56 protein-coding genes (1 of these 56 running past the window's edge) are annotated in these 57671 nt (G+C 32.0%); 18 read left to right on the top strand and 38 right to left on the bottom strand.

What is annotated here, in order from left to right; genetic code table 11:
• On the bottom strand, positions 1-174 hold the start of the coding sequence (gene uvrA / locus B4G36_RS12650; RefSeq protein WP_291064256.1) for an excinuclease ABC subunit UvrA. Its footprint begins 2652 nt before the window's first position; 174 of the gene's 2826 nt are visible here — the first part of the coding sequence; the start codon lies at positions 172-174; the stop codon falls past the left edge of the window.
• 89 nt (positions 175-263) lie between these two features.
• Positions 264-1298: a GyrI-like domain-containing protein gene (locus tag B4G36_RS12645; RefSeq protein ID WP_291064255.1), complete on the bottom strand. Its 1035-nt coding sequence runs from the start codon at positions 1296-1298 to the stop codon at positions 264-266.
• A 104-nt stretch (positions 1299-1402) separates the two neighbouring features.
• On the opposite strand from B4G36_RS12645, the gene B4G36_RS12640 reads away from it, so the two are divergent.
• Entirely contained in the window at positions 1403-1993 is a 591-nt protein-coding gene (locus B4G36_RS12640; RefSeq protein ID WP_291064254.1) for a DUF937 domain-containing protein, read from the top strand.
• 199 nt (positions 1994-2192) lie between these two features.
• A complete protein-coding gene (gene gdhA, locus B4G36_RS12635; protein ID WP_291064253.1) occupies positions 2193-3542 on the top strand; it encodes an NADP-specific glutamate dehydrogenase in 1350 nt (449 codons plus the stop codon).
• An 89-nt stretch (positions 3543-3631) separates the two neighbouring features.
• Here the strand turns inward: gdhA and B4G36_RS12630 are convergent, their stop codons facing one another.
• Both B4G36_RS12630 and B4G36_RS12625 read right to left on the bottom strand, forming a co-directional pair.
• Positions 3632-4309 carry a response regulator transcription factor gene (locus B4G36_RS12630; protein ID WP_291064252.1) on the bottom strand — a complete coding sequence of 226 codons (678 nt, stop codon included), beginning with the start codon at positions 4307-4309 and terminating at the stop codon, positions 3632-3634.
• Positions 4299-5621 (bottom strand): sensor histidine kinase, encoded by a 1323-nt coding sequence (locus B4G36_RS12625; protein ID WP_291064251.1) that lies wholly within the window; start codon positions 5619-5621, stop codon positions 4299-4301. The genes B4G36_RS12630 and B4G36_RS12625 overlap by 11 nt, the downstream gene beginning before the upstream one ends.
• Before the next feature lie 122 nt (positions 5622-5743).
• On the opposite strand from B4G36_RS12625, the gene B4G36_RS12620 reads away from it, so the two are divergent.
• Positions 5744-8110, top strand: a complete 2367-nt coding sequence (locus B4G36_RS12620; protein ID WP_291064250.1) for an outer membrane beta-barrel family protein — start codon at positions 5744-5746, stop codon at positions 8108-8110.
• A 48-nt stretch (positions 8111-8158) separates the two neighbouring features.
• Complete coding sequence (locus B4G36_RS12615) at positions 8159-8617, top strand: GNAT family N-acetyltransferase (protein ID WP_291064249.1); 459 nt, start codon at positions 8159-8161, stop codon at positions 8615-8617.
• Between the two features lie 47 nt (positions 8618-8664).
• Here B4G36_RS12615 and B4G36_RS12610 read toward each other — a convergent pair whose 3' ends face one another.
• The 4 genes from B4G36_RS12610 to B4G36_RS12595 all read right to left on the bottom strand — a co-directional run bounded on the left by B4G36_RS12610 (position 8665) and on the right by B4G36_RS12595 (position 13219).
• Positions 8665-9414: an SDR family NAD(P)-dependent oxidoreductase gene (locus B4G36_RS12610; RefSeq protein ID WP_291064248.1), complete on the bottom strand. Its 750-nt coding sequence runs from the start codon at positions 9412-9414 to the stop codon at positions 8665-8667.
• Between the two features lie 4 nt (positions 9415-9418).
• Positions 9419-12244, bottom strand: coding sequence for a hypothetical protein (locus B4G36_RS12605; protein WP_291064247.1), 2826 nt, complete (start codon positions 12242-12244; stop codon positions 9419-9421).
• 63 nt (positions 12245-12307) lie between these two features.
• The gene (locus tag B4G36_RS12600; protein ID WP_219034949.1) at positions 12308-12934 is read right to left on the bottom strand and encodes a carbonic anhydrase; all 627 of its coding nucleotides are present in this window, start codon (positions 12932-12934) and stop codon (positions 12308-12310) included.
• A 6-nt stretch (positions 12935-12940) separates the two neighbouring features.
• Positions 12941-13219 carry a GNAT family N-acetyltransferase gene (locus B4G36_RS12595; protein ID WP_038337243.1) on the bottom strand — a complete coding sequence of 93 codons (279 nt, stop codon included), beginning with the start codon at positions 13217-13219 and terminating at the stop codon, positions 12941-12943.
• A gap of 268 nt (positions 13220-13487) precedes the next feature.
• Between B4G36_RS12595 and dnaN the strand changes: the two genes are divergently transcribed.
• From dnaN to B4G36_RS12580, 3 genes are read left to right on the top strand one after another with little or no spacing between them, the layout of a single operon-like run.
• Positions 13488-14606 carry a DNA polymerase III subunit beta gene (gene dnaN / locus B4G36_RS12590; RefSeq protein ID WP_038337242.1) on the top strand — a complete coding sequence of 373 codons (1119 nt, stop codon included), beginning with the start codon at positions 13488-13490 and terminating at the stop codon, positions 14604-14606.
• Positions 14607-14642: 36 nt separating this feature from the next.
• A complete protein-coding gene (gene pheT, locus B4G36_RS12585; RefSeq protein ID WP_291064246.1) occupies positions 14643-17072 on the top strand; it encodes a phenylalanine--tRNA ligase subunit beta in 2430 nt (809 codons plus the stop codon).
• A gap of 13 nt (positions 17073-17085) precedes the next feature.
• Positions 17086-17520, top strand: a complete 435-nt coding sequence (locus tag B4G36_RS12580; RefSeq protein ID WP_291064245.1) for an META domain-containing protein — start codon at positions 17086-17088, stop codon at positions 17518-17520.
• A gap of 59 nt (positions 17521-17579) precedes the next feature.
• Here the strand turns inward: B4G36_RS12580 and B4G36_RS12575 are convergent, their stop codons facing one another.
• The 6 genes from B4G36_RS12575 to B4G36_RS12550 form a co-directional block, all read right to left on the bottom strand.
• The gene (locus tag B4G36_RS12575; RefSeq protein ID WP_291064244.1) at positions 17580-18479 is read right to left on the bottom strand and encodes an AAA family ATPase; all 900 of its coding nucleotides are present in this window, start codon (positions 18477-18479) and stop codon (positions 17580-17582) included.
• Positions 18454-18975 carry a hypothetical protein gene (locus B4G36_RS12570; protein WP_291050902.1) on the bottom strand — a complete coding sequence of 174 codons (522 nt, stop codon included), beginning with the start codon at positions 18973-18975 and terminating at the stop codon, positions 18454-18456. The genes B4G36_RS12575 and B4G36_RS12570 overlap by 26 nt, the downstream gene beginning before the upstream one ends.
• A gap of 139 nt (positions 18976-19114) precedes the next feature.
• Positions 19115-20413, bottom strand: coding sequence for a cation:proton antiporter (locus B4G36_RS12565; protein WP_291064243.1), 1299 nt, complete (start codon positions 20411-20413; stop codon positions 19115-19117).
• A gap of 88 nt (positions 20414-20501) precedes the next feature.
• On the bottom strand, positions 20502-21344 hold the full coding sequence (locus B4G36_RS12560; RefSeq protein WP_181816279.1) for an OmpA/MotB family protein: 843 nt from the start codon (positions 21342-21344) through the stop codon (positions 20502-20504).
• A 148-nt stretch (positions 21345-21492) separates the two neighbouring features.
• Positions 21493-21948, bottom strand: coding sequence for a peptidoglycan-binding protein LysM (gene lysM, locus B4G36_RS12555; RefSeq protein WP_291064242.1), 456 nt, complete (start codon positions 21946-21948; stop codon positions 21493-21495).
• Positions 21949-22011: 63 nt separating this feature from the next.
• Positions 22012-22848 (bottom strand): hypothetical protein, encoded by an 837-nt coding sequence (locus tag B4G36_RS12550; protein ID WP_291064241.1) that lies wholly within the window; start codon positions 22846-22848, stop codon positions 22012-22014.
• Positions 22849-22973: 125 nt separating this feature from the next.
• Between B4G36_RS12550 and B4G36_RS12545 the strand changes: the two genes are divergently transcribed.
• Entirely contained in the window at positions 22974-24014 is a 1041-nt protein-coding gene (locus B4G36_RS12545; protein WP_291064240.1) for an asparaginase, read from the top strand.
• A gap of 62 nt (positions 24015-24076) precedes the next feature.
• On the opposite strand, the gene B4G36_RS12540 is transcribed toward B4G36_RS12545, so the two are convergent.
• Positions 24077-25480 carry a DHA2 family efflux MFS transporter permease subunit gene (locus tag B4G36_RS12540; protein WP_291064239.1) on the bottom strand — a complete coding sequence of 468 codons (1404 nt, stop codon included), beginning with the start codon at positions 25478-25480 and terminating at the stop codon, positions 24077-24079.
• Between the two features lie 73 nt (positions 25481-25553).
• Here B4G36_RS12540 and B4G36_RS12535 point away from each other — a divergent pair, with 73 nt between their 5' ends.
• The 3 genes from B4G36_RS12535 to B4G36_RS12525 all read left to right on the top strand — a co-directional run bounded on the left by B4G36_RS12535 (position 25554) and on the right by B4G36_RS12525 (position 27717).
• Complete coding sequence (locus tag B4G36_RS12535; protein ID WP_291064238.1) at positions 25554-26210, top strand: TatD family hydrolase; 657 nt, start codon at positions 25554-25556, stop codon at positions 26208-26210.
• A 15-nt stretch (positions 26211-26225) separates the two neighbouring features.
• On the top strand, positions 26226-26948 hold the full coding sequence (locus B4G36_RS12530; protein ID WP_038336843.1) for a tRNA threonylcarbamoyladenosine dehydratase: 723 nt from the start codon (positions 26226-26228) through the stop codon (positions 26946-26948).
• 61 nt (positions 26949-27009) lie between these two features.
• On the top strand, positions 27010-27717 hold the full coding sequence (locus tag B4G36_RS12525) for a hypothetical protein (RefSeq protein WP_291064237.1): 708 nt from the start codon (positions 27010-27012) through the stop codon (positions 27715-27717).
• A 208-nt stretch (positions 27718-27925) separates the two neighbouring features.
• Here the strand turns inward: B4G36_RS12525 and carB are convergent, their stop codons facing one another.
• The 8 genes from carB to B4G36_RS12485 form a co-directional block, all read right to left on the bottom strand.
• Positions 27926-31156, bottom strand: coding sequence for a carbamoyl-phosphate synthase (glutamine-hydrolyzing) large subunit (gene carB / locus B4G36_RS12520; RefSeq protein WP_291064236.1), 3231 nt, complete (start codon positions 31154-31156; stop codon positions 27926-27928).
• 11 nt (positions 31157-31167) lie between these two features.
• The gene (gene carA, locus B4G36_RS12515; RefSeq protein ID WP_291064235.1) at positions 31168-32256 is read right to left on the bottom strand and encodes a glutamine-hydrolyzing carbamoyl-phosphate synthase small subunit; all 1089 of its coding nucleotides are present in this window, start codon (positions 32254-32256) and stop codon (positions 31168-31170) included.
• A complete protein-coding gene (locus B4G36_RS12510; RefSeq protein ID WP_291064234.1) occupies positions 32249-33385 on the bottom strand; it encodes an aspartate aminotransferase family protein in 1137 nt (378 codons plus the stop codon). Before B4G36_RS12510 ends, carA begins: the two co-directional genes overlap by 8 nt.
• Before the next feature lie 36 nt (positions 33386-33421).
• A complete protein-coding gene (locus B4G36_RS12505; RefSeq protein ID WP_291064233.1) occupies positions 33422-33781 on the bottom strand; it encodes a four helix bundle protein in 360 nt (119 codons plus the stop codon).
• A gap of 33 nt (positions 33782-33814) precedes the next feature.
• Complete coding sequence (gene argC, locus B4G36_RS12500) at positions 33815-34801, bottom strand: N-acetyl-gamma-glutamyl-phosphate reductase (RefSeq protein WP_291064232.1); 987 nt, start codon at positions 34799-34801, stop codon at positions 33815-33817.
• Between the two features lie 95 nt (positions 34802-34896).
• A complete protein-coding gene (argG, locus tag B4G36_RS12495) occupies positions 34897-36078 on the bottom strand; it encodes an argininosuccinate synthase (RefSeq protein WP_286496058.1) in 1182 nt (393 codons plus the stop codon).
• Between the two features lie 7 nt (positions 36079-36085).
• On the bottom strand, positions 36086-36538 hold the full coding sequence (locus tag B4G36_RS12490; protein ID WP_286496057.1) for an arginine repressor: 453 nt from the start codon (positions 36536-36538) through the stop codon (positions 36086-36088).
• Positions 36539-36608: 70 nt separating this feature from the next.
• Positions 36609-37187 carry a GNAT family N-acetyltransferase gene (locus B4G36_RS12485; protein ID WP_286496055.1) on the bottom strand — a complete coding sequence of 193 codons (579 nt, stop codon included), beginning with the start codon at positions 37185-37187 and terminating at the stop codon, positions 36609-36611.
• A gap of 251 nt (positions 37188-37438) precedes the next feature.
• On the opposite strand from B4G36_RS12485, the gene argB reads away from it, so the two are divergent.
• Together argB and B4G36_RS12475 are read left to right on the top strand one after the other, a co-directional pair.
• Positions 37439-38206, top strand: a complete 768-nt coding sequence (argB, locus tag B4G36_RS12480) for an acetylglutamate kinase (RefSeq protein WP_291064231.1) — start codon at positions 37439-37441, stop codon at positions 38204-38206.
• A complete protein-coding gene (locus B4G36_RS12475; RefSeq protein ID WP_291064230.1) occupies positions 38200-39267 on the top strand; it encodes a M20 family metallo-hydrolase in 1068 nt (355 codons plus the stop codon). The genes argB and B4G36_RS12475 overlap by 7 nt, the downstream gene beginning before the upstream one ends.
• A gap of 181 nt (positions 39268-39448) precedes the next feature.
• Here B4G36_RS12475 and B4G36_RS12470 read toward each other — a convergent pair whose 3' ends face one another.
• The 4 genes from B4G36_RS12470 to B4G36_RS12455 form a co-directional block, all read right to left on the bottom strand.
• Positions 39449-40396 (bottom strand): hypothetical protein, encoded by a 948-nt coding sequence (locus B4G36_RS12470; protein WP_291064229.1) that lies wholly within the window; start codon positions 40394-40396, stop codon positions 39449-39451.
• Between the two features lie 32 nt (positions 40397-40428).
• Positions 40429-40959: an ExbD/TolR family protein gene (locus tag B4G36_RS12465; RefSeq protein ID WP_114999087.1), complete on the bottom strand. Its 531-nt coding sequence runs from the start codon at positions 40957-40959 to the stop codon at positions 40429-40431.
• Positions 40960-40977: 18 nt separating this feature from the next.
• Positions 40978-41568: a biopolymer transporter ExbD gene (locus B4G36_RS12460; RefSeq protein ID WP_291064228.1), complete on the bottom strand. Its 591-nt coding sequence runs from the start codon at positions 41566-41568 to the stop codon at positions 40978-40980.
• Between the two features lie 88 nt (positions 41569-41656).
• Complete coding sequence (locus B4G36_RS12455) at positions 41657-42469, bottom strand: MotA/TolQ/ExbB proton channel family protein (RefSeq protein ID WP_291064227.1); 813 nt, start codon at positions 42467-42469, stop codon at positions 41657-41659.
• A gap of 323 nt (positions 42470-42792) precedes the next feature.
• Between B4G36_RS12455 and B4G36_RS12450 the strand changes: the two genes are divergently transcribed.
• Positions 42793-44934 carry a type IA DNA topoisomerase gene (locus B4G36_RS12450; protein ID WP_221854610.1) on the top strand — a complete coding sequence of 714 codons (2142 nt, stop codon included), beginning with the start codon at positions 42793-42795 and terminating at the stop codon, positions 44932-44934.
• A gap of 33 nt (positions 44935-44967) precedes the next feature.
• Here the strand turns inward: B4G36_RS12450 and B4G36_RS12445 are convergent, their stop codons facing one another.
• The 6 genes from B4G36_RS12445 to B4G36_RS12420 all read right to left on the bottom strand — a co-directional run bounded on the left by B4G36_RS12445 (position 44968) and on the right by B4G36_RS12420 (position 50575).
• Positions 44968-45882, bottom strand: coding sequence for a helix-turn-helix transcriptional regulator (locus B4G36_RS12445; RefSeq protein ID WP_286496048.1), 915 nt, complete (start codon positions 45880-45882; stop codon positions 44968-44970).
• A 123-nt stretch (positions 45883-46005) separates the two neighbouring features.
• A complete protein-coding gene (locus B4G36_RS12440) occupies positions 46006-46767 on the bottom strand; it encodes a hypothetical protein (RefSeq protein WP_038336870.1) in 762 nt (253 codons plus the stop codon).
• Positions 46768-46986: 219 nt separating this feature from the next.
• Positions 46987-47745: a triose-phosphate isomerase gene (gene tpiA, locus B4G36_RS12435; protein ID WP_286479843.1), complete on the bottom strand. Its 759-nt coding sequence runs from the start codon at positions 47743-47745 to the stop codon at positions 46987-46989.
• A 76-nt stretch (positions 47746-47821) separates the two neighbouring features.
• Positions 47822-48904: an ABC transporter permease gene (locus B4G36_RS12430; protein WP_291064226.1), complete on the bottom strand. Its 1083-nt coding sequence runs from the start codon at positions 48902-48904 to the stop codon at positions 47822-47824.
• A 4-nt stretch (positions 48905-48908) separates the two neighbouring features.
• The gene (locus B4G36_RS12425; RefSeq protein ID WP_291064225.1) at positions 48909-50030 is read right to left on the bottom strand and encodes a BT_3928 family protein; all 1122 of its coding nucleotides are present in this window, start codon (positions 50028-50030) and stop codon (positions 48909-48911) included.
• Entirely contained in the window at positions 50027-50575 is a 549-nt protein-coding gene (locus B4G36_RS12420; protein WP_291064224.1) for a DUF1599 domain-containing protein, read from the bottom strand. Before B4G36_RS12420 ends, B4G36_RS12425 begins: the two co-directional genes overlap by 4 nt.
• A 53-nt stretch (positions 50576-50628) precedes the next feature.
• Between B4G36_RS12420 and folP the strand changes: the two genes are divergently transcribed.
• The gene (folP, locus tag B4G36_RS12415) at positions 50629-51456 is read left to right on the top strand and encodes a dihydropteroate synthase (protein WP_291064223.1); all 828 of its coding nucleotides are present in this window, start codon (positions 50629-50631) and stop codon (positions 51454-51456) included.
• 32 nt (positions 51457-51488) lie between these two features.
• Here folP and B4G36_RS12410 read toward each other — a convergent pair whose 3' ends face one another.
• From B4G36_RS12410 to B4G36_RS12400, 3 genes are all read right to left on the bottom strand, one after another.
• On the bottom strand, positions 51489-51917 hold the full coding sequence (locus B4G36_RS12410) for a hypothetical protein (RefSeq protein WP_125350302.1): 429 nt from the start codon (positions 51915-51917) through the stop codon (positions 51489-51491).
• Between the two features lie 54 nt (positions 51918-51971).
• Positions 51972-52994, bottom strand: coding sequence for a DUF4407 domain-containing protein (locus B4G36_RS12405; RefSeq protein ID WP_291064222.1), 1023 nt, complete (start codon positions 52992-52994; stop codon positions 51972-51974).
• Between the two features lie 105 nt (positions 52995-53099).
• Entirely contained in the window at positions 53100-54161 is a 1062-nt protein-coding gene (locus B4G36_RS12400) for a branched-chain amino acid aminotransferase (protein WP_280038161.1), read from the bottom strand.
• An 80-nt stretch (positions 54162-54241) separates the two neighbouring features.
• Here B4G36_RS12400 and mnmD point away from each other — a divergent pair, with 80 nt between their 5' ends.
• From mnmD to B4G36_RS12385, 3 genes are all read left to right on the top strand, one after another.
• Complete coding sequence (mnmD, locus tag B4G36_RS12395) at positions 54242-54958, top strand: tRNA (5-methylaminomethyl-2-thiouridine)(34)-methyltransferase MnmD (RefSeq protein ID WP_114999065.1); 717 nt, start codon at positions 54242-54244, stop codon at positions 54956-54958.
• Between the two features lie 72 nt (positions 54959-55030).
• Entirely contained in the window at positions 55031-55858 is an 828-nt protein-coding gene (gene prmA, locus B4G36_RS12390) for a 50S ribosomal protein L11 methyltransferase (RefSeq protein ID WP_038336885.1), read from the top strand.
• 6 nt (positions 55859-55864) lie between these two features.
• On the top strand, positions 55865-56161 hold the full coding sequence (locus tag B4G36_RS12385; RefSeq protein ID WP_180905936.1) for an ATP-dependent Clp protease adaptor ClpS: 297 nt from the start codon (positions 55865-55867) through the stop codon (positions 56159-56161).
• Between the two features lie 6 nt (positions 56162-56167).
• Here the strand turns inward: B4G36_RS12385 and B4G36_RS12380 are convergent, their stop codons facing one another.
• Entirely contained in the window at positions 56168-56584 is a 417-nt protein-coding gene (locus tag B4G36_RS12380) for a hypothetical protein (RefSeq protein ID WP_125350307.1), read from the bottom strand.
• Positions 56585-56608: 24 nt separating this feature from the next.
• Positions 56609-57145: an RNA polymerase sigma factor gene (locus B4G36_RS12375; protein WP_125350308.1), complete on the bottom strand. Its 537-nt coding sequence runs from the start codon at positions 57143-57145 to the stop codon at positions 56609-56611.
• Positions 57146-57671 lie beyond the last annotated feature (526 nt).

Genomic DNA, 57671 nt, shown 5'->3' with positions numbered 1-57671 from the left:
AGTTTCGATATAACGACGTTGTCCTTCTGCATAAATCGTATCAAAAGCCAACGAAGATTTCCCACTTCCACTTAAACCCGTGATTACCACAAGCTCGTTTCGAGGAATCTTTACATCAATATTTTTTAGATTATGTTCACGTGCACCGTAAACTTCAATAAAATCTTTGTCCATGTTCGTTTGTAAGAAGTTGCAAAAATACAAAAAAAGCCACATTACTGTGGCTAAGTGTACTTTAAAAATTGTTAATTCTTAAGTATTTATTATTTTTTAATTGGAATATAAATTCGAGAAATTAGTTTTAAACTATCTGTTTCCTTCGGATCGTTTAACATAATTTCTAATTGTTTTGTATCCAGTTGTAGTTTTTTAGATTTTGCATAATTCTTCATTTTTTCGATTGTTTGCGCACGCTTAGAACGAGGTCCTAAATGCAATGTCAACAAATAATCTCCACCAGGAACAACTACTTTTTTCATGTCCTTTTGCAAAGGCAAATCTTCTATTAATTGTATTCCAGCAAAAAATGTTGTCTTATCTTTTTCTTTATCAAAATCAGTAAAGTAGACATATGGGAAACCTAAATCGAAATCAAAACCACCTTCATCTTTATTCATTAACGATTTATAAATCACCTCAAAAGCGCCATCCACTTTATCCATTATATCTTTTTCTGCTAAACTTGACTGTTTACGAATCGCAAATAAATTTGTTCGACCTAATTCTACAATTCGATATTCACCATAATTCAATCGTCCTTCTTTTTGATCCTTATCTAATCTAACTTTCACTTTTTGATTTAGGTTATCCAAAGATTTTTCAAATTTAGATTCAGGATTTTTGAAAAAAGCAAAATAGCGGTAGAAATAAGGAATTTCTTGACTTAAATAATTCAATTTTGTAGTTGTTTTCCCATTTTCTTGTTGTTCAAATTTGACATTCAAACTATCTAATTTTTCCCAACCATCATATTTTATCGTATAATTAACGAAACGATTAATCGAAAAATTTTCAATCGTTACTTTTCCTGAAGCAATTGAAGCATCTTCTGAATCCCATATCATATAATTTTCGTCCTCTTCTTTTGTATTCGAAAATTTCTTGATTGTCAAAGAATCCGAAGCTGTAAATTGTTGCCATTTCGAGAATTGACGAAGATTATAAAATTCGTCGTACACCAAACCAACAGGTGCATCAAATTCATATTGCATTTCTTCGTCGAAACGATTCGGTAAAACGATTGGTAATAAAGCCAAAACCGCAATAATGATTACTAAAAAAAGATTTATTTGTTTCATTTACAAAATTGATTGTACAAAAATAGAAATACTTTGTAGGACTCTTAATATTAATCTGAATTAATCTGTTAAAAATAGTATATTTGAGTAAATAATATAAACTTATGGACTTTACTAATTTAATTCAAGGTGCAATGGGACAACAAATTTTTGCTTCTGCTGCAAAACAATTAGGGATTAATGAATCACAAGCTCAAATTGCTGTTGCAGCAGCTGTACCTTTTTTATTGTCTGCTTTAAATAAAAATGCTCAAAGCGGAGGTGCTGAAGGAATTTCGAATGCTTTGAATCAACATGACGGGTGTATTTTGGATAATCTTTCTGGATTTTTAGGTCAAGGAGGAAACCAACAAGATGGATTAGGAATTTTAGGTCACGTTTTAGGAAATAAACAACAAAATGTAGAATCTGCAATTTCTCAACAATCTGGATTGAATACAGAACAAGTTACTCAAATTTTAGCGTTAGTTGCGCCAATTGTAATGGGCTATTTGGGTAAACAAAAACAATCTGCTGGATTAGATTCAAATGGGATTGCTGGATTATTAGGCGGTTTAGTTGGTGGTTCTACAACTCAAACAAACCAAAGCGGAGTAAATTTAGGAGGTTTCGAAAAATTGTTAGATCAGGATGGTGATGGACAATTAGGAATTGGAGATGCCATGAGTTTATTGGGTGGATTTTTCAAAAAATAAGTCTTGTCTTAAACTGAATAAAAATACAAAATTTATTAAGCAGGAAATTTTCCTGCTTTTTTTGTTTCAAAAATTATCAACCTAAAGATTCTGAGCAGTCAAAATTATCAACTTCATAAATATCAAAAGTTTACTTTAAGAAATATGTTGTTTTTTTTATTATTGATTGTAATTTTATCAATATTCAAACACAAATAACATGGATACTTTATTTTACTCAGAAAAATTCATTCAAAGAATTAAATCAAAAAACCCTAACGAAAAAGAATTTTTACAAGCAGTTGAAGAAGTTTCCGAAACCATTTTACCATTTGTAGAAGAAAACCCTAAATACAAAAAGTTCAAAATTCTTGAAAGAATTGCAGAACCAGAACGTATTATTCAGTTTAGAGTAACTTGGGTTGATGATAAAGGCGAAATCCAAATCAACAAAGGTTATCGTGTACAAATGAATTCTGCGATTGGTCCTTATAAAGGTGGTTTGCGCTTTCATCCATCTGTTAATCTTTCTATTCTTAAATTCTTAGCTTTTGAACAAGTTTTTAAAAATAGCTTGACAACTTTACCTATGGGTGGCGGAAAAGGTGGTTCTGATTTTGATCCAAAAGGAAAATCGGACATGGAAATTATGCGCTTCTGCCAATCTTTTATGAGCGAATTATCTCGTCATATTGGCGCAGATGTCGATGTTCCTGCTGGTGATATTGGCGTTGGAGGGCGAGAAATAGGTTATTTATTCGGTCAATACAAACGAATGCGAAACGAATTTACAGGTGTTTTAACTGGAAAAGGATTAGAATATGGCGGTTCTTTGATTCGTCCTGAAGCTACTGGTTACGGCTTATTATATTTTGTAGAATGTATGTTAGCCGAAAAAAAAGAAACCTTAAAAGGAAAAACAGTTTCTATTTCTGGCTCTGGAAATGTTGCACAATATGCTGCTGAAAAGTCTCTGGAATTAGGCGCAAAAGTGGTTACACTTTCTGATTCTTCTGGATATATTTATGATGAAGACGGTTTTGATACAGAAAAACTAAATGTCATTTTCAAAATTAAGAATGATGATTACGATAGAATTTCAAAGTATGTTGATTATTATCCAAACGCTAATTTTTTCTCCGACCAAAATCCTTGGAAAGTTCCTTGTGATATAGCTTTGCCATGTGCAACACAAAACGAATTGGATTTACAAGATGCGCAAACTTTACATCTCAATGGTTGCAAATTGGTTGCCGAAGGTGCTAATATGCCAACAACTCCCGAAGCGGTTCATTATTTTTTGGATCATCAAATTTTATACGGTCCTGGAAAAGCTGCGAATGCTGGTGGTGTTGCAACTTCTGGATTGGAAATGTCTCAAAATTCGATCCGTCAAAATTGGAACAGAGAAAAAGTAGATTATCGATTAAAAGAAATTATGATAAAAATTCATCACCAATGTAAAAAATATGGAAAAGGTGAATTTCAAGAAAATATAAATTATTACAAAGGCGCTAATATAGCTGGTTTCGTAAAAGTTGCCGATGCTATGATTGCTCAAGGAATATAAAAATCCATTTATAAAATTCGGTTCCCTTTACTGAATTTAGAATTCAATTGTTTGTTATTAAAGCTGGACTTCTGTTCAGCTTTATTTTTTTAGAGTGGAAAATTAATTTTAAAACCAATTCCACGAACAGATTCAAATTTTATGGTTTCATCGTTCTGAAAATATTTGCGCAAACGTGTCATAAAAACATCCAAACTTCTACCCATAAAATAATCGTTTTCGCCCCAAATTTTTTCTAAAATCTCTTTACGACTCACTAATTTTTGATTATTCTGAATCAAGAAACTCAACAATTCTGCTTCTTTTTCTGTTAACTGAAATTTTTCTTCTTGATAAGATAATTGCAATTGATTTGGAAGAAAAACATAAGCTCCAATTTTGATCAATTCTTCTAAAACAGGTTGATTTCGCTTCAAAATATTTTTTATTCGCAAGACCAATTCTTCAGGATCGCAAGGTTTTGTGATATAATCATCTGCACCTAATTTCAACCCTAAAACACGATCAAAACTTTGCGCCTTAGCAGTCAAAAACAAATATGGGATTGTAATGGTTTCGGCTAATTTTTTCGCCAAAGAAAAACCATCAATTTCGGGTAACATGACATCAAAAATGATTAATTGAGCTGATTCCAACGATTCTATTTCCTTCAATAGTTTTTGTGGATGATCAAACCAAGTCACTTCAAAATCAGAAAATTCAAGATATTGTTTGAGAACAGTTCCCAAATCTTGATCATCTTCTACTAAAATTAATTTAGTTTTCATTCGACAAAATGATTAAAAATTGAACACCTTTGTCTTTATTATTCTGAACGTTAATTGTTCCTAAATATCGTTCGATTGTATTCTTGACCAAAAATAATCCAACACCCAAACCGCTTACATTTTGGTTAATAGAACGATTCACACGATAATATTTATCAAAAATAAGAGGCAAATCATTGGTTGGAATTCCAATTCCATTATCCGAAAAATTCAATGTTATTTTTTTTTGAAATTTAAAATCTAATACAATTTCAGTAGCTCCATATTTGACTGAATTTTCAATTAAATTCTGAGCAATTTGTTTAAAATCGTTTGTTTTCAGTACATTATTTTTCTCGAAAATACTTTGATTAATAAGTTTAATTTCTGGATATTGAAGTTGAATCTTTTGGATAATTTCATTCAAAATAACCTCATCTAACAATTCAGAATTTTCGTCATTTTTTACAAAAATAGAATCAACAGTTTGCTCCAAACGATTAATTTGTCTGTTCATCATTTGTTGCGTTTCTGGATGTTGAACTTGATGCAAAGCAAATTTCATCGTCGTAATTGGCGTATTCAATTCATGCGCAATAGAGTCTATTGTCAAATGTAATTGATTGATTTTTTCTTCTTGTTTCGATAAATTTTTAAGACTTTTCCAATACAAAAAGACAATTAATCCAACAATCAACAAACTCACAATGATTAAAGGAATAATTTTCTTGAGAATTAAAAATTTCAAATTCAGTAATTCAAAATCTGTCTTTCCTCTAATTTTATATTTATGACGTTCATTTTTATTAATTCCTAAATCAGAATCTGTTTGATTACTAATATCATCCGATGACCAAACACTTTGATTAATATTAGTTGGTTTCGCAATTTTATTTGTCGTTTCGTAAATCACATACTTTTTCTTTGGCAATAATTCTTTATGATTCAATTCATCATAAACCGAATAAACATCTGTACGAAGCGCTATTTCAAAATTATTTTCCTTAGAATAAACGTCTAATAGAGAATCTACAATTGGCGTATAAATCTCATAATTATAATCTACTTTCGTTCGAATTATTTGTAATTCATCAAACTGTTTTTTTTCATCATGATTCAGTTTTTTGAAATAATCTAAAATCTTATCATCATTAGAATCTGTTTCATATTTTGACATAAAATTCATCACTTTAACTCCAATTGCTTGAGCCTCTTTTTTCAAATCTTTCTCAATCAATCGATACGAATTATAGATATAATACCCTTGCAATGCAACCAAAACAATCAATGCAAAAGAGAAAATAAATGTATAATGTTTTTTAGATAATTTCATAAGCTTTCCATCAATTCAAAAATACATTGTTTTCGCACATAAATTACACATTAACTCATCGTTAACCGTTCATTAACCAAGTAAAATCGAAACTTGAAAGAGATTTGTTAAAAATCTGAACGATGAAAATAGTAATGACCTTTTTTTTATTACTTCCTAATTTAATTTTTGCACAAATTATTTCTGGAAAAATTATAGATGAACAAAATCAACCAATCAAAAACAGTTCTATTGAAGTTGAAATTCCTTCACAAGATCCGATTGTAACTGAATCGAATGAAAATGGTGAATTTAATTTTGAGCTTCATCAAGCACAATCATTTACAATTTATATTAAAGAATTTGGTTACCAAGAACTTGAAAAAACATATCAAGCTAACTCAGAAAATTCTTTGATTATCACGCTTCAAAAAGATGAAACAATTAACTTAAAAGACGTTGTTATTTCTGGTCAAAAACCTTTATTGAAACGAAAAATTGATCGAATAGAATTTAATGTCGAAAATACGCCTTTGCAAAATTTAAGTGCTTGGGACATCGTAAAAAATACACCAAATGTTCTTCTAAAAAATGATCAATTAAGTGTAAGAGGAAATATACAAATTTTGGTTACTATAAATGATAAAAAAACACTAATGTCCCAAGATGATTTGAAACAATTGTTAGAAAATACAGATGGTGCCACAGTTTCTTCGGTTGAAGTCATTACCAATCCGCCTGCAAAATATGAGGCTTCGGGAAGTGCGATTATTAACATTAAAATGAAGAAAAATGTACTTTCTGGTTACAAAGGACAAATTGCGACACGCTATCATCAATCGATTTATAGCAAAGGAATGTTGGGAACTTCGCAATCTTACAACACAGAAAAATGGCAATTGACAGGAAGTTATTATTTTGTGAATGGAAAATATATTCGCAAGAATTTTGATGTAACAATTTATGAAAAAGATCAAACCCGCTGGGAAAGTGACATGATTCGCCGAACAGTCGCGAAACAACAACATATTTACAACTTTGCTTCTCAATATTCAATCGATAGTTTACAGAATTTTCAGTTTGGAATAAATGGTTCAAGAAATCCTGCATCAATTGGAAATTATAACGTTCCGACGAATATTTACAATACAACAAATAATCAACTTGAATCATTTTACAAAACACAAAATCATCGTCGCGAAGCTTCGAATAATTTTAATACGTATTTGGTTTATGATAAAAAATTCGGGCAACATAATTTGACATGGAGCAACAATTTTAGTCATCGTTATTACAAAGAAAATCAAGATGTTTTAACAAAATTGAATTTCAAGGATAAACCTTATGAAGAAAATCGTTTTTTGAGCGCGGCACTTCAAAAATTGAATCTATTTTCTACACAAATTGATTATAGTTTGATCGAAGAAAATTATGGTTTGGAAGCTGGAGCGAAATATAGTTTTGTGAAGAATGATAATGATTTAGATTTCTTTGAGTCGATTCAAAATCAAATCGAATATCAACCCGAAAAAAGTAATATTTTTGATTACAAAGAACAGATTTTTGCGTTGTATATTTCTGGAAATTACAAATGGAAAAAATGGGAAGCAAAAGCTGGTTTGAGATCTGAAACAGCTCTTATAAATACGATTTCTGATAATCCAATTAGCCAAAATAAACGAACAAATACCGATCTTTTTCCAACTTTATATGTACTATATAATTTTGAAAATGCTGGACAAATTGGTTTGAATTATGGAAAAAGAATTGATCGACCAGATTATAATTTCTTGAATCCTTCAAAATCATATTACAATCTGTTTTCTTATTTTCAGGGCGATGCCAATGCGATTTCTACGATTATCCACAATTTGAGTTTATCTTACACTTTGAAAGATTGGAATTTTGAAGCCTATTATCGATACGAGAAAAATCCAACGATGGAAATTTCTATTCAAAATCCTGAAACTTTCGAAACAGTTTATCATTTTACAAACATCAAAAATGGAGAAGCTTTTGGAGCAAATCTTTCGAAAAATTTTAATCTAAAATCGTGGTGGAAACTGAATTTATTTACAATGGGAGAATATAATCAAAACTATTATTTTGGGCCAGATAATCTGCAGTACAAAAACGATGTCTTTTTTTATCACCTTTCATTGAGCACTCAATTTGATTTAGACAAAGCAAAAACATTTAATATTTCGGCTGGATATCAATATAATTCGAAGGCAATTCAAGGTTCGTTTGATATTAGTTCTTCTCAAAACACCTATTTGATTTTGAACAAAAAAATATGGGATAAACGTTTCGAAATTGGTTTAGTTTTCAATGATATTTTTAAAACCGATCGCAATACAATTTCCACGAAATACGCAAATCAAAATCAATATTTCAAAGATTATCGCGATACACAATACTTTATGTTGAATTTGAAATATAATTTCGGAAATCAGAAAGTAAAAGAAGCGAAACAAGCACAAAAAACAGCGGAACAAAATAGAATTTAGCGTTACAAAAAAACTTAAGTTTTATTAAATTTGAGGAAAAGCAATAAAATGAATTCAGTAAAAATCATTCGAACAAATTCATCTAACAAAGATTTTCAAGAATTGGTAATAGAATTAGATAAAGATTTAGCGATAAGAGATGGCGAATTTCATTCTTTCTTTTCGCAATACAATAAAGTTGACAAAATAAATCACGTTGTTATCGCCTATTTAAACGAAAATCCTGTTGGTTGTGGCGCTATAAAACATTATTCTGATACAACAATGGAAGTGAAAAGAATGTATGTAAATCCTGATTATAGAGGAAATAGAATTGCGGCTAAAGTTCTGAATGAATTAGAAAATTGGGCAATCGAATTAAATTATGAACGATGTATTTTGGAAACTGGATTGAAACAACCCGAAGCAATCGCTTTGTATGAGCGATGTGATTACACAAGAATCGAAAATTACGATCAATACAAAGACATCGAAGAAAGTGTTTGTTATGAGAAAATATTGAACTAAAAAAGCCTCTAAAATAGAGGCTTTCAAATGAATATATTTTTAAAATTTTATCCTTTATAAATAACAGTTCCTCCAGCTTGCGCTTTTGGGAAGATTGTAACATCGGCAATTTGTACATGTTCTGGTTGTTGCAACAAATACTCTATTGCATTTGCAATATCCTCTCCAACCAATGGCTCGAAACCTTTGTACACATTATCCGAAAGTTCTTGATTTCCTTTGAAACGAACCAACGAAAATTCTGTTTCTACCGCTCCTGGCGCAATATTGGAAACTTTGATTCCGTAAGGCAACAAATCATAACGCATTCCTTTGCTCAACGATTCTACTGCCGCTTTCGACGCACAATATGTTCCTCCATTTGGATAAACTTCTTTTCCTGCAATCGACGAAAGGTTGATAATATGCGCATTTGATGATTGTTTAAGAATTGGAATAATTGCTTTCGAAACGTAAATTAATCCTTTTACATTGATATCAATCATCGCTTCCAAATCTTCCAACTCAGCTGTATCAAAAGGTGCTAATCCGTGTGCATTTCCTGCATTATTGATTAAAACATCAATATTTTTCCACTCATTTTCTAAACTTTCTACTGCATTAAAAACAGCTTCCTTGTCTCGAACATCAAATTGAGTGGTTTTAACTTCCGTAATTTGACTCAATTCTGCCTGAATTTCATCTAATCGATCTTGACGACGCCCACACAAAATTAAACGATAATTTGGTGCTAATTTCTTTGCTGTCGCCATTCCTATGCCAGATGTTGCTCCGGTTATGAAGACTGTTCTTTTCATTTTCTTAAATAATTAAAAGTGCTTTTTTAAGACCGTCTAAGATACAAGCTAAAAAGAAATTAAAAAATGATTTATCCTGTTTTCGTTCGATATTTTCTACTTTTTCTTCTTTCATTTTTCCACGAGAATCATTCTTTACCGCCGCATTTCCAACTGCTGATAATAATTTCCTTTTCGAACCATCATCACGCAAAACATTCACTTTCAAATTTTGATAATCTATTCCAAAATTTCCTCCAGCAACTTTATCATTTCCATCAAAATTAAATTTTATTTGATTGAAAAATCCATCAACAGAAACCTTAAGATATGGTTTCACAAAAGGATCGAGATTTTTTGCAGGAAGTTTTGAAATTGAACCATTGATATTAAATTTCTCCGAACGATTCATTGGATTAAATGTCCAATTTGCACGCAAATCTCCATTCATAAATTCTGAACGCCAATCAACATCAACGTTTGGTAAAGATGTTTTACGATAACCCGAATTGACATTTTTAACCGTTGCATTTATAGACGAAAACGTCAATTTTCCTGTTCCGATACTTTTAGCCGTTTCCTCTTCATATTCTAATTTAGAGTTGACCAATTGCAATTGTTTCACCCCTAAATCGAATTTCATTTCACGTAATTTTTGTGAAAACATTGTTTTACGTTTTGTGTCATCAGGTGGAACCAAACTTCTATAAATATTTGCATAAAGCTGGTTCAATTTTATTTGATTGGCTTTCAAAAAGAAATCTTTGGATGGAGAAATTCCCCACTGAATTACATTTCCTTCTAATTGATTGACAGAAACAATGTATAAATCGGCTTGTTTATCTAATGAAGCTGTATACGCTTTTCGAGTAAGTTTTGGTGTTAATTTTAATTGATTCAACGTCAAGTTTCCATTCTGAAATTGCAAAGCTCCAGTATTCATCTTATACATTTTTCCTAAATCGAAATCAATTCCTGAAGATTTTAACAACACAGATTTATACGAAAATGGTATTGCTTCTTGAATAGTTTTTGGATCAACATTGATTTGATTAAACGCTAACTGAATTTGCTTCAATGTTAAATTCGGCGTTTTTTGTTGATAAGGAACCACATCTAAATGTCCATTTACCAACGAAATTTTATCAACTTTTATAACATCATTAAACTCTTTTGAGGTTTTTCCTTCGCGCTGCGCCACTCGTCTTGGCTGTCCATAAATCGTAAATTTTGGATTTTTGAAAATAACATGATTAACATGAAGTTCTTTCCCATAATCATTTTTCAATCCTAAAACCGTCAAATTAACATTATTGAAATCAAATTTTTGTGAAGCAATAAAACGCGATTGCTTGATTTGAATCGTATCAATTCCAAGATTAAAATTAATCAAGAACTTTTCTGTTACATTTTCAACTTTCTTCGCAATAACTTTTTCATTCTTTTGATCAATGATTTTCACATTTACCTCATCCAATTTGATTGAATTTGTATGAAAATAGAAATCACCATTTTTTATTCCCCAACTGTTATTATTTAACGTCAAAATTGGTGCTTCGACATCTAATAATGTGTTTGATTTTGTATAATTTCGATTAAATTGATTTTTTGAAATTAATGGTTTCATTTTGAAATTTTTCAGAATCAATTTCTTTTCTGTCAAATCAAAATTAGATGCTGTTAACGTGTGCATTTCATTCAATCGATAATACATCGAATCCAACTTAATACGGAAAGTTTTATAATCAATCGGAATATCATTTGTTCGCGTCAACGCATTCATTTTTATTCCTTCGATATTTAACGACACATTATTTATTGCATATTTTACCGTTTTTGCATTCGAGAAGAGTGAACGAATTTTACCATTTTCTATTTGTAATTTTTTGATATTAATTAACTCCGCATCTTCCGTTTTTATGCTTACTTTTTTAGTTGATTGTTTCTCAACTTTATTCTCAGGTTTGGCAGAAATAATGGTAATTTTTGGATTTTTGAATTTGATTAAATCTGTTTTAAAATATAATTTATCTTCTGAAGTAAATCCCCAATCCATCTTAGAAAGCGAAAGAAGTGGTGATTCAATATCCAATAAATCATTTTCAGAATCGTTTGGAACGTACATTTTTCCGTTCATTTTAAGCGGTTTCATCAAGAAATTATCCAACTCAAAATCAGTTTCATTAAAACGAACTTTTCGTGCTCTAATCAATTGTTGATCTTTTACCACAAAAAACATCGAATCTAATTTAATATCAAAAGCAGAATATCTGAACGGAATTTTTTTGTCCGCTGTTCGCTCATTGAAACGAACGCCATCAAAATCGATCGAAAAATTAGAAACATTTGCTATATGTTTTTTTCCTGATTGAGAATACAAATTAAACTCGCCATTGTTGATATTCACATTGGAAACATCTATACTTTGCCCAACTTTGGATTGTGCTGTATCTTTTTTGACCGAATCTTTTTTCTCTTTGAGATAATAATTTACAGAAGGATTATTGATGTTGATTGAATATGCTGCAACTTCTTTTTTGGTAATTAATTTTATAAAATTGATACCGACAATATTTATTTCTTTCACTTTTCCTGTTGCGTCAATCGAATCCTTTATTAACAACGAATCTTTTGGAGAAACTTCAACATTTTTTAGTGATAAAGACGAATTAAAAATAGAAAAGCTCAAATCTTCGTAAGTCAGATTATAAGCGGTATCGTTTTTTTCTGCAATGATTTTTGGAAGTCGATCATTCAGAAAATAGGAGATGTAAAAACTTAAAATAAAAAGTACCGCAATAATTGAAATTAAAGCGATACCTATTTTTTTTTTCCAACGGTTGTTAATCATTGATATAGTTTGGTTAACAGTCTTAAGAACAATTATTATACCAGATATAACAAAATGTTAAATTTATTCGTTGATATCGTAGATTTCTTTGATATTTTCTAAGATTTTATCGAAGTTTAAATTCAAATCAATTAATTTTCCAGTAAACAAATCGAACACCCAACCATGTACTTCTAATCCATTTTCCATTGCACGTTGTACAAAAGGATTTTTTACCACATTTACACATTGTTCTTGTACATTTAGCTCTACCAAACGGTTGTAACGCATTCCTTCGTTTTCGATTGCATTCAATTCTTCTGAATGTAAACGATAAACATCACGAATATTACGCAACCAAGGATTCATCATTCCTAAATCTTTCGGAATCATTGCAGATTTAATCCCTCCACAATTATAATGTCCACAAACTATAATATGTTTCACTTTTAGGTGTTCTACCGCATAGTCTAAAACAGAAGTGGTATTCATATCCAAACTAATTACCATATTAGCAATATTGCGGTGTACAAAAACCTCACCTGGCTCCGCTCCCAACAACTCTTCTGCCGTCACACGACTATCCGAACAACCAATGTAAAGCACTTCTGGATTTTGACCAGCCGAAAGCTTATCAAAATATTGCTCGTCTTGTCCTAAACGTTTATTTACCCACTCTTGGTTGTGTTCAAAAACTTTTTCTAAATTCATAATTTTCTAAATTACATCTTGTACTTCTGGATGTTTACCAACATAAACGCTCACATAACTACAAAATGGAATGATTTTCAACTGATTTTTTCTTGCGTAATCTACAGCTTCTAACACTAACTTTTCGGCCAAACCTTGTCCTCTCAATTCGGGATTAACACCTGTATGATTAATCAACATTTGTTCTTCTTTCAGCATAAAAGTTAATTCACCAACTTCTTTATTATTCTCATCAAGAAGTATAAAAACTCCATTTTTTCCTTCTAAATTCAATTCAATTTTCATAGAATAGTATTTTAAATTCAAATTAATCTTTTTGGATGAGATTTGGTCAAAAAGATTTGTTAAAAGTCTCGATATACAAGACAAATTTACGGGTGAAAAGTTTTTAATTCAAAGAAAATTTAAACAAATAATAACAATCAATTTACAATCATCTTTCTATTTGATAATCAACAACAAGCTATTCTATATAATATTTAATGTATAGGTTTGAGTTTTTTACTTGATTATTTATTACATTTGTTAGATATTTTAAGGAAATATTCTTCATATGAAATTTATTGTATCGAGCAACACGTTATTAAAAAATGTTAACTTAATCGGAGGGGTTATTAACTCTAATAATACTTTACCAATCCTTGATAATTTTTTATTCGAATTGGATGGTAGCCAATTAACTATCACTGGTTCTGATTTAGAAACAACAATTTCAACAACTTTAGAAGTTGAGTCTAATGATAATGGAAAAATTGCAATTCCATCAAAAATCTTAACTGACACGTTGAAAACTTTCCCTGCGCAACCGCTTACTTTTATCCAAAAAGAAGGAAATACGTTGGAAATTGTTTCAGAACAAGGAAATTATCAGTTAGCATTCGAAGACGCAAACGAATATCCTCAAACGCCAGATATCGAAGACGCAAGCTCTACAACACTTAGTGCAAGCATTTTATCAGAAGCAATTATCAAAACTATTTTTGCGACAGGAAACGACGAATTACGTCCAATTATGACAGGAGTCTTCTTCCAAGCAAATGCAGATATTTTCCGTTTTGTTGCTACAGATGCGCATCGTTTGGTAAAATATACTCGCAATGGCTTAGACAATTTACAAGCTGCTGAATATATTATGCCGAAAAAACCACTTAACTTATTGAAAAATATTTTAGGAGGAAATAATGACGATGTAACAATCGAATATAACAATACAAATACACGTTTTTCATTCCAAAACATCGTGTTAACTTGTCGTTTGATTGATGGTAAATATCCTAATTATGAAGCGGTAATTCCAAAAGAAAATCCAAATGTATTAACGATTAACAGAAACTTATTCTTGACATCTTTGAAACGTGTGGCAATTTTCTCTAACAAAACAACAAACCAAGTTCGATTAAAATTAGTTGGAAATTCATTGACAATTTCTGCTGAAGATATCGATTTTGCAAACAAAGCAGAAGAAAGACTTCCTTGTGATTACAACGGAACTGATTTACAAATCGGTTTCAATTCTCGTTTCTTAATCGAAATGTTGAACAATTTACAATCAGAAGAAATAACATTAGAAATGTCTGAACCGAATCGTGCAGGAATCATCAAACCAGTTGATGGACTAGAAGATGGCGAAGAAATCTTAATGCTAGTTATGCCAGTTATGTTAAACGCATAATCAAAAAGAATACATAAAATTCATTTATACAATACAATGAAAATTTCATACAATTGGCTAAAAACCTACATTGATACAGATATCACACTTGATGAAGTGTCTTCAACACTTACAAGTACGGGTCTAGAAGTTGAAGGTGTAGAACAAGTAGGTGGAGCTAAAAATTATTTGGAAACCGTATTAGTTGGTAAAGTTTTATCAGCTGTGCCACATCCAAACGCAGATAAATTAAGAGTTACTAAAATAGATTTAGGAGACGGAAAAGAAACGCAAATTGTTTGTGGAGCTCCTAATGTTGCAGAAGGTCAAAATGTTCCTGTTGCAACTGTCGGAACGGTTTTACCTTCACCAGATGGTGAATTTAAAATCAAGAAGGCAAAAATTCGTGGTGAAGAATCTTTCGGAATGATTTGTTCTGAAGTAGAATTAGGAATTGGTACAGATCATTCTGGTATTTTAGTTTTACCAGAAGATTTAAAACCTGGAACTTCTACGTTCGACCTATTCGGAAAAAATGATGAAGTTGACCACGAAATCGAAATTGGTTTAACGCCAAATCGTGCGGATGCAATGTCACATTTTGGTGTAGCGCGTGATTTACATGCGGCCCTTAAAACTCGTGATATCGCGTCAACATTCAAAACATATGATGTATCAAATTATCCTACGACAGATTTCGGAAAAAATCCTATTTCTATCGAGGTTAAAGATACAGAAGCAGCGCCTCGTTATGCAGGTGTTTACTTAAAAAATCTAAAAGTTGCTGAGTCGCCAGATTGGTTAAAAAATCGTTTGCAAGTTATTGGATTATCACCAATTAATAATGTGGTTGATATTACCAATTACATTTTACACGATTTAGGACAACCTTTACATGCTTTTGATGCAGCTAAAATTGAAGGAAATAAAGTGATCGTTCAAAAATTAGCAGAAGGAACAAAATTCACAACTTTAGATGGCGTTGAACGTACATTAAAAGGACATGAATTGATGATCTGCAACGAAAATCATCCAATGTGTATTGCAGGAGTATTCGGAGGAAAAGATTCTGGAGTTTCGGATGCTACTACAACTATTTTCTTAGAATCAGCATATTTTGAACCTGTAACAATTCGTAAAGGAGCGAAAGCACATGCATTAAATACGGATGCTTCTTTCCGCTTTGAACGTGGAATTGATCCTAACACAACTATCGACGCGTTGAAAAAAGCTGCGATGATGTTAGTTGAAATTGCTGGAGCTGAAATAGCGTCTAATATTGATGATATTTATGCAAATCCTATTCAAAACTTTAATGTAAAATTACGTTTACACAAAGTGGTTGAATTATTAGGAGTTGAAATTCCAGAACATAAAATCAAATCGATTTTAGAAAATTTAGAAATTAAAATTTTGTCAGAAAATGATGGAATTTTAGATTTAGAAGTTCCAGCTTATCGTGTAGATGTACAACGTGATGTAGATTTGATTGAAGATATTTTGAGGATTTATGGATACGATAATATCGAAATTCCTTCAAAATTTTCGTTTTCTTATGTTCCAAATCAAAAAGTTAGTCCAGATAAAATCGAAGATTTTATTGCGCGTCAATTGATTTCTTTCGGATTCAATGAAGCGATGAATAACTCGTTAACGAAAAGAGAATACGAAGAAATTTTCTTTTATCCAGAAGGTGAAAGTGTTGCAATGTTAAATCCGCTTTCTGCTGATTTAGCTGTAATGCGTCGCACTTTATTGAATGGTTTATTAGAAAATGTTGCGTTCAATATCAACCGTCGTAATTCGGATGTTAAGTTATTCGAATTTGGGAAAGTTTATCGCAAAATTGATGGTATTTACGAAGAAAATAAATGTTTAGGAATCGTTCTTTCAGGAAACTTTAATAGCGAATCGTGGACAGGTAATTTACGTAAAGCTTCATTTGCTGATTTGAAAGGTTTGATTAAACAAATTTTTGTTCGATTAGATATTCAAATTACAGATGAGTTACCTGCAAAAGATGATAATTTCTTAGATGGAATTGAATTTGTTTCTGGTCAAAAATCATTAGGAAAACTTGGAATCATCAGCAAAAAATTAGCAAAAAAATTAGGCGTTAATCAAGATGTTTTCTTTGCTCAATTAAATTGGGATGCAATGGTTGCTTTAGCAAACAAACACGATTTGAAATACAAAGAAATCTCTAAATTCCCAGGTTCTCGTAGAGATTTAGCTTTATTGCTTGATTCTTCTGTGAAATATGAAGAATTGTACAAAGCGACAAAAGAAGTCAAAACGAATTTGTTGAAAGCCGTTAATTTATTCGACGTTTACGAAGGAGATAAATTGCCAGCTGGTAAAAAATCGTATGCTTTAAGTTTTATGATTCAAGACGAAAATAAAACATTAAGCGATCAAGAAATTGATGGTTTAATGAATAAATTAATCAAATTGTATCAAGAAAAATTCAACGCTGAGTTGAGATAATATATTCCGAAAAATGAAAAAGATTGTAACTTTATTTTCAGCAACTATTTTGATGAGTTTTATAGCAACTTCTTGTTCTACAAGTGCAAGTACTGCTAAAATTAAACCTAAATCGGAAGTTTCGATTTCAAATCAAAATTGGTATTTGATCAACGATAACAACGTAGTAAAAGGTTTGTACGATAAGGACGTAATGTTGGTTATTGACGAAGCGAATTCGACTGTAAGTGGTTTTGCGGGTTGCAACAATTTCAATGCTACTTTTACAAAAGTTAGCGGCGTAACAAGCTTTGTTAATTTTTCTGAAACCAAAATGGCTTGTCCTAATTTGCAAGAAGAAAAAGCATTTTTATCGATGTTGAAAAGTGTAAATCGTTACGAAGTTTCTGGAAAAGAATTACATCTTTACAAAGGAAATATCTTATTATTGACATTAAAAACTTTGTAAGTTTTAATCAATTATAAAATCAAAAAGCGCTCTTAGAGCGCTTTTTTTTGTGGTTTATATTATTTATTCTGAACTTCTTTATTTTCTTCAACTGCTTGTTGAGCTGTAGGAGAAATTGCTTCATCACTTTGCTTAAAACCAATTTTAGTAATCGGAATTTCTTTTGATGATAAATAAAACTCTAAATCAGCATTTAATTCGATCAGACGATGCGGAAAATCTTGTCCGACATTTTGTTTGGCTTCAGTCAAAAAAATTGCACAATGTTTTAGATAATCAGACGTTAATTTCGATTTCGCTTCTTGAAATGCCGAAAACAATACCTTTTCTGTCATCACAATATTTTTCGTTTCATCTTTTCTGTATAATGCATATAAACGTTTTTTAAGCGATTGTGTAAAATCAATCATCATTGTATTTGAGAAAAGTTTCATTTCAGCCGCATAAGGCGTCCAGAAGTCTTTGTTCAACGCATTTTGATTTTTCAAAATTGATAATAAAGGAGAATCTTGCGCCAAGTTCGCAGTCATGTGGTGTAAAAGTAATTGTTTACGCTCGTCAAAAGTTGGAGGAAAAATCGGAATATGTAAATCAAAACGACCAGGTGCAACGATTTCATCATTCAAATTTGCTAAAGATTCAACAGCTCCAACAATCAAAAGTTCTTTCGTATCATTTTTCTGAATATGTCTAAAAACGGAATAAAACAAATCGACCATTTCGGGATAAATGGTATTTACAGAAGTAGAATGTAATATTTCGTCGAACGAATCAATAAACAATAATGTTTTAGGTTGATTCATCTTTTTTGAAAGAAAATCGGAGAATTTATTCTTTTTGTTATCAAAATTCCCAACTAAATAATCATTGAAAATATGTACAAATTCGTAACCAATCATATCCGCTATTTTCTTTGCCCAATATATTTTCCCACTACCTGGAGGTCCATACAAAATCAAGCCAGCAGGTTTTTGAGATTCCCCAACTTTCTCCTTGATCTTTGCTGATAAATGGATCTAACATATCAGTCATATAAAAATACAAATCGGTATAACCGACTAAACTTTTACCAGAAAAATCTTCGCATTGCGGAAATGCTTTTTCTATAAACGGATATTTTCCCCCAATGTAAGAATGAATCAAATAACTTGACACTCCCGTTTTCATCTGCTTTGCAACCTCAGCAGGAATTCCATTTGTCACAAAAAAATGAAGCACTTCTTCTTCTTTTGCACCAATTGTTTTAGCGATTTCTTCTATTGTTTTTTCTTTGGAATAATCTTCTGCATATTTTTTTAAGAAGTCTTTATTCTCTTCCGAAAATGTTATAAATTGTTGTGTTACATTAAAATTTTCGTCAATACAAAAACTCAAATCAATATTAAAATCATTGATAAAATTCTGTAAACTTCCTAAAGATATTTCGAGTTGATTAGATAAATCTTTTAATTTCATTCTGTTGGCTTGTTCTAATTTCTATTAAAAATAAAGATTAATTCGTGAACAAAACCATTTTAATTTCTAAACTTCTGTTAAAGGAGCAAGCGCATCTATAGATGCGCTTGCTCCTTTTAATTGTATCTTTTATAATTATTTACAATTTAGATGAATTAAGATAATCTTCCATTTCTTCTTTATTTGCTTCATCAGATTCGTCTTTTAGAACATGATGAGCCACTTTACCTACAGTTAAACCTTGAATAACGATTGAAAATAAAACAACGATGTATGTAATCTCTAATAACAAATCTTTCCATTCCGAATTTGGCATCGAAAGAACTAATGCAATTGAAACTCCTCCACGAATTCCTCCCCAAACCAAGACAATAAGTGAACCTTTGGAGAATGTATTTTTTCTTAAAATAGTACGAGCAGGAATCACAATTGATAATGTTCGAGATAATAGGACTATAAAAATTGTGGCAATTCCTAATAGAATTTGATCCATTAAATCTTCTATTAACAACAATTCGAAACCTATAAAAAGGAATAAAATGGCATTCATTATTTCATCAATAAGCTCCCAAAATTTGTTTAAATAATCTTGAGTTGTTTTGCTCATTGCGAATTTCTTTCCATAATTTCCGATGATTAAACCTGCTATAACCATTGCTAAAGGGCTCGAAACATGAAGTTCTTTTGCAATCAAAAATCCTCCCATTACAATCGACAATGTAATTAAAGCTGAAACTTTATAATCATCAATTTTTTTCATGGATCTAGATGCTGTAAATCCTAATAATAACCCAAGTAAAATTCCACCTCCAGCTTCCATCAAGAATAATTTTGAAACACTTGCAAAGTCAGCATCAAAGCTTGGATTAGTTGCTATTTGTAAAACTACTGCGAACATTACAACAGCTACACCATCATTAAATAATGACTCTCCTGTAATTTTTGTCTCAATAATCTTAGGAACTTTTGCTTGTTTCAAAATTCCTAATACAACAATTGGATCAGTTGGAGAAATTAATGTTCCGAACAATAAACAATAGATATACGGAATTTGAATACCGAAATATGGCGCAATGTAATATAAAATTACTGATATAATAAATGCTGATAATACTACCGAAATTGTAGCATAAGTAGCAATTGTCCATCTCAAGTTTTTCAGATCGAGTATATTAACGTGCATTGCACCTGCAAAAAGCAGAAAATTAAGCATTGCGCCCATCAATATTTCATTGAAGTCTAAACTGTTAAAGAGTTGAAACATGTCTTTTGTAGCATCAGGAAAATAGCTATCTCCCAATAAACGGATAGCGACAGATACTAACATGGCGATAATCATAATTCCAATTGTTCCAGGTAATTTTAGGAATCGAAGGTTTGCATAAGAAAATAATGCAGCAAGAACAATTAGAACCGAAAAAGAATAATATAGTTCCATTGGTATTGATTAAAATTTGGAAAAAGTTACAAAAAAAGAGCCACTATAAAGTGGCTCTTTCTATATTAATTTGATTTTTTTACCAAAATTAGTTTTTTGGGGCTTGCCCAATTAAATCCATAAATTGATCTAACTTAGGTAAGATAATAATTTGTGTACGACGGTTTTTAGATTTTCCTTCCGCAGTAGCATTTGTAGTTAATGGGTTATATTCTCCACGTCCACCAGCTGTTAAACGTTTACCATCAACACCGTATTGATTTTGTAATGCTTGCACAACAGAAGATGCACGTAAAGCAGATAAATCCCAGTTGTTACGGATGTTTGGTTTAGAAATTGGCACATTATCTGTGTTACCTTCAATCAATACATCGTAATCTTTATAATCGTTGATGATTTTCGCAATTTTACTTAAAGTTTCTCCTGCAGCAGGTGAAATTTCGTAGCTACCAGATTTGTACAACATGTTATCAGCTAACGAGATGTAAACAACACCTTTTAATACTTTAACATCAACATCTTTTGCTTCATTGCTAGATAAAGAACGCGTTAAGTTGTTTGTTAAAACCATATTCAAACTATCCGATTTGCTTTTCGCATCGATCAAATGTTTAATGTATTTGTTAGACTGATTGATTTCGTTCACTAATTCAGAAACGTTTTTAGAACCACCATTAATACAATTTTTCAATTGTTCTTGTAATTGTTTAATTTGATTTCTTTCACTCTGAACTGTGTTTTCGTACTGACCTTGGTTAGATTCAAAATTAGCTAATTTAGCTTTCGCTACAGCCAATTCTGTTTGACATCCTTGGTTCTCAGAATAAGCAGAATTGAATTTATTTTGTAATTCATCATACTTCTTCTGACTCACACAACTAAATAAAGTTGAAGCAGCGATAACCGCTACTGGCAAAATTGAAACTTTCATAATTATTTTTTTATTTCAGTTATACGAATATATGTTATTATTTTTTATTGCGAGTATATATTCCGCAAAAACCGTGCTGTAAAAATATAAAACTCCTACAATCATTTGGTTGTAGGAGTTTTAACGTTAATATTTTATTTCTATTATATTAATCCTGAGGAATATATAAAACCTGACCTGGATAAATCTTATCTTCGTGTTTTAACATTGGTTTGTTTGCTTCAAAAATTTTTGGATACTGCATTGGATCTCCATAAACTTCTTTTGCAATTTTAGATAAAGAATCTCCACTTTTTACAGTATACATTGTCTTAGATAAATCTGGAATCTCAATTTTCAAAGGTGTTTTCAATGTTAATTGATCTTCTACTCCTTCCACACCATCAATGTTACCTGCTGTTGCTAAAATTTTTTGTTTCTCATTGATGTCCAACGCTTGTCCAGCTACTACAATTTTATCTCCATCAGTAGAAAAAGTTACTCCTGATAAATCAAATCCTTGTTTTGCAACTTGTTCTTGTACTTTAGCTGCTTTTTCTTCTGGTGTTTCTGCACCTCCGAAGACTTTTTCTCCGGCATTTTTGATAAATGAAAATAATCCCATAGCGAGTTGATTTTAATAATATTTATTTGTTGATATTTAGTAAATATATAATTTCTCTAACAATTATCGTGCAATTGATGAATATTTCTTTTTTAAATTTTCCGTAATCGAGCGTTGTTGCTGAATTTGACTAGTTAATTGATTAATTTTTGCGTCTAAACCTTTATCGTTCTCTTCAGCAGTTTGTATTTTTACGCTCAATGTTACTACTTGATCTTCTATAGATCGCAAAGAGTTTTCTGTTTTTATCTTTTTCTTCATCAAACCATCAGTTACTTTATCATTCGATTCTCTTTCCAATTGATTCACCACCAAATCTAACTTATCGCCCAAAGCTTGCTTTTTACTTTCTAATTTCAATAAGGTGTTATTATCTTTTAGATATGATTTGATCGAGTTTCCTTTTTTCAATTGTGCATCAGCGTTTTCTTTTGTCAATCGAATCATATTTTCGTTCGCTAACCTCAACTCATTTCGTACACAACCTTGCTTCGTTTTTGTTGCTAAATCTTGCAATTGAGCATAAATTTTATCAAACTCTGCCGAATTACTATTAAATGTCATTCCATTTTGATCCGTTAATGTATTAATCACAGTCGTTTTTCCATTTTCTTCATCAACCAAACTAATCACAGATTTATACACATCTTGCGAATTTTTGAACTTGATATTACTCGCTTCATGTCTTTTCAAAAAAGCAGAAGAACCTTCTTTGTTCGTTACCCAATTTTCCCACGATTTCACAATCAAATTCTGCGCACAATTATCCGTAGAAAAAGCAAAAGATTTCAGTTCTTGTCCGTTCATTTCGTACTCAACTTCAAACAATCCTTCATCAGATTGTGCATTAACATAAGCTGATGTTAACAAAGTTGTAATGGCTAAAAGTAATAGTTTCATCAAGTTGATAGTTTAAATTTATGTTCACAATTATTTATCCAATTTACAAAATATCGGAGTTTGAGAAAAGATGTTGTACAGATTTTTTATAATGGTTAATTTTAACCAGAAATTAATCAAACCGCATGCAAACAAAAATTTTATTAATTTACACAGGAGGAACAATTGGAATGGCGAAAGATTATGGCGATCAATCCTTGAAACCTTTCAATTTTGATAATTTGTTGAAACAAATTCCAGAGTTGGGACTTTTAGATTGTTCTTTCGATTATCATAGTTTCGATACGCCTATAGATTCGTCTGATATGAAACCAAAATATTGGATCGAAATTGCAGAAACCATTCAACAAAACTACGAAAACTATGATGGTTTTGTCGTTTTACATGGAACAGATACGATGGCGTATACGGCTTCTGCAATGAGTTTTATGATTGACAATCTTGAAAAACCTATCATTTTCACTGGTTCGCAATTACCAATTGGAGATTTGCGTACAGATGCGAAAGAAAATTTAATTACTTCGATTCAATTGGCTTCATTACGCAAAAATGACAAACCAATTATCAAAGAAGTTTGCGTGTATTTTGAATATAAATTGTTCCGTGCGAATAGAACAACTAAGATTAATGCAGAAAACTTTGATGCTTTCGAGTCACCGAATTATCCAGTAATTGGGGTTTCCGGTGTTCATCTGGAAGTGAAAGAAGATTTGTTGTTAAAAAATGTTGTTACGCATAAACTCTCTATTAACAAAAATCTAAATGCTGATGTTGGTGTTTTGAAGATTTTCCCTGGAATGAATCGTTCTTTTATCGAAAGTGTTTTGAATGCTCCAAATATGAAAGCTTTTATTATTGAAGCTTTTGGAACTGGAAATATTTTTACTGATGATTGGTTTATCGAATTGCTGGAAGAAATAACGAATAAAGGAGTTCATCTTATCATCAACACGCAATGTGCGGGCGGAATGGTAGAGCTTGGACGTTATGCGACAAGTGATGCGTTGCTAAATATGGGCGCAATTTCGAGTTATGATTTGACAATGGAAGCTGCAATTACAAAAGCCATTTATTTATTAGGTCAAAATCTTTCGAAAGAAGAATTCAAAACGCAATACGAAGCAAACTTAAAAGGTGAACTTCGTCATCATTTTTACAATGATTAAATCAAAATAATATAAAACGAAAAAAATCTCTACCAAGTAGAGATTTTTTTATGTTCTAAATTTTATTTCTTCCCCGACATCGAAGCGCCATCAGAATTTCTTAGTTTTAAAAAGATGTAAGTTGATAAAATTGTCATCACACCCATCGTCAAAAATGAATAACGGAAAGCTTGTACTTCCACTCCATTTACAAATCCTGCTTGTCTAAAAACGCCTAAAATTAATGCGGCTACAGATATTCCAAAAGTTAATGACAATTGTTGTGTGACCGACAATAAACTATTTCCTTCACTGGATGTATTTTCGTCCAAATCGGCTAAAGACAAGGTATTCATCGCTGTAAATTGTATCGAACTAAAAAATCCATTCAAAACCATTAACGGAATGATATAATAAATTGGTGATTTCGATTCTAAAAAGAAAAACATACAAATGATTAATCCTAAAATCATTGTATTGGAAATCAACGTATTTCGATAACCAAATTTATTCACAATTGGCACAACAAACGATTTTGCAATAATGTTACTTGTTGCAGATGGAATCATAATTAATCCCGCTACAGTAGCGGAATATCCATAACCAACTTGCAATAAAAGCGGAATAAGAAAAGGTATTCCTCCAATTCCTAATCGTGTAATAAGATTTCCTATAATACCAATTCGCAAAGTTCTAATGTTAAACAAATTCAAATCGATTAAAGGATGTTGTTTATGTTTTGCATGATAAATATACAACCCAATCAAAAAGGCTGAAACTACAGTCAATGCTAATACAGTTTGCAGCCCAATCACACGAGAAGATGTCAATTCCATAATCAATGTTAAGACAGTAACTCCTCCACTAAAAAGAATCAAACCTCTGATATCAAATTTAAAAACTGGATGTTTAAAATCGGGTATCGCAAAAGTTGTCATCCAAAGTGCAATAATTCCGAATGGAATATTCACAATAAAAATCCAATGCCACGATAAAGTTTCAACCAAAATACCTCCAATTGTTGGTCCAAGAAGTGGACCTATTAATCCTGGAATGGTGATAAAATTTATCACTTTTAATAATTCAATTTTTGGATAAGCATACAAAATTGCTAAACGCACAACGGGAACCATCATCGATCCTCCAATCGCTTGTATGACGCGTGAAATCACTAAAAAAGGCAAAGTTGTGGCAAACGCACAAAGTGTGGATCCAAGTGTAAAAATCAATATCGCTGATTGAAAAACTTTTTTCGTTCCATATTTATCCGAAAGCCAACCACTCAAAGGAATTAACAAAGCGATTGTTAATGTATACGTAACGATAATCGACTGAATTTCCAAAGGAGATTTTCCTAATTCTTTTGCGATTGTAGGCAATGATGTATTTAAAATTGTAGCGTCCAAAGCTTGCATAAAAATTGCCATCGCACCAAGCCATGGCAAAAACTTCAACATTTTTGGACTTAAAATATGATCTGAATTCATTGAAATTCCTACAGCAAATTCTATTCCTATTTTAACATTTCGGAAAATCATTGAAAAAGATTAAATTTGAACTATGTTTCTCAACGCGCATACACATCATTTAGTTCATCAAACAGATGTTTTGGAATTGTATAATCAGTTTCCAAATGAGTTGAATAATGAAGCAAAATTGTTTTCGATTGGGATTCATCCAGCTTACATCAATACCTCATCAATAGAGGAAGAAATCGAAATTATCAATCAAACTATTTCGAATAAAAACTGTTTGGCGATTGGTGAAATTGGATTGGATAAATTGTGCGAAACAGATTTTGAATTACAAATCAATGTTTTTGAAAAACAATTAGAAATTGCAACCCAACATCAACTTCCAGTCATTATACATTCGGTTCGCGCTTATCAAGAAATTTTACACATTCGAAAACAAATGAAATTGACGATTCCGTTTATTTTTCATGGTTTCAATAAGAATGAGCAATTACTCAATCAAATTATTGCGCAAAATTGTTTTGCATCTTTTGGTAAAAATCTTCTATCAAACAAAAACTTACAAATTATATTTGCAAATCTTTCCGCGAATCAATTCTTTTTGGAGAATGATGCAAGCGAAATCTCTATTGAAGAAATTTATACTTTTGCAGCGGATTTGAGAAAAATTACAATCGAGGAATTACAACTTCAACAAGCGAAAAATTGGAAAGCAGTTTTCGGTTACGAAGTTCAATCATAATTAAAATACATTTCAATGGCAGTTTGGCAAGAAAGAGCTGAATTATTATTCAAAGAAGAAGGTTTAGAAATCCTAAAAAATTCGAACATTTTAGTTGTTGGTTTAGGTGGAGTTGGCTCTTTTGCCGCAGAATTTATCGCACGCGCAGGAGTTGGAAAAATGACAATTGTTGATGGTGATACTGTTGATATTACAAATATTAATCGACAATTACCCGCTTTACACTCAACTGTTGGAATGAACAAAGTAGACATCGTTGGCGATCGTTTAATGGACATTAATCCTGAATTAGAATTAACGCGTATCAACGAATTTTTGAGTCCAGAACGTACACACGAAATCGTCACACCAGATTTTGATTATGTGTTAGATTGCATCGATTCTGTTACACCAAAAATTAATTTGATTTTAGCTGCAAAACGCAAAAAAATTAAAGTAATCAGCAATATGGGCGCTGGAGGAAAATATTTGGCAAGCAAAGTACAAGTGCGTGATATTAGCAAAACAGATGTTTGTCCGTTGGCAAAAAATGTTAGAAAACGATTAAAAAAAGAAGGAATTAATAAAGGTGTAAAAGCTGTTTTTTCGACAGAAGTTCCAGATGAATCTTCGGTAAAATTAACGGACGGAAAAAATTATAAAAAATCGTTTTACGGAACTAATTCGTGGATGCCTGGTTTATTCGGATTGCATGCGGCAGAAACGGTGATTCGACATTTATTAAAAAAAGATAAATAATTAAGTACTTTCTTAAAGATTTAATTAATTTAGTTGCGAATTAACAAAGAGACGAAAAAAAATGAAAATCAATTACGATTATATCACATACGAGGATGTTTTGAGAGCACGTCAATTTATGTACGAGCAAGCGTTGGAACAGAATGCGACTAATTCGTTGTTGAACACTGCGAGAGATTTATTTGGAAACAGCAATTTCGAGATGTGTATCAAAATTTGTGAAGGTTTATTGGATGCAAAAGACCCAAAACAATTGTACGATGCTAAGAAATTAATTGCGTTATCATATTATAGTTTACAAGATTTTGAGAATGCGGATAATGCATTTTTCGATATCGCTCAAAACTCTGATAATTCAGACGATTGGTTTAATGTTGTCATTTCTGCAGCTTTAAATAAAAATATCGAACGTAGTAAAGAATCTTTTGGAATTGCACTAGAAAAATACACGAAATTTGGTCATCAACGTAATATGCCTTCAGTACAATTGATGTTGCATTATATGATTACGTTAGAAACTGTAAAAGAATACGTTTTGGCTTTGGAACAATGTAGAATGTTGGTACAAGTTTACGCTAAATTGAAAAAAACAGACGAAAAATTCTTAAGTTCTCGTGGTTTAGAACAAATCGAAAACTTTTTGGAAACTGCAAAACCAGTTTTGAAAAAAGCAAAAAAGAAAGAATTAACAGAAATTAAAAAAGAGTTATTAGAAGCTCTTGACGCAAACGGCGTAGAAAAAGTAGAAGCTTTTTTTGCTGAGTTTTAAGAAAATTATTTTTTTACATATTTTAAAATCCACTTCTCTCGAAATGGATTTTTTGTTTTAATACTTAATTAATGTGATCCTGAAACGAATTCATCTTCACATTAAATTAGATTCCTCCTTTTTCGGAATGACAAATTCAAAAAAAACAACATAAAAAAAGCCTCGCATTTGCGAGGCTTTCTAACTTCTAATATCTAGATTCTAATTTCTATTTATTACGGTATTCGTTCCAAGTTTTGATTTTTAAATCATCCATTGTTAAGGTTGTAAATGCATTGATGAAAGCCGAAGCTAAACGTGCATTTGTAACCAACGGAATATTGAAATCTACTGCTGTACGACGAATTTGATAATCGTTGTCTAATTCCGCTTTTGTTAAGTTTTTCGGAATGTTGATCACCATATCAATTTTCTTGTCATGTAAATAAGACATTACATTTGGCTCTTTTTTATCAGAAGGCCAGTAAACAAGTGTAGAATACACATCATTTTCTGTAAAGAATTTGTGCGTTCCTTCTGTTGCATAAATTTTGTAACCTTTTGCGATTAATTGTTTCGCTGGCTCTAACAAAGCAACTTTAGAAACAATTGGTCCACCAGAAATTAAAACTGTTTTCTCAGGAATTTCATACCCAACAGATAGCATTGATTTTAATAAAGCTTCTTCCGCTGTATCACCGATACATCCAACTTCTCCTGTCGAAGACATGTCTACTGATAAAACTGGATCTGCTCCTGCTAAACGTGTAAATGAGAACTGAGAAGCTTTCACTCCAACATAATCTAAATCGTAAACGATTTCTGAATGTCCCTTTTCTACTTCTAATCCTAATAAAACTTTTGTTGCTTTTTCGATTAAATTATTTCCTGCAACTTTCGATACGAATGGGAACGAACGAGAAGCACGAATATTAGTTTCGATAACACGAACTGTATTATTTTTTGATAAGAACTGAATGTTCATTGGTCCAGAAATTTCGAAACGTTTTGCAATTTTCGCTGCAACTTTACGCATTTGACGAATTGTTTCGATGTACACTTTTTGTGGTGGATAATACATTGTTGCATCTCCTGAGTGAACTCCCGCAAATTCTACGTGTTCAGAAACTGCGTAATCTACAATTTCTCCATTTTGACAAACTGCATCCAACTCAATTTCTTTTGCACCTTGCACGAATTCTGAAACTACAACTGGATAATCAGGAGAAACTTCTTTCGCTAATTTCAAGAAAGCATCTAACTCGTGCGTATTTGAAACTACGTTCATCGCAGCTCCAGATAAGACATAAGAAGGACGAATCAATACTGGGAAATTAACTTCTTCCACAAATTTGTGAATCGCTTCTAAAGAAGAAAGCTCTTTCCAACGTGGTTGATCGATTCCTAATTCATCTAATATTTCTGAGAATTTGTGACGATTTTCTGCATCATCAATTCTTAAAGGAGAAGTTCCTAAAATATTTATTGATTGATCGTACAATTTCATCGCTAAATTATTCGGAATTTGACCTCCTGTCGAAATAATTGTTCCTTCAGGTTGTTCAAAATCTAAAATATCCATTACACGTTCAAAAGACAATTCTTCGAAGTATAAACGATCTGACTCATCATAATCTGTCGAAACCGTTTCTGGATTATAGTTAATGATAATTGTTTTGTAACCATTTTTTGATGCTGTATGCGCTGCATTTACAGAACACCAGTCAAACTCTACAGACGAACCAATACGATAAACTCCAGATCCTAAAATACAAACTGCTTTCTCAGTTTCTGGCTCCAAATCATTTTCAGTTCCGTGATAGGTTACATATAAATAATTTGTTTGTGCTGGGAATTCTGCTGCTAACGTATCAATTTGTTTTACAACAGGTTTAATTCCGAAGTTTTTACGTAATTCACGAACTGTTAATTCGTTTCTGTGTACGTTTTGATCTCCTTTTACTAAAACTGCAATTTGTTGATCCGAGAATCCTAATAATTTTGCACGTTTTACTAAATCTGCTTCAACTTGTTCAAATCTTTCTAACGCTTCAAATTCTTTTGATACATTAAAAATTCTTTCTAAACGTTGTAAAAACCATAAATCGATTTTTGTTAAATCGTGAATTTTTTCAATCGAATATCCCGCTTTGAAAGCTTCAGTAATCGCATATAAACGCTCGTCATTTGGCTCAGCTAACCACGTATCCAAAGATTCACCTTCTGGAATTTTGAATCCATTTGCTACGAAACCTCTATGTCCGATGTCTAACATACGAACTCCTTTCTGAATTGCTTCTTCGAAAGAACGTCCAACAGCCATAACTTCTCCAACAGATTTCATTGCAGAACCAATGTTACGACGAACACCGTAGAATTTATTTAAATCCCAACGAGGCAATTTCACTACACAATAATCTAACGCAGGTTCGAACATCGCAGATGTCGTTTGCGTTACACTATTTTTCAACTCATCTAAAGAATAACCTAAAGCTAATTTAGCAGCCACGAAAGCTAAAGGATAACCTGTTGCTTTTGACGCCAAAGCTGACGAACGAGATAAGCGAGCGTTCACTTCGATTACACGATATTCTTCTGAAACAGTATCGAAAGCATATTGAATGTTACATTCTCCAACTACACCAAGATGGCGAATTGTGCGAATGGCAACTTCACGTAATTTATGATATTCTGAATTTGATAAAGTTTGAGAAGGTGCAATAACGATTGACTCTCCAGTATGAACTCCAATCGGATCGAAGTTCTCCATGTTACAAACTGTGATACAGTTATCGTAAGAATCACGAACTACTTCGTACTCAATTTCTTTCCATCCTTTTAATGACTCTTCCACTAAAACTTGAGAAGAATAATTGAATGCTTTTTCAACTAAATCTAATAATTCTTCTTCGTTATTTGCGAAACCAGAACCTAAACCTCCTAAAGCGTACGCCGCACGAATGATTAATGGGAAACCGATGCGTTTACCAGCTGCCATTGCGTCTTCTACAGTTTCTACTGCTTCTGAACGAGCGGTTAAAACACCAATTTGGTCTAATTTTTCGATGAAAATATCACGATCTTCCGTTGCTTCAATTACTGGAATTTGAGTTCCTAAAACCTCAACACCATATTTCTCGAATATATTTTCTTTATTTAATTCAACCGCACAGTTTAAAGCTGTTTGTCCTCCAAAGGCTACTAAAACTCCGTCTGGTTTTTCTTTTTGAATAACTTTTTCTACAAAGTAAGGTGTTACAGGTAAGAAATAAACTTCGTCTGCAATACCTTCAGAAGTTTGAACAGTTGCAATATTTGGATTGATTAAAACTGTTTTAATTCCTTCTTCTTTTAACGCTTTTAACGCTTGCGAACCAGAGTAATCAAACTCACCTGCTTGACCAATTTTTAATGCTCCTGATCCTAATACTAATACTTTTTTAATATCTTTTTTTAACATCGTGATTCTGATTATGCGTTTGCGTTATTATATTTTTTTACTTCTTCGATGAATTCATCAAATAAATATTCTGTATCAACTGGTCCTCCCATTGCTTCTGGGTGGAATTGAACTGTAAAGATTGGTTTTGATTCGTGACGAATTCCTTCACACGTTCCATCATTTAAGTTCGTAAAGAATGTTTTAAATCCTTCTGGTAATTTAGAATCATCTACTGCGAAACCGTGGTTTTGAGATGTAATAAAACATCTTTTTGTTCCAACTAATTGTACAGGTTGATTATGTGAACGGTGTCCGTATTTTAATTTGAAAGTAGATGCTCCAGCAGCTAAACTAACCAATTGATTTCCTAAACAAATTCCGAAAATTGGTTTATCTCCTTTCAAAGATTCTTTGATATTATTAATTGTAGGAATACATAAAGCTGGATCACCAGGTCCATTCGAAATAAATAATCCATCATATTCTAATGTTGAATAATCATAATCCCAAGGAACTCGAATTACCTCAACATCACGATTTACAAAACAACGGATGATGTTATTTTTCACTCCACAATCAATCAAAACAATTTTGATATCAGCACCTTCGTTGTAACGAATCACTTCTTTACAAGAAACTTGATCTACTAAATTATCTTCGTTCGGATCGTAATATGCGACATCTGTATCAGCAACAATTTTTCCTAAAGTAGAACCTTGCTCACGTAATTTTTTTGTAATCATACGTGTATCAACTCCATAAATACCAGGAATGTTTTGACTTTCTAACCAAGCTCCTAATTTTTGAATAGCGTTCCAATGCGAATAATCATCAGCATAATAAGAAACAACCAAACCAGTTACTTGAATTTGGTTCGATTCCATCCAAGCTTCAATTTCATTAATCATTGCTTTATCATCTGGAACACCATAGTTTCCGATCATTGGAGCTGTCATCACCATAATCTGCCCTTTGTAAGAAGGGTCAGTCAAACTTTCATTATATCCAACCAAAGCTGTGTTGAATACTACTTCTCCTGCGGCAGAAGTATACGCACCGAAAGATTTTCCTTCGATTTCTAATCCGTCTTGGAATACTAATTTTACTGTCTTATCCATTGATGATAATGTTAATTTCAGTTTCTAAAGCTGATATGAATTTATCTATGTATTGTTTTGTTACTGTTAAAGGTGGCAATAAACGAATAACGTTTGTACCAGCGTAGCCTACAAAAATATTGTGTTTTGTAACTAAGTTATTTTTTAATTCGCCGATTGGGAAATCAAACTCGATTCCAATCATTGATCCTCGACCACGAACTTCTTTAATTTTTGGAAATTTATTTAATTGGATTCCAACATATTCTCCAATTTCTTTTGCATTTTCGATTAAGTTTTCTTGCTCAATCACATCTAAAACGGCTACCGCTGCAGCACAAGCTAAATGATTTCCTCCAAAAGTTGTTCCTAATAATCCGTAAGAAGCTTTAAATTCTGGAGAGATTAAAACTCCACCGATTGGAAATCCGTTCCCCATTCCTTTTGCCATCGTAATCAAATCTGCTTTGATACATGAATGTTGATGCGCAAAGAATTTCCCAGATCGTCCATAACCACATTGAATTTCATCTGCGATTAAAACCACTCCATTTTCTGTACAAACTTTTCTTAATTCTTGTACAAATTCGTCAGAAGGTAAAATGATTCCTCCAACTCCTTGAATTGGTTCGTAAATAACCGCTGCAACATCTCCTCCAGCAATTACTTCTTTCACTGCATCAATATTATATTCTACGAAAGATACTTTGTGATGAGCATTGTAAGGCGCAACAATTTTTGGATTATCTGTTAGCGCAACTGTTCCAGAAGTACGTCCATGAAACGCATCTTTGAACGCAATTACACGATCTTTTCCTGTATGAAAAGATGCTAATTTCACTGCATTTTCGTTAGCTTCTGCTCCAGAGTTAATCAAGAATAAAGTATAATCTTCGTAACCTGATGCTTTACCTAATTTTTCTGCTAATTCTTGCTGAATCGGAATATTAACTGAGTTCGAATAAAACCCGATATTATTAATTTGTTCTGTTAATTTCTCAACATAATATGGATGAGAGTGACCGATAGAAATCACTGCGTGACCTCCATAAAGGTCCAAATATTCTTTTCCGCTTTCGTCCCAAAGTATACAATCTTTAGCTTTAACCGGAGTTACATTCATTAATGGATATACGTCGAATAGTTTCATTTAATAAGTTTTAAGTGATGAGTTTTGAGTAATGAGTTAAGCGCTTGTTCTAATTTTATTTATTAATCCAATTAGCATTGCTTTAATTTCATTACACTCATCCGTTAATTTTGAATATTCTTCAATATTTATATAATTCAAATCTTTAGCTAACAAAATAAAGTATGTAACTTCATTTAAAGAGCCTAAAGAAATATTTAAAAATTGAGCAAAGTCTTTATTTGAGTTTCTTCCACAACCTTCTGCAATATTTGCAGGTATAAAAGATGATGCTCTTTTGATTTGAGAAATTAATCCAAATTGTTCTTCTTTTGGAAATTGATTTACAATTTTATATAAATCTAAAACCAAGAGATGTGAACGATTCCAAACTTGTAATTTTCTATAATCTTGCATACTCAAAACTTATAACTCAATACTCACAACTTTTTAAAACGCCACCGTTTTAAGATTAAGTCCTAAGTTTTCTTCCCAACCGAACATCAAGTTCATGTTTTCTACGGCTTGTCCAGATGCACCTTTTGTTAAGTTATCAATGATAGAAGTAATTAACAATATATCATCTTGTTTCTGTACGTGTAAAAAACATTTGTTTGTATTTACAACTTGTTTCAGAGCGATTGGAGCATCAGAAACGTGTGTAAAAGGCTCATTTTTGTAATATTCGTTGAAGATATTTTTTGATTCTTCTTCTGATAAATCAGATTTTAAATAAACACCTGCTAAAATTCCGCGCGCAAAATCTCCTCGCATTGGTAAAAAATATACTTTGTTATTGAAATCTTTTTGTAATTGATTCAATGTTTGGTAAATTTCACCTTCATGTTGATGTGTAAATTCTTTGTAGAAAGAAACGTTATTATTTCGCCAACTAAAGTGCGTAGAAGCAGATAAACTTTGTCCGGCACCTGTAGAACCCGTTACAGCATTGATGTGAATATCATTTTTGATTTCATTTTTCGCTGCCAATGGTAACAATGCTAATTGAATAGCTGTTGCAAAACAACCTGGATTTGCAATATTTTGAGCTGTTTTGATTGCTTCGCGGTCTAATTCTGGTAAACCGTAAACAAACGTTCTATCTTCGAAAATGTGGTTCGCATTTAATCGAAAATCGTTACTCAAATCAATAATTTTTGTGTTCGCTGAGTATTTATTGTTCTGTAAAAACTCTGCCGATTTTCCGTGACCAAGGCATAAAAAAACGACATCAGCATTTTCGTCTATTTTATTCGAAAATACGATGTCAGTTTCTCCAAACAAATCGTCGTGCACTTTGGTAACGGGGTTGCCTGCATTTGATGTACTGTACACAGACGAAATATTAACCATCGGATGATGTATCAATATTCTTAGCAGTTCGCCTGCTGTGTAGCCAGCACCTCCTACAATGCTTACGTTAATTTTGTTTGTCATTTGTTATGTTTTGCGCGTGTTTTTTTTAAGGTATAATACCTATACTATATTTCTAAAATAAAGTGGACTCGTTGGAATCCACTTTAAAGAATCAATTAATCGAAACTATGAACAATCTTTAATTGATTACCGAATATTTTGATGAAACCTCTTGCATCTCTACTGTCCCAAGCTTCGTTTTCTTCTCCATAAGTAGCGACTTTAGATTGCATCATATCATAAGGCGATTCTATTCCAATCATTGAGAAATGATAAGGATTTAATTGTACTTTCACTTTTCCTGTTACATGATTTTGAGAAGATTCTAAGAATGCTTCGATATCACGCATTACTGGATCCAAGTATTGAGCTTCGTGTAATAAAGTTCCGTACCAGTTTGATAACGAATCTTTGTGCAACAATTGCCATCTTGTAAGTGTATGTTTTTCTAATAAGTGGTGTGCTTTGATTAATAAATAAGCTGCTGGCGCTTCGAAACCTACACGTCCTTTGATACCTAAAATTGTATCTCCTACGTGGATGTCGCGACCAATTGCGTATTCACCTCCGATTTCGTTTAATTTTTGAATTAAAGCTACTGGAGATAATTTTTCTCCATCTAAAGCAGTTGGAATACCTTTCTCAAATTCAATTTCGATAACAGATGGTTCTGTTCTTGATAATTGTGTTGGATAAGCATCTTCTGGCAACGCTTGGTTAGATGTTAATGTTTCAACTCCACCAACAGATGTTCCCCAAATCCCTCTGTTAATAGAGTATTTAGCTTTTTCCCAACTATAGTTTACACCATTTGCTTGTAAATATTCAACCTCTTGTTGACGAGATAATTTTTCGTCACGAATTGGTGTAATGATTTTAGATTGTGGTGAGATAACTGCAAAAGCAACATCAAAACGAATTTGATCATTTCCTGCTCCTGTAGATCCATGTACAATGTATTCTGCATCTACATCTTTTGCATACTGAGCAATTGCAATTGACTGAAACATACGTTCTGCACTTACTGATAATGGGTAAGTGTTATTTTTCAAGATGTTTCCGTAGATTAAGTAGCGAACACAATCGTTGTAATATTTGTCTGTAATATCAATTGTAACGTGTTTAGAAGATCCTAATTCGTAGGCACGTTCTTCGATATCTTTTAACTCTTCTGCCGAAAATCCACCAGTATTTACAATTACTGTATGCACTTCCATTCCTTGATCTTTTGTTAAGTTAACCAAACAGTACGATGTATCTAAACCTCCACTGTAAGCTAAAACTGCTTTGTTGCTCATTGTTTGTTTATTTGTTTATATTGGGAATAATTCTTCTTAATTCATTGGTAACCTCTTCTCGGCTACTCTCTTCTTTCATTACGATTAATACCGTATCGTCTCCAGCAATTGTTCCAATTATTGTATTGAAATGTGTGTTGTCAATCTCAAAAGCAATTCTGTTTGCATAACCTGGTTTTGTTTTGATAACTCCCAAATTTTTAGAGAAAATCAAACTTGCATTTTCGTTATGTGTAACGGTTGCCGTTGGAACATCACTTTCTGTAAGGCGATAGATGTATTGTCCCGAACTATTAGGAACTTTTGAAACTTTCAATTCGCGCAAATCTCTCGATAAAGTGGCTTGAGTAACTGTGATCTCTAAATCGATTAATTTTTTTAATAATTCGTCTTGATTACTTATTTCTTGATCTGTTATTAAATCTTTTATAATCTGGAATCTGTATTTTTTATTACTCATTTTGAATATTTATTCGGAATTTCATGCAAATATACTCATTTTAGACAAAAAAAAACCTTAGTTCGTATATTTATTCATCTTCTTTTTTTGATTGATTTTCTAATGCGCGCTTAGCGTACTCGTCATCAAGGTTATCATAAACCAATCCTGTACAAATACAACGCTCGCGATCATTTTCAATCAAGATGTGATAGTTTTTACAACTTTTACATCCATTCCAAAATTCATCAGATTGTGTTAATTCCGAAAATGTTACTGGCTTGTATCCTAATTTTGTGTTCATACGCATTACAGCTAAAGAAGTTGTAATACTAAAGATTTTTGATTTCGGGAATTTTGTACGTGACAATTCAAAAACAGCCTGTTTTATTTCGCGTCCAATTCCTGAACTCCTTAAATCTGTACGAACAATTAAACCTGAGTTTACGACGAATTTTTCTTCTTCGTACGTTTCTATGTAGCTAAACCCTGCTATTTGATCATCATCATCAAAAGCAATCACAGCATTTCCATTACGCATTTTGCGTTCAAGATAAACTGGATTTCGTTTAGCAATACCCGTTTTTCTCATACGAGCTGATTCTTCGTACCATTCGCACAACAATTCTGTGTACTTGGCATCATCTGCATTTGCTATTCTAACATACATAATTTAAGGGAAAGTCGATTAATAAAGAGGAATTGAGAAAAGATGACCTTTTGTCATCACACTTAAGTAAAATATGAGAACCAAAAGGTGCGCTTTCATTGCGAAAGCCACTCTCATAATTGAGAAGAACAATTTCAGTAATTTCTTCCATTAATCAACAAGATATTCAGTTATTATACTGAGATGCAAAGTTAAATATTATATTTTTGTATCACCAAAAAAAAGCAAACAAAATTTACATATTTATTAAAATGTTGAAAATTATTAAAATAGGAGGCGGAATTATCGATAAAGAGCAAGAATTAGAACAATTCCTACAAACGTTTTCCGAAATTAAAGAACCTAAAATTTTGGTTCATGGAGGAGGAAAAGGTGCTTCGAAGATGTTAAATCAATTGGGAGTCGAACCAAAAATGATCGAAGGTCGTCGCATTACAGACAAACCAACGTTGGATGTTGTGACAGGATTATATGCCGGAAATTTGAACAAAACTATCGTTTCTAAATTGCAAGAATTTGGATGCAATGCATTAGGTTTATCGGGTGCAGATGGTAACGCAATCAAAGGGTCTAAGCGTCCTGTAAAAACTATCGATTATGGTTTTGTTGGAGATTTGAATGATGAAAGCGTCAACAAAGAATTATTTCAATTATTAATTGACAACAATATTACACCTGTTGTTTGCGCGATTACACATGACGGAAATGGACAATTATTGAACACCAATGCAGATACTATTGCATCTACAATTGCGGTTGCAATGTCACAAGAAAATGAAGTAGAGTTAAATTTTTGTTTTGATAAAATTGGTGTACTTCGTGATGTAAATGATGACACAACATTAATCCCAAAAATTAACGAAACTTTATATTTGCAGTTAAAAGAAGAAAGTGTAATTTTCGAAGGAATGATTCCGAAATTAGACAATTCATTCAAAGTAATCAATGCGGGTGTAAAAAATGTATGTTTGGTACACGCGCGCAACATTAACTCAGAGATTAAAACAATTTTATGTTAGAATTAGCTGTTCTCAAAAAGAAAGCTGTCGATTTATTGTGTCAATTAATCGAAACTCAATCTTTTTCGAGCGAAGAAGATAAAACGGCCGATATTATTTTCAAGTTTTTAACTGATCATGGTGCTACAGCTCATCGTCAGAATAACAATGTTTGGAGTATTCATCCAAATTTTGATGAGAACAAAAAAACAATTTTATTAAACTCTCATCACGACACGGTAAAATTTGGTTCTTCTTGGACGTATTATCCATTAAAAGCTACAATCGAAGGTGATAAATTAGTAGGTTTAGGAAGTAACGATGCAGGAGCTTCTGCGGTAAGTTTATTAGCTACTTATATCAATTTTTTGAATGATGATTTACCATTTAATCTAATTGTCGCAATCACAGCTGAAGAAGAAAGTTCAGGGCAATTAAATGTTGCAAGTATTTTACCTAATTTACCAAAAATCGATTTGGGAATTGTAGGGGAACCTACGCAAATGGACATGGCAATTGCAGAACGTGGTTTAGTTGTAATGGACGTAATTGTAAAAGGAAAAACTGGACATGCTGCAAGAAACGAAGGTGTAAATGCAATTTACGAAGCGATTGATGTGATGAATTGGTTCAAAACTTATCAATTCGAAAGAGTTTCTGATATGTTAGGGCCAGTAAAAATGACGGTTACACAAATCGAAGCAGGAAAGCAACACAATGTTGTACCAGATGAATGTCGTTTGGTTGTAGATTGTCGTGTAAACGAATTGTACTCGAATCAAGAAGTCGTTGATATTATTTCAAGTTGTTTGCCTAAAGCAGAAGTTAAAGCCCGTTCGTTACGTTTAAATTCTTCACGTATTTCAGAAAATCATCCAATTGTACAAAAAGGAATCGAATTAGGTTGTACAACTTATGGTTCACCAACAATGTCAGATCAAGCAATGATGAATTTTGAAACGGTAAAAATGGGACCTGGAGATTCAGCTCGTTCTCATACACCAGACGAATATATTTATTTATCCGAAATAGAACACGGGATTGAACGATATACAAGTTTATTAAAAGATTTTACGTTTTAAATTAAGAATAAACTCTTATAATCAAAAAAGCATCTTCATACAATTGAAGATGCTTTTTAATTTTATCAAAACTGATAATTAAAACCTACGAAGATTTTATTATAAATATATGTCTAAAAATTAAACACAAAAAAAGAGGCTAATTAATTTTAGCCTCTTTTTTTATATATGAAATTAAGTTTTACTCAATTTGCATTTTAACTGGAATGTTGAAATTCAACTTCGCAGCACGACCATCTTCTGTTTGAGCAGGTTTGATCGTTTTCCCTCTTCTTTGTTGACGTTGTGTAATACGCTCTAAAGCTTTTTTAGCTTCAGGACCTAACTTAGCATCACCCATTGGAGAAATTCCAACGATTCTACCTTCAGTGTCAATTTGGAAAGAAAGTTTAGCAGCTACTACACCAGATAAACCTTGACCAGCAGCGTCATTTGCAAAATCTTGCAACTCATCAGTTAAATCTTGTGATAACTTTCTAGATAAACAATCTGTTGCAGCTTGTTTACCTTTTGCAGCATCTTTCTCACAACCAGGATATACCGCCATTACAGCCGCTGTACGAGCAGTTACTGTAGATGGAGCAGCAGGTTTCTCACCTTTATCCTCTGTTTTTGGAGTTTGAACTGTATTTTTAGGGGCTTCTGGGTTTAAATTAACCGGTCCACCACCATCTTGTCCTTTAGATTCTTTTCCTTCTCTATTCTCTAAACCTAAATCTTTGTTCACTGTTTCCTTAACATCAGGAATAGTTTCTTCCTTTTTAGGTTGAGCTTTAGGTTCTGGAATAACCATTTTTACCTGAGCTGTCTCTTCTTGATAATGATTCTCTTGTTGTTCTGGCTCTGGTTCTGGCTCCACCACTTCTTCCTCTTTTGGAGGTTCAGGAATATTCAAATCTTCAAGTTGTACATCTACGACTACATCTTCTGTCTTCTTATTACTAAACATTCCTGTTGCAGATGCAATAAGACCAAAAGCTAAAATCGCTATTACTATAAATCCACGAATGAAAGCTTTCAATAATGTACTCTTCTCAGACATTCTCATGTCATAAGCTCCATACGCTTTATTTCTACCTTCAAATACAATCTCGTCTAAGGATTTTAGTTTGTTGTTATTTTCTGACATTTTAATTCTTTTAAATTTAACAATTAAACTAATTATTTACCTACTTTCTCGTCATACACTTTTTGTTCAAAAGGTGCAACTGGTACGATACCGTATTTTGTAGATTTCGTAATCTCCATTTCATCTAAGATAGTTACTAAATTATCATACGTAGCATCATCCATTGGTTTGATAATTACTGTAAACTTATCTTTATCTAAAGCTCTACTTTGTGCTGTTGTAATAACTTCACGAATTTTAGAGTAATCAGTCTCATTTAAATTACTAGTATTTAAACTTGCCTCTTCTTGTTGGTGCCAAAACAATTTATTATCCTTTGTAATAAGAATTGTTAAAGAGTTTTGTAATTTAATTTCAACATCCGGTTTAGGAGCTTCCTTAGGAATCTTTGGAGGCATATTCAAGTTCATTACGTTTGGTTTGATCGAAGTCGCTGCAAACATAAAGAAAGTAATTAATAAGAAACCTAAATCAACCAAAGGAGCCATATCGACTTTCGTCGAATTCTTTTTGGAACGGACTTTCTTTCCGCCACCGTCATCGTGACTTTCTATTTGTGCCATTTTCTAATTTCTTAATAATTATTCTTGAGATGTAATTAACTGGAACTTATTCATGTTCTTTTCTTGCAATTGTTGAATCAAAGTTTTGAATTTTTTGTATTCAGATTTTTGATCCCCTTTAATTGCTAAGAAAATATCTGGGTTCACTTCTTTTGCTTCAAATACCCAATCAATTAATTCTTGATTTTTGTTCGGTATCGTATCTAATGGAATACCTGGATGATATGATTGTTGTTTATCAGCAGACTGATTCAAATAATTTCTCATCTCTTTCATTGGTACACCAAACTCTACTATGCTTTTGAATGCATTCTTTTCAGCATCTGTAAACTTTACTCCGTACTTATCACCCATTCTTTCTAATGTAGGAATACGATCTTTTTCTTCTAATCCGAATAAGAACTTACCTTCACCATCAATTTTAATGATCATCATGTTTTCAGCAGCCATTTTTTGGTTCGAAACAGATGTTGGTGTTACGACAGGAACAACTTCAGGTTCTCTAAAGTTAGATGTCAAAATAAAGAAAGTTAACAAAAGCCAAGCCATGTCAGACATAGCTGTTAAGTCCATCGAAGGACCTCTTCTTTTTGGTTTTACTCTTGCCATTTTCTCTGTATTATTAATTAATATTCTAAATTGTTTGTTGTTTGATTTTGTCCTTATACTATCCTTCTAAGGCTTCGTCAATTGAATATTAATTGTGAGCAGAGAAAGATTGTTGGATACTCATTCCTACTTCGTCAATTTTGAATGTTAAATCATCAATTTTAGAAGTTAAGAAAGCATACATAATAATAGCGAATGCAGAAGCACCAATACCCATACCTGTATTAATTAAGGCTTCGGCAATACCTACTGATAATTGAGCTGCATCTGGAGACCCTCCTCCTTCACCTAATGCGAAGAATGCTTTAATCATACCGATTACTGTACCCATTAAGGCAATTAACGTACCTACAGAAGCAATTGTAGAGATAATAGTCATGTTTTTCTCTAACGTTGGCATTTCTAATGTAGTCGCTTCTTCTAACGTTTTACCTAATTGAGCTAATTTTTGCTCTTTGTTTAACGTTGTGTCGTTTTCTAAAGCTTTGTAAGTTGTTAAACCTTCTTTAACTACGTTACCTACAGCTCCTTTTTGTTTGTCACATAATTCAATTGCTTTGTTAATTTCATTTTTGTTTAATAAAGCACGAATGTCATTTACAAACTTTTCAGCAGATCCAGTTCCTTTAGCTTTATTTAAAGCGATAACACGGTCAATTGAGAAAACGATTACCATAAAGAAGAAAGACATTAAGAATGGAATAATCACCCCTCCTTTATGAATAATTCCTAAAAAGTTCAAAGGATTACCTTTTTCTACATCACCTCCTTCGAAATTACCTTCTGCTCCAAATACAAACTTGAAGATCCCCATTGCGATTGCAATTAAAATGATCATAGTAATCACAGGGTTAAGACCTCCCTTTTTAGTTTTAGCTGGTACTGTTACATTCTTTTCCATTTACTAATTCTTTTAAATATTATGATTTTTATTAATGTGGGTGTAAATTAAGTGAAAATTTTTTAATTCTTCTAAATTTTTTACGTTGTTATCATATTAAATTTTCAATCTACTTGAAATCAATAGAATTTTTTACTGATTTGACAATTAAAAAATAATCAAAACAATATATCTAATATTAAACAATGTATAATTTTATTAAAATCAGCCTTCCCACAAAAAATAACCTATCGCAAATTTATTCAATAATTATACATATTTATATTTTTTTTTAAGAATTAAATTATTATTTTGACTTTTGCACTTCAATAATTATAAATGCTATGAAAGTTTGTATTGCCGAAAAACCTAGTGTTGCTAAAGATATCGCCAAAGTAATTGGTGCGAATCAAAAGCACGATGGATACTATGAAGGAAATGGATTTCAGGTCACTTGGACTTTCGGACACTTGTGTACATTAAAAGAACCGCAAGATTATACACCCGAGTGGAAAAGCTGGGATCTTAATTATTTGCCAATGATTCCGCAAAGTTTCGGAATTAAATTAATTGCAGATAAAGGTGTCTCGAAACAATTTCATATCATCGAAAAATTAGTCACGAACGATCAAGTCGACGAGATTATAAACTGTGGCGATGCTGGACAGGAAGGAGAATTGATACAACGTTGGGTTTTACTTAAAGCGCGTGCTAAAGCGCCAATGAAGCGTTTATGGATTTCTTCGTTGACAGAAGAAGCAATTAAAGAAGGTTTTGATAATTTGAAAGATGGAGAAAAATATTTCAATCTTTTTTCTGCAGGACAAGCGCGTGCAATTGGCGATTGGTTACTAGGAATGAACGCTACACGATTATTTACCAAAAAATTTGCGCCGCCAAAAACAGTTCTTTCTATTGGTCGTGTGCAAACACCTACATTAGCAATGATTGTACAGCGTCAAAAAGAAATCAATGCGTTTATTATTGAGGAATATTGGGAATTGAAAACGATTTTCAAAGAAGTAGAGTTTAATGCGACAATACCTCGTTTAAAATCTGAAGAAAAAGCCAAACAAGGTTTAGATTTCATCAAAAATCGAGAGTTTGAAATCATTGATTTCGATGTAAAAGAGGGTCGTGAAAAAAATCCTCGCCTATTCGATTTAACTGCTTTACAAGTAGAAGCGAATAAAAAATATGCGTTTTCGGCAGAAAATACCTTAAAATATATACAAAGTCTTTACGAGAAAAAATTTGTGACCTATCCTCGTGTTGATACCACTTATCTTTCGGAAGATATTCACCCTAAAGTTCCTGGAATTTTAAATAAATTAACCGCTTATCAAAATTTGATTGCTCCTTTGATGACGCAACCAATTCCGATGTCAAAAGCAGTTTTTGATAATACAAAAGTAACCGATCACCACGCTATTATTCCTACCGAAATCTTTCCACAAGGTTTATCGAACGAAGAAAAACGTATCTATGATTTGGTTGCACGACGTTTTATTGCTGTTTTTTATCCAGAATGTAAAGTTGCCAACACAACTGTCGAAGGAAAAGTTGAAAATAATGGAAAAGACGGTCAACTTTCTGCTATAAATTTTAAAGCAACGGGAAAACAAATTCTCGAAATGGGTTGGCGCGAAGTCTATGCAAAAGATAAAAAGGAAGACGAAAAAGATGAGGAAAAGATAATGCCGATTTTTGAGATTGGTGAAAAAGGTCCTCACGAACCATTTATTCACAAAGGAAAAACAACTCCGCCAAAACATTATACAGAAGCGACTCTATTACGAGGAATGGAAACTGCTGGACGACAAGTAGATGATGAAGAAATGCGCGAATTGATGAAAGAAAATGGAATTGGTCGACCTTCAACGCGTGCAAATATTATCGAGACCTTGTTTCGTAGAAAATACATCGAAAAGAAAAAACGTAATATTATCGCCACACAAACTGGTATTGATTTGATTGATACCATTCAAAATGAATTATTAAAATCTCCTGAATTGACAGGTGTTTGGGAACGAAAACTTCGTTTGATTGAAAAAGGTGAATACGAATTAGAACAATTTAAGCAAGAATTGATTGAAATGGTTTCGAAACTAACATTTGATGTAAAAAATAGTTACTTCAGACCAATCGCTTCTCATCAGAATTCAGTTCAAATAGCTGAAAAACCTAAAAAGGAACGTAAACCGAAAGAAGAAATTAATCTGGAAGATGCAACTTGTCCAAAATGTAAAACACATAAATTAGTCAAAGGAAAAGCCGCTTATGGTTGTGCAAACTTTGCAGCATGTGGATTCAAAATTCCGTTCGAGTTTATGGGTAAAAAATTAACTGATAAACAAATTTTGGATTTGTTAACCAAACAAAAAACTGGAAAAATGGCTGGCTTAATCAATCCTGAAAATGGAGAAAAAGTTACTGGTAAAGCTATTTTGGGAATGAATTTCGATTTAGAATTTGAAGAAATGTAAAAAAATAAAGTGAGTTTCGAAATTCGAAACTCGCTAATTATATTTCTCCAACGTTTCTTTTAAAATTGTTTTGACTTTTTCTTTCAATTTTTTAGGTTCGATAATTGTAACTGAACGACTCATAGAAAGAATTTCGCTGATAAAATCTTCGGTCAAAAATAATTCTAATCCAATTAAAACTTCATCGTTTTTAATTTCTAAAATTTGTTGGGATTCATGCAAAGGCAAAGATTCTAAATACGCTGCTTGTTTTTTGGTCACAGAAAGCACTATTTTTTCTGGTTTTTCTGAACTTGGAACAATAATCCCGAACGAATATTTGTACTTATCATTGTAATTAAACTCGATATTATCGTCAATTTTATCTCTAAAAATCGAAACTCTATTCATTCGTTCCAAACCAAAATTTTTGACAATTCCTTTATCATCCGCAATCAAATACCATCGGTTATTGTGCTCTCTAATTGCAATTGGCGAAACTTTACGAATCGTTTCTTTTTCCTCTCCAAATTTTTGATAATGAAATTCAATTTTCTTTTTTCCTTGAATTGCTTGTACAATATCTGGTAAAAATTCGGCGCGTTTTGGCTTTCTTTTTTCCAAATACACAATAGATTCGAGCGAATTTGTCAATTTCAAAGCAGAAAAACTATTAATTTCTTCTAAAGTTTTCAGAAATAAATCAGAGCTATAATCGTCTTGAATAATATAATATCCACGCTGACTGCGACTATACATTATATCAATTCCCAATATATTTCTGATTTCTTGAATATCGCGCTGTAATGTACGTTTAGAGAAATTAAACTCTAATGTATCATCATTAAGTTGAAGCATTTCAAATTCTCGTTCCAAAAAACGCTCTAAATCTTCATAAGAACAATATTTTTGTTGTGATAATTTACGAACAATATTGAAATAACGCGCGATATAACCTTGTTTTGACATTGAATTGGAAGTGTTTGAGCAAACTTAAGTTATCTGTAATTAAAAACAAAAAAAAGTAACATTTCATTACAAAATGTTACTTTTTCTTCATTAATAAAAATGAAATATTCGAAAAAACGGATTCTATTTTTTAGATTTTTTTACTTTTGTTTTTGCATCTTTCGTAGCTGCTTTTACATCTTGTACCGCCGCTTCTATTGTTGTTGTAGCTGAGTCTACCGTAGCTGCCGCTGAATCTACTACTACTTCTGATGTTATTTCAACTGGAGTTGTGCTATCTTCAACTTTCGCTGTTTCGATGAAATTAGAAAGTTTATCAACAATTTCTGCGTTAGAAGTTGGTTCATTCTTCACTTTTACGCTTAAGAAAATTGATGGTGCAGCATTATCTTGAATATAATTTGATTCGTTTTGATAAACTCCGTCATTTTTAACAGCTGTTGAATTTAAGTTTTCTGTTAACTCTTTTGCTACTTTAACTGTTTCGTTAAATGCAACATTTTGTTTAAAAACAACTGCGGCAACTTTATTTGTATTATCATCAGTTTTTTCAAAATTTAATGTCATGATTAACTCAGGTTTTAAACTATCGATGATTGATCTTTTCTCTTCATCTTTTAATCCTTTCGTTAAATCTTTCCATAAAAGAACCTGAACATTTTCTTTATTCAAAGATTCTAACTTTGTTTTAAATTCTGATGCGATATTTGTTCCTGATTCTACAGCGATATTATCTACAATATCTAAAATGACAACTTTAGGTGCATCTTCTACAACTTTATTTGTAATTTCTGTTGTAGGAACTTTTATTTCATTTTTTGTAGTAAAAGAGAAAGAAACTAACCCTATTGCTACGACTCCTAATACTTGCGTCAATTTTTTCATAATAAATGTGTTTTGTTTAAAAATGATACTTTTTAAATAGTTAGTACATTTTAGAACTTTGCAGACACTGTTCCGAAAACTCTTAATTAATCCTAATAAATGTTATAGTTTTCTTAATTGACTGATTTTATAAGGGATTCAGAGGAGTTAAATTTATCATTTTTCAAAATTTAGAAAATATAAAACATAAAAAAAGCTCAACTAAGTTGAGCTTTTATATTATTTACATGCAGCAATTATCTGCACAAAATCATCATATTTTAATGAAGCACCACCAACAAGACCACCGTCGATATCTGGTTGAGCAAAAATTTCGTTCGCATTCTGTGCATTTACACTTCCTCCGTACAAAATACTTGTATCATTCGCGACTTCTACGCCAAATTCATCCTTCAAAACTTTACGAATAAATGCATGAATTTCTTGCGCTTGCTCTGGTGTAGCTGTTTTTCCAGTTCCAATTGCCCAAACTGGTTCGTAAGCAATAATCAAACGAGAAAGATCTTCTGGTTTTTGAGCAACTAAAGCATCCATTAATTGGGTTTTTACAACCTCAAAATGTTTCTCAGCTTCACGTTCTTCTAATTTTTCTCCTACACAAAGAATTGGATTAATTTGATGTTTAAAAGCTTGTTTTAATTTCTCAGCAATTACAATATCTGTTTCTCCTTGATATTCTCTACGCTCAGAATGCCCAATAATAGCGAAATCTAATCCGATACTATCCAATTGTTCTGCAGAAATATCTCCTGTATAGGCTCCTTTCTCGTGAGCAGAAATATCTTGCGAAGAAATCTTAACATATTGTTCATCTACAGCTTCTAACAATGTTTGTAAATAAATAGAAGAAGGCGCAATAATAACTTGTGCAATTGGATGATTATCTGCCACCCAAGCATTAAGGTTTGTTGCTAAATGAATCGCTTCTTCATAATTTAAGTTCATTTTCCAGTTTCCTGCTACTATTCTATCACGCATAAAAAAGTGTATTTTATTTGATTTTGGTTTTAATATTTACTGCAAGATAATTATTTATCGTGAAATTATTACTGATTTATTTTATGCGAACGCGAGGATCTAAAATTCCGTAAAGAATATCGACCAAAATATTAATCACAATAAACATCACCGCAATAACTAAGACAGCTCCCATCACAATTGGTAAATCTAATGTATTCAATGCATTTACGATTTCTTTTCCTAAACCATTCCAGCCAAAAACAAATTCCACAAAAACAGAACCTGCCAACATGGAAGCGAACCAACCCGAAATTGCTGTAATTACAGGATTTAAAGCATTTCGTAATGCATGTTTTGTAATCACCGTTTTTCTAGAAAGTCCTTTTGCAAAAGCTGTTCGGATATAATCTTGGTTCAAAACTTCTAATAATGAATTTCGTGTTAATTGTGTAAAAACCGCTAACGGACGAGATCCTAATGTAATTGCTGGAAGAATTAAATTTTTCAACATCAAATGTTTTCCTTCACCCAAATCATCTACTTCATACAAACTACCAATCATATTCAGCCCTGTAATATCGTGCATCAAAAAAGCAAAAATATAGGCAATGATAATTGCCGAAAAGAAAGACGGAATACTCATACCAAAGCTTGTTACTACCAACAAAACTCTGTCAATCCATGTATCTTTCATCAAAGCAGAAACAATTCCCAACGCAACACCAATTATCGTTGCAATAATGATGGCTGCAATTGCCAAAACCATTGTATTTGGTAAAGTTTCGCCAATAATTGTACTGACGCTTTTTCCTTGTTTTTGAAAAGATTCACGTAAATAAGGCGTTTTCAAAACCATTTCATTTGTTCTGAAATCCATCAATTTTGTGTAATTGTATTTATCAGAACTTATTGAAGTATATGTTGTATTGTTTTCGTCAATATTATGAAAAGAAATCGGTGACAAATCATTAATATAAAAAGCATATTGTTTCCACAAAGGTTGATCTAAACCTAAGTTTTTTCTAATTTGAGCCAATTGTTCAGGATCTTCTTTTTGATCAAGCATCATACGCGCAGGATCGCCAGGAAGAACCGAAAACAATAGAAAAACTACAGTCACTACACCAAAAAGTGTCAGAAATCCGTAGAAAATTTTATTTAAAATATAATTAATCACTTTTTTAAAATAATTCTTCTAATTGATTAATTGAAGGAAAATCGTTGTCATGATATTTCGCTTTTACGGTTCCTTTTTCTAAAATCATAACTCCAGGATTTGAACGAATAATTGTTTTCATCGTCGTTTGATCCATAAAACAATTTTCCAATTCTAAACCTTTAATTGGATTATTAGAAACCGCTGTTACAATAAAACCTTTTGCTTTCGCTTCTTTTCCTAAAGTATTTAATTTCACAAGTTGTTTATCATTTATTTTTTCAACAAATGGAATGACAAAAACAATCGCTTTCGGGGCATTTAAAATTTCAGACGTTTTATCAACACCATTGCAATCAAAATTAAAATCATGAATTGGTGGTTCGTACCCTTTTTTCTCCACAATTGTACGTGTTTTATCTGCTTCAATCACCCAAGGCGTTCCGTGTTTATACCATTTGTCATCAGCAATATATTGCGCATCATCAATTTCGACTACTTTACCATCAACACTGTTTTTCATCGTGTAAATCGTTTTATACGTTGTTGGTTTCAAACCTAACTCTTGCGGAGATTTCATTCCTTCAATCAAATTTTTGCCAACTGCATAAGGTCTAAAATCGATAATTGGTAAATGATTAATTCCGATATAAGCAATAATTGCAGAACCTAAAATTGTTATAAAATTGATTACGTAATTCGCTTTTTCGACAAATAATGGTTTGATATATTTTTGACCAATCACTAAAATAATGATCAACACCAAAAGCACAACATCTTTGTAAAATGATGTCCAAGGTTCTAACTTTAGTGCATCACCAAAACATCCACAATCGGTTACTTTGTTGAAATAAGCTGAATAAAATGTCAAAAATGTAAAGAAAATAATCGTTAACAATAAAGCTATTGTTGTAAATCTTTTCCAAACGCCAAGCAATAATAAAACGCCTAAAACTATTTCAAAAAGTGAAAAGAAAGTTGCCAAAGGCAAACTCAAACCTTCTAAAAATGGAATGTTAAGAACTGTTGGCGAAAAATATTCTTCTAATTTGAAACTTAACCCAATTGGATCTACATTTTTTACAAATCCAGAAATTATAAAAATAACTCCAACTATAATTCGGGCAAATTGAACTAAATACCTCATGAAGCTTTCTTTTCGTTAATTAAAATCATTGCGAAAATCGAATAATTAATCATATCCAAATAATTTGCATCTAAACCTTCAGACACAATTGTTTTTCCTTTATTATCTTCGATACTTTTTGTGCGCAAAACTTTCTGATAAATTAAATCTGTGATCGAACTTACACGCATATCTCTCCAAGCTTCACCGTAATCATGATTTTTTTTCATCATCAAATCGTGCGCAATTGTTGCATATTTATCATAAAATTCGATAGCTTGTTCGTCTGTCAAATCTGGCTGATCTGCGAAACCAAGTTCCAACTGAATCAATGCCATAATCGAATAATTAACGATCGCCACAAATTCTCCTTCTTCGTCTTCATCAACCAAACGCTCCGTCGCTTCTTGCAACGTACGAATGCGGTTTACCTTGATAAAAATTTGATCGGTCAACGATGGCAAACGCAATACACGCCAAGCCGGACCATAATCTTGTAATTTTTTTGTATATAAATCTCGACAAACAGAGATGATTTCTTTAAATTGAATTGAGGTATTTTTCATAATTTCGTTTCGATTTCAAAAATAATTGAAATTGCTTAAAGAACTTCTAAGATATGACAATTAATTGTAATGGTCGTTTGATTGATTTGAACGAGCCTAAAATTATGGGAATTTTGAATACAACGCCAAACTCTTTTTACGATGGTGGCAGTAATCAATCGATGAATTTGATTTTAGAAAAAGTTGAAAAACATTTGTCCGAAGGTGCCGATATGATTGATATTGGTGGATATTCGACAAAACAAGGCGCTGAAGAAGTTTCGGAAGTAGAAGAAATTGCGCGTACAATTCCAGTTATCGAAAAGATTATGGAGAAATATCCAGATTTAATTCTATCGATTGATACGTTTCGCGGAAATGTGGCTCGAGCTGCGATTAAAGCAGGCGCTTCTATTATTAATGATGTTTCGGGTTTTGAATTAGATCCTGAAATGTTACCTGCAATTGCTGAATTAAAAGTACCTTATATTTTAATGCATATGAAAGGGACGCCACAAACGATGCAAGATGATCCACAATATGATGATATAACGTTGGAAGTCAACCAATATTTTTCGGAAAAAATTGCGCGTTTACGTGAATTAAAAATCAATGATATTATCTTAGATCCAGGTTTCGGATTTGCGAAAACCATCGAACATAATTATGAATTATTTTCGAAGATGGAAGTCTTAGGGTTTGGACAATATCCATTATTGGTTGGGATTTCGAGAAAATCGATGATTTATAAATATTTCGGAATCTCTCCTCAAGAAGCATTAAATGGAACAACGGCTTTAAATATGGTTGCTTTGCAAAAAGGAGCAAAAATTTTGCGTGTGCACGATGTAAGAGAAGCAAAAGAAACCTTACAAATTTTCCAAAAATTGAATCAAAAATAAATAAGAAAGCCACTAAAAAGTGGCTTTTATTTTTAATCAATGATTTTACTATTTGGAAAGAAAACTTTGAACGTATCAACAATATTGATATCCGAAGTCAAAATTTGCCAATGTGAATCTTTCACAAATTCAAACACAACTTCGTTGTCGTATAAATTTTCATCCTCAATATTTACATGCAAATTATTTTCTTTTCTATCTCCAATAATCAACGCCTCCGTTACATGTTCCATTTTATAACACAAACTTTCTAACTGATCATATTCCACAAAAATTCCGTCTTGTTGATCAATCACTTCTTGCAATTCGAAAACCGAATATTCGTCCGTTTCACTTTCACCATCAACCCAAAGAATTTTCCAAAAATAATCCTGTATATCTTTTATTGGAGCAATCACCTCTTCCATTCGTTGAATTTGGTTTTCGTCTTCTCCGTAAATTTCTATTTTATAAGTTTCCATATCTATTACAAAATTAAAAAAGTAACTTCAAACGGAAGTTACTTTTTTACAATTTTATACTTTTTCTAACTCATGTTTCACACGTTTTTCAGATTTGATATCCATAACCTGAATCGATTCTTTGCTAAAAATCTTGAACGAATGTTCATGTTTTTCTAAGAGAAAATCATAAGGTCCTTTTGGTGCAATTAATTTCACTAAAACTGGCGCAGTTTCTAACGAGATAAACACAAGAGCTATAAAAATAGCTGCAGTCCCTAAAATTGGATTATTAACTGACAATTCGTCTAAAGCCTGCATACGTGCAGCAAAACCATTGTAATTCTCTTCGGTTGGTTTAGCCGCATCAATTTCTTTTTCTTTTGCAACATTCAATCGATCTAATTCTTTATTAATTTCAGCTAAACGAGGCGCAGATTGTTGAATATAAGTTTCGATTTCGGCAGCTTTTTGTTTTTTCAATTCTGCTTTTCGTTTCGCATTTGGTCCATAACCTTCGCGTCCAGTTGTTGTTTCAGTTTGTGTACCAACAACTTCTTTTTCCAACTCGGTAGAAGCTGAATTATACTCATTTCTTAATTTATCAATTTCTGCATAAATTTCTTTTCGTTCATTCGAAAAAGGCGTTCCCAATTCAGCATAACGCGCATCAATTCCTTTTTGTAATTCCGCTTTATTTCGATTGACAATAATATTCAATTGCTTGTTAATTTCTTTCTCGAAAATTTTTAATTCTAACGGTTTCGAAATCACAATACCTAATAAAATTGCAACCAAAATACGTGGCAAAGCAATAAAAAACTGACGAAAAAATCCACCTGACTTTTTCATTGATGTGACAATATATCGGTCAAGATTAAAAATCATTAATCCCCACAACAAACCAAAACCTGTTGCTGCATATATATTATCAAAAACAGTATTCAGCGCATATCCAGCAGACAAAGCCGCCAAAATTCCTGTAAATAATATGACACCTCCAATACCAACATGTTTGTTGATATCTGTTGGTGTTTTTTTCAAGAGTTCAAGACTACTCCCTGAACAGATGATTAAAAATTTCTGTAGTCCATTCATTTTGCAAATATAGTACTTTGTATAACATATTATTAAATATCGTGCCAAAAAAAGCTGACAATCAAATTGTCAGCTTATATTTTCAAAAAATTTACTTAAACAAAATTAAGCTTGTTTTTCGATTTTAATTCTCCATCCATAAGGATCTTCTGCTAATCCGTATTGAATATCTTTTAATTTCTTTTTCAATTGTAATGCAAAAGAATCTTCTTCAGCTAAAGTTGGTAATTGAGCACGCTCTTCACCAAATCCAACTGCATCGTATTGTGTAATTACAACAGCAGTTCCACATCCAAATACTTCTTTTAATTCTCCTGATTTGTAAGCATCATACAATTCTTGTACTTCTACAGGACGTACTTCTACTTCATATCCACTATCTTTTGCTAAAGTTAAAACAGAATCACGTGTTACTCCGTTCAAAATACGCTCAGACGTTGGCGCTGTTAAAATTTTATTTCCTATACGCACCATCACATTCATTGTTCCTGCTTCTTCAATGTATTTATGCTCGATAGAATCTGTCCAAATTACTTGATCATAACCATCTTTTTGAGCTTCAGAAGTTGGAAAGAAAGATCCAGCATAGTTTCCTCCACATTTTGCAAAACCAACACCTCCCTGAGCTGAACGACTATAATAATCAGCAATTTTTACTGATAAAGGTTTATCGTAATAATTAGGAGCATAAGCTAATAAAATAGCAAAAATATATTCGTTAGATGCCCTAGCAGAAACTGCTTCTTCTGTTGCGAACATTACTGGACGAATATATAATGACGTTCCGTAATCTTTTGGTACCCATTGACGATCGATATCAATAATAGCTTCTAAACCATCAATAAAAATTTCTTTCGGAATTTGAGGCATATTAAGACGTGCCGCAGATAAATTAAAACGCTCGAAGTTTTTCTCTGGACGGAAAATAAACACTTCTTCGTTATCATTTTTGTAGGCTTTCATTCCTTCAAAAATTGTTTGACCATAATGGAAAGACATCGCTGCTGGAGTCATTGAAATTGGTCCGTAAGGAACAATTTTTGGCTCATCCCATTTACCATCTTTGTAATGCGCGATCAACATGTGATCTGTAAACTCTTTCCCAAAAGTAGTAGAGTTAAAAACTGAATCGTTAAATTTTGATTCAGCAATTTTTTCTATAATCATTTTATGATATATTTTGTTTGTGCTTATCAAAGGTACATTTTATTTGCACTTTTTCATAATAAATATCATAACTTTCGACGATGAAAAGAATTATTCAAGAAACGGAAGATGGATCTAAAACTATCTATATTGAAGATTGGGATGAATCTTATCATTCTAAGCATGGCGCTGTACAAGAGGCTTTTCATGTATTTATAAAAAATGGATTTCATCATTTTACAGAAACAAAAAATCCTATAAAAATTATAGAAATTGGATTAGGTACGGGACTTAATTCTTTCATTACTTTGATGGAAGCTGAAAAACATAAAACTCCAGTGCAATATGTTGGAATTGAAAAATTTCCAGTTTCTGATGAAGAATTTGAATTGGTGAATTATTTCGAAAATGTTTTCAAACTTTATCCGGAATTTGAACATCGAAAAGAAGAGTTTTTAGATTATTATCAACAATTATTTCATTCAAATTGGGAAAATTGGAATAAAATTTCTCCATATTTTGAAGTTAAGAAAGTGGAAGAAGATTTTTTCAATCTGAAAAATATCAACGAAAATAATTTTGATTTAGTTTATTTTGATGCATTTGGTTCTCGTGTTCAACCAGAATTATGGGAAAAAGAATTGTTAGAAATTGTTGATTCTTTAACTAAAAAATCTGCCATTTTTACCACTTATGCAGCGAAAGGAACCATAAAAAGAGGTTTGAAAGATTTGGGCTATATTGTACAAAAACGTCCTGGGCCTCCAGGAAAACGTGAAATGATGGTTGGTTTGAAGGACTTTCCATTTGATAAATAATCTCCTTTATCATTAATTATAAAAATCGTAAATTTGCGCTGGAAAACAATTTGATGTTTTCTACATTTTTTTATGACAAATTATATCGAATATAAATTTAAAGTTGCGGAAGTAGAGCCTTTTAATGAAATTATTATTGCAATGATTTCTGAACTACCCTTTGAAAGTTTTGTTGAAAACGAAGAAGGTTTTGATGCTTACATGCCAAAAACTGACGAAAATATTGACCAAGTAAAAGAAGTGATTGATTCTATCGAGAATATTGATTTTTCTTATACGCGTCAAGAAATTGAACAACAAAATTGGAATGCAACTTGGGAAGAAAATTTCACGCCAATTTTAGTGAATGACCAATGTTTGATTCGTGCAGAATTTCACGAAACAGTTGAAAATATTCCGTACGAAATTATCATTCAACCAAAAATGTCTTTTGGGACTGGACATCACTCTACAACACATTTGATGGTAGAATATATCTTGGAAACTGAATTTACAGGAAAAGATATTTTGGACATGGGCTGTGGAACGTCAATTCTTGCAATTTTAGGAATGAAACGTGGTGCAAATTATGCAGAATGTATCGATATTGACGAGTGGGCTGTGGAAAATTCTATCGAAAATGGAAAACGAAATGGTGTTAGTTTAGATGCGAAAATGGGTGATAATTCACTTTTGGGAAGCAAACAGTTTGACATTATTTTAGCGAATATCAACAAAAATATTTTAATCAGTCAAATTCCTTCTTACATCAATGTTTTGAATGAAAATGGTGATTTATTTTTAAGTGGATTGATGGAGCAAGATTTTGATGATATCTTAGCTTTTTGTACAGAAAATGGTTTGAAATTTGTATCTAAAAAACAACGAAATGAGTGGATTGCGCTACATTTCAAAAAATAAAATGATATGACAAAATACGCAACGCAACCCATGTGGGAAACGGAAAAAGATTCGGCTGTTGATGTATTGGAACAGGAATCACACAAATATCAAATTATTGTTTACAATGATGATGTGAATACTTTTGATTGGGTAATCGAATCGTTGATTGATGTTTGTGAACACACGCCAGAGCAAGCGGAACAATGTTCTATTTTGATTCACTACAAAGGTAAATGCGAAGTCTTGACGGGTGAATTAGAAGATTTAAAACCTCGATGCACAGAATTATTGAACCGAGGTTTAAGTGCAGAAATTATTTAGAATTTCTTAATAATCATATAAAGCAAAATCAGAATCGTCTAATGTTACATTGGACGATTTTTTGTTTTGATCACTCACTATATACGAATCATAGATCTTCTCGTAAACATGATTTTCTGTTTTTGTATCCACAACTTCTGTAGATTTTTCTGTAGAATTAATCACAAAAGGAGTTACAACCAATGCTAATAGCAATATACAAGCAGCAGCCCACCAAATATTGAAATGTACAACTTTTGTTTCTTTTTTATCAATAGTTTTCGATAAAATTGACTGTTCTAAATCGTCAAAATAATTAGTAGGGGTTGTATAATTTTCCTTTTGTTTTAAGCTTTTAAAATAAATTTCATCTTCTAAATTCTTAAAATAATTCTCTGGAACCTTAAAATTATTTTTTAATCCATTTTCTTTCATATCATTCATAAGACAAAAAAAAGTTAAAAAGGTTTAATCTTCATCCTCTAAAAATTCTTTAATTTTTGTAACTGCATGATGATAAGACGCCTTTAGCGCACCAACAGATGTTCCTGAAATTTCAGAAATTTGTTCATATTTCATTTCATCATAATATTTCATCATAAATACTACGCGCTGCTTTTCTGGCAAACTTGCAATCGCTTTTTGTAGTTTCAACTCAATTTCATCACCTGTAAAATACTCATCCGTAGATAAATCATCTGCAATATTCATCGAATAATCTTCAAACGAAACATTTTGTTCTTTAGCATTTTTATGAATAAAATTGATGGTTTCGTTATAAGTAATCCTAAAAATCCATGTCGATAATTTTGATTCATTTTTGAATGAATTCAAATTTTGATAGATTTTTATAAAAACATTTTGAGCAATATCATCTGCGTCTTCATGAATCAAAACCATACGACGAATTTGCCAATAAACTCTCTGATGATAATCTTTTACAAGAAGTTTAAAAGCCTGTTCCCAATCCTTATCTAAAATGTGATCTAATATTTTCTGATCCAATTAAGTAATATTAAGCTGTAAAGCTATTAAATTTCAAATGATAAACTTCTAATAATTTTGAACATAGTTTATATTTTATATTTTTTTTATGAAATCAAATCCATATTCCACATATACTTAAGTATGAACCTATCAATAAAAGTATATTTCTATTGAAAAATTTATTTGGGCATTCACTCGCTCTATTCCTCGTATTTATACAATCTCCCTCAATTATCTCTTAATAATTCAATAACAAGAAATGTAAATCGCTCGGTCGGGCTATCCGTTGCAATCTTTTGTAGAATAAAATTCTATTACAAGTAAGAAAATCCAATTTCTACAAAAGGATTTAGACTACTCTCCCTAACGCTGGTTGTAAGTTCTGAGTTAGTTGCAAAAAGGAAGCTTCCTTTTTATCAAGAAGAAGCTTCTAGTTGACTAATTAGAAGCTCTTGTTGGATGAAAGCAAGCTTCTTGTTTTATAAAACATAGTCTGGAGATGTGGTAGCTTACATTTTACTTTGTACGGATCAGGGACAAAAGT

Source organism: Empedobacter sp. UBA3239 (assembly GCF_002362875.1).
In the GTDB taxonomy this organism is placed as follows: domain Bacteria; phylum Bacteroidota; class Bacteroidia; order Flavobacteriales; family Weeksellaceae; genus Empedobacter; species Empedobacter falsenii_B.
The sequence above is the reverse complement of the archived record's forward strand: the minus strand, read 5'-3'. Positions and strand labels throughout refer to the sequence as shown.

Coding starts and splice junctions, on each gene's coding strand:
- B4G36_RS12565 (WP_291064243.1), bottom strand. CDS start 20,413: ATGGAACTATATTATTCTTTTTCGGTTCTAATTGTTCTTGCTGCATTA.
- B4G36_RS12645 (WP_291064255.1), bottom strand. CDS start 1,298: ATGAAACAAATAAATCTTTTTTTAGTAATCATTATTGCGGTTTTGGCT.
- B4G36_RS12425 (WP_291064225.1), bottom strand. CDS start 50,030: ATGAGGTATTTAGTTCAATTTGCCCGAATTATAGTTGGAGTTATTTTT.
- B4G36_RS12470 (WP_291064229.1), bottom strand. CDS start 40,396: ATGTCAGAAAATAACAACAAACTAAAATCCTTAGACGAGATTGTATTT.
- B4G36_RS12455 (WP_291064227.1), bottom strand. CDS start 42,469: ATGGAAAAGAATGTAACAGTACCAGCTAAAACTAAAAAGGGAGGTCTT.
- B4G36_RS12420 (WP_291064224.1), bottom strand. CDS start 50,575: ATGAAAAATACCTCAATTCAATTTAAAGAAATCATCTCTGTTTGTCGA.
- B4G36_RS12560 (WP_181816279.1), bottom strand. CDS start 21,344: ATGAAAGTTTCAATTTTGCCAGTAGCGGTTATCGCTGCTTCAACTTTA.
- B4G36_RS12450 (WP_221854610.1), top strand. CDS start 42,793: ATGAAAGTTTGTATTGCCGAAAAACCTAGTGTTGCTAAAGATATCGCC.
- B4G36_RS12580 (WP_291064245.1), top strand. CDS start 17,086: ATGAAAAAGATTGTAACTTTATTTTCAGCAACTATTTTGATGAGTTTT.
- carA (WP_291064235.1), bottom strand. CDS start 32,256: ATGGATAAGACAGTAAAATTAGTATTCCAAGACGGATTAGAAATCGAA.
- B4G36_RS12525 (WP_291064237.1), top strand. CDS start 27,010: ATGAAAATCAATTACGATTATATCACATACGAGGATGTTTTGAGAGCA.
- B4G36_RS12640 (WP_291064254.1), top strand. CDS start 1,403: ATGGACTTTACTAATTTAATTCAAGGTGCAATGGGACAACAAATTTTT.
- gdhA (WP_291064253.1), top strand. CDS start 2,193: ATGGATACTTTATTTTACTCAGAAAAATTCATTCAAAGAATTAAATCA.
- B4G36_RS12625 (WP_291064251.1), bottom strand. CDS start 5,621: ATGAAATTATCTAAAAAACATTATACATTTATTTTCTCTTTTGCATTG.
- B4G36_RS12465 (WP_114999087.1), bottom strand. CDS start 40,959: ATGGCACAAATAGAAAGTCACGATGACGGTGGCGGAAAGAAAGTCCGT.
- B4G36_RS12445 (WP_286496048.1), bottom strand. CDS start 45,882: ATGTCAAAACAAGGTTATATCGCGCGTTATTTCAATATTGTTCGTAAA.
- B4G36_RS12545 (WP_291064240.1), top strand. CDS start 22,974: ATGCAAACAAAAATTTTATTAATTTACACAGGAGGAACAATTGGAATG.
- folP (WP_291064223.1), top strand. CDS start 50,629: ATGACAATTAATTGTAATGGTCGTTTGATTGATTTGAACGAGCCTAAA.
- B4G36_RS12440 (WP_038336870.1), bottom strand. CDS start 46,767: ATGAAAAAATTGACGCAAGTATTAGGAGTCGTAGCAATAGGGTTAGTT.
- B4G36_RS12505 (WP_291064233.1), bottom strand. CDS start 33,781: ATGCAAGATTATAGAAAATTACAAGTTTGGAATCGTTCACATCTCTTG.
- B4G36_RS12630 (WP_291064252.1), bottom strand. CDS start 4,309: ATGAAAACTAAATTAATTTTAGTAGAAGATGATCAAGATTTGGGAACT.
- B4G36_RS12620 (WP_291064250.1), top strand. CDS start 5,744: ATGAAAATAGTAATGACCTTTTTTTTATTACTTCCTAATTTAATTTTT.
- B4G36_RS12570 (WP_291050902.1), bottom strand. CDS start 18,975: ATGAAATTAAAAGATTTATCTAATCAACTCGAAATATCTTTAGGAAGT.
- dnaN (WP_038337242.1), top strand. CDS start 13,488: ATGAAATTTATTGTATCGAGCAACACGTTATTAAAAAATGTTAACTTA.
- B4G36_RS12385 (WP_180905936.1), top strand. CDS start 55,865: ATGACAAAATACGCAACGCAACCCATGTGGGAAACGGAAAAAGATTCG.
- B4G36_RS12610 (WP_291064248.1), bottom strand. CDS start 9,414: ATGAAAAGAACAGTCTTCATAACCGGAGCAACATCTGGCATAGGAATG.
- B4G36_RS12460 (WP_291064228.1), bottom strand. CDS start 41,568: ATGGCAAGAGTAAAACCAAAAAGAAGAGGTCCTTCGATGGACTTAACA.
- carB (WP_291064236.1), bottom strand. CDS start 31,156: ATGTTAAAAAAAGATATTAAAAAAGTATTAGTATTAGGATCAGGAGCA.
- pheT (WP_291064246.1), top strand. CDS start 14,643: ATGAAAATTTCATACAATTGGCTAAAAACCTACATTGATACAGATATC.
- lysM (WP_291064242.1), bottom strand. CDS start 21,948: ATGGGATTATTTTCATTTATCAAAAATGCCGGAGAAAAAGTCTTCGGA.
- B4G36_RS12530 (WP_038336843.1), top strand. CDS start 26,226: ATGGCAGTTTGGCAAGAAAGAGCTGAATTATTATTCAAAGAAGAAGGT.
- B4G36_RS12600 (WP_219034949.1), bottom strand. CDS start 12,934: ATGAATTTAGAAAAAGTTTTTGAACACAACCAAGAGTGGGTAAATAAA.
- B4G36_RS12490 (WP_286496057.1), bottom strand. CDS start 36,538: ATGAGTAATAAAAAATACAGATTCCAGATTATAAAAGATTTAATAACA.
- B4G36_RS12475 (WP_291064230.1), top strand. CDS start 38,200: ATGTTAGAATTAGCTGTTCTCAAAAAGAAAGCTGTCGATTTATTGTGT.
- B4G36_RS12510 (WP_291064234.1), bottom strand. CDS start 33,385: ATGAAACTATTCGACGTATATCCATTAATGAATGTAACTCCGGTTAAA.
- B4G36_RS12595 (WP_038337243.1), bottom strand. CDS start 13,219: ATGAAAATTGAATTGAATTTAGAAGGAAAAAATGGAGTTTTTATACTT.
- B4G36_RS12615 (WP_291064249.1), top strand. CDS start 8,159: ATGAATTCAGTAAAAATCATTCGAACAAATTCATCTAACAAAGATTTT.
- B4G36_RS12535 (WP_291064238.1), top strand. CDS start 25,554: ATGTTTCTCAACGCGCATACACATCATTTAGTTCATCAAACAGATGTT.
- argB (WP_291064231.1), top strand. CDS start 37,439: ATGTTGAAAATTATTAAAATAGGAGGCGGAATTATCGATAAAGAGCAA.
- tpiA (WP_286479843.1), bottom strand. CDS start 47,745: ATGCGTGATAGAATAGTAGCAGGAAACTGGAAAATGAACTTAAATTAT.
- B4G36_RS12405 (WP_291064222.1), bottom strand. CDS start 52,994: ATGAATGGACTACAGAAATTTTTAATCATCTGTTCAGGGAGTAGTCTT.
- B4G36_RS12485 (WP_286496055.1), bottom strand. CDS start 37,187: ATGTATGTTAGAATAGCAAATGCAGATGATGCCAAGTACACAGAATTG.
- B4G36_RS12550 (WP_291064241.1), bottom strand. CDS start 22,848: ATGAAACTATTACTTTTAGCCATTACAACTTTGTTAACATCAGCTTAT.
- B4G36_RS12400 (WP_280038161.1), bottom strand. CDS start 54,161: ATGATTATAGAAAAAATTGCTGAATCAAAATTTAACGATTCAGTTTTT.
- argC (WP_291064232.1), bottom strand. CDS start 34,801: ATGACAAACAAAATTAACGTAAGCATTGTAGGAGGTGCTGGCTACACA.
- argG (WP_286496058.1), bottom strand. CDS start 36,078: ATGAGCAACAAAGCAGTTTTAGCTTACAGTGGAGGTTTAGATACATCG.
- B4G36_RS12540 (WP_291064239.1), bottom strand. CDS start 25,480: ATGAATTCAGATCATATTTTAAGTCCAAAAATGTTGAAGTTTTTGCCA.
- B4G36_RS12380 (WP_125350307.1), bottom strand. CDS start 56,584: ATGAATGATATGAAAGAAAATGGATTAAAAAATAATTTTAAGGTTCCA.
- B4G36_RS12410 (WP_125350302.1), bottom strand. CDS start 51,917: ATGGAAACTTATAAAATAGAAATTTACGGAGAAGACGAAAACCAAATT.
- mnmD (WP_114999065.1), top strand. CDS start 54,242: ATGAAAAGAATTATTCAAGAAACGGAAGATGGATCTAAAACTATCTAT.
- prmA (WP_038336885.1), top strand. CDS start 55,031: ATGACAAATTATATCGAATATAAATTTAAAGTTGCGGAAGTAGAGCCT.
- B4G36_RS12605 (WP_291064247.1), bottom strand. CDS start 12,244: ATGATTAACAACCGTTGGAAAAAAAAAATAGGTATCGCTTTAATTTCA.